The 57,671-nt window shown below is 54.3% G+C and carries 39 protein-coding genes and 1 tRNA gene; 19 read left to right on the forward strand and 21 right to left on the reverse strand.

What is annotated here, in order from left to right:
• Window positions 1-251: 251 nt before the first annotated feature.
• From RIB44_14065 to RIB44_14085, 5 genes are all read left to right on the forward strand, one after another.
• A complete protein-coding gene (locus tag RIB44_14065) occupies window positions 252-413 on the forward strand; it encodes a hypothetical protein (GenBank protein ID MEQ8617694.1) in 162 nt (53 codons plus the stop codon).
• A 134-nt stretch (window positions 414-547) separates the two neighbouring features.
• Complete coding sequence (locus tag RIB44_14070) at window positions 548-1,393, forward strand: hypothetical protein (GenBank protein ID MEQ8617695.1); 846 nt, start codon at window positions 548-550, stop codon at window positions 1,391-1,393.
• A gap of 120 nt (window positions 1,394-1,513) precedes the next feature.
• Window positions 1,514-2,155 carry a hypothetical protein gene (locus tag RIB44_14075; GenBank protein ID MEQ8617696.1) on the forward strand — a complete coding sequence of 214 codons (642 nt, stop codon included), beginning with the start codon at window positions 1,514-1,516 and terminating at the stop codon, window positions 2,153-2,155.
• A 204-nt stretch (window positions 2,156-2,359) separates the two neighbouring features.
• A complete protein-coding gene (locus RIB44_14080) occupies window positions 2,360-3,127 on the forward strand; it encodes a hypothetical protein (GenBank protein ID MEQ8617697.1) in 768 nt (255 codons plus the stop codon).
• 434 nt (window positions 3,128-3,561) lie between these two features.
• Window positions 3,562-4,797, forward strand: coding sequence for a tyrosine-type recombinase/integrase (locus RIB44_14085; protein MEQ8617698.1), 1,236 nt, complete (start codon window positions 3,562-3,564; stop codon window positions 4,795-4,797).
• 283 nt (window positions 4,798-5,080) lie between these two features.
• Here RIB44_14085 and RIB44_14090 read toward each other — a convergent pair.
• Window positions 5,081-5,162 (reverse strand) — tRNA-Ser (locus RIB44_14090).
• Window positions 5,163-5,554: 392 nt separating this feature from the next.
• Here RIB44_14090 and RIB44_14095 point away from each other — a divergent pair.
• Window positions 5,555-5,851 (forward strand): hypothetical protein, encoded by a 297-nt coding sequence (locus RIB44_14095; protein ID MEQ8617699.1) that lies wholly within the window; start codon window positions 5,555-5,557, stop codon window positions 5,849-5,851.
• A 171-nt stretch (window positions 5,852-6,022) separates the two neighbouring features.
• On the opposite strand, the gene RIB44_14100 is transcribed toward RIB44_14095, so the two are convergent.
• Complete coding sequence (locus tag RIB44_14100; GenBank protein MEQ8617700.1) at window positions 6,023-6,691, reverse strand: hypothetical protein; 669 nt, start codon at window positions 6,689-6,691, stop codon at window positions 6,023-6,025.
• 331 nt (window positions 6,692-7,022) lie between these two features.
• Here RIB44_14100 and RIB44_14105 point away from each other — a divergent pair, with 331 nt between their 5' ends.
• The 3 genes from RIB44_14105 to RIB44_14115 all read left to right on the forward strand — a co-directional run bounded on the left by RIB44_14105 (window position 7,023) and on the right by RIB44_14115 (window position 8,172).
• Window positions 7,023-7,274, forward strand: coding sequence for a hypothetical protein (locus tag RIB44_14105; protein ID MEQ8617701.1), 252 nt, complete (start codon window positions 7,023-7,025; stop codon window positions 7,272-7,274).
• A 77-nt stretch (window positions 7,275-7,351) separates the two neighbouring features.
• Complete coding sequence (locus RIB44_14110; protein MEQ8617702.1) at window positions 7,352-7,690, forward strand: histidine triad nucleotide-binding protein; 339 nt, start codon at window positions 7,352-7,354, stop codon at window positions 7,688-7,690.
• Between the two features lie 47 nt (window positions 7,691-7,737).
• Window positions 7,738-8,172 (forward strand): DoxX family protein, encoded by a 435-nt coding sequence (locus RIB44_14115; GenBank protein ID MEQ8617703.1) that lies wholly within the window; start codon window positions 7,738-7,740, stop codon window positions 8,170-8,172.
• 4 nt (window positions 8,173-8,176) lie between these two features.
• On the opposite strand, the gene RIB44_14120 is transcribed toward RIB44_14115, so the two are convergent.
• From RIB44_14120 to RIB44_14160, 9 genes are all read right to left on the reverse strand, one after another.
• Window positions 8,177-11,122: a TlpA disulfide reductase family protein gene (locus tag RIB44_14120; protein MEQ8617704.1), complete on the reverse strand. Its 2,946-nt coding sequence runs from the start codon at window positions 11,120-11,122 to the stop codon at window positions 8,177-8,179.
• Window positions 11,123-11,531: 409 nt separating this feature from the next.
• Window positions 11,532-12,569: a squalene--hopene cyclase gene (locus RIB44_14125; protein MEQ8617705.1), complete on the reverse strand. Its 1,038-nt coding sequence runs from the start codon at window positions 12,567-12,569 to the stop codon at window positions 11,532-11,534.
• A gap of 67 nt (window positions 12,570-12,636) precedes the next feature.
• Entirely contained in the window at window positions 12,637-13,758 is a 1,122-nt protein-coding gene (locus RIB44_14130; GenBank protein MEQ8617706.1) for a hypothetical protein, read from the reverse strand.
• 66 nt (window positions 13,759-13,824) lie between these two features.
• Window positions 13,825-14,685, reverse strand: coding sequence for a hypothetical protein (locus RIB44_14135; GenBank protein ID MEQ8617707.1), 861 nt, complete (start codon window positions 14,683-14,685; stop codon window positions 13,825-13,827).
• Window positions 14,686-14,828: 143 nt separating this feature from the next.
• Window positions 14,829-18,107 carry a hypothetical protein gene (locus tag RIB44_14140; protein ID MEQ8617708.1) on the reverse strand — a complete coding sequence of 1,093 codons (3,279 nt, stop codon included), beginning with the start codon at window positions 18,105-18,107 and terminating at the stop codon, window positions 14,829-14,831.
• Window positions 18,108-18,152: 45 nt separating this feature from the next.
• The gene (locus RIB44_14145; protein ID MEQ8617709.1) at window positions 18,153-20,339 is read right to left on the reverse strand and encodes a hypothetical protein; all 2,187 of its coding nucleotides are present in this window, start codon (window positions 20,337-20,339) and stop codon (window positions 18,153-18,155) included.
• Window positions 20,336-22,405, reverse strand: a complete 2,070-nt coding sequence (locus RIB44_14150) for a BatA domain-containing protein (GenBank protein ID MEQ8617710.1) — start codon at window positions 22,403-22,405, stop codon at window positions 20,336-20,338. The genes RIB44_14145 and RIB44_14150 overlap by 4 nt, the downstream gene beginning before the upstream one ends.
• Window positions 22,402-23,325 (reverse strand): DUF58 domain-containing protein, encoded by a 924-nt coding sequence (locus tag RIB44_14155; protein MEQ8617711.1) that lies wholly within the window; start codon window positions 23,323-23,325, stop codon window positions 22,402-22,404. The genes RIB44_14150 and RIB44_14155 overlap by 4 nt, the downstream gene beginning before the upstream one ends.
• 97 nt (window positions 23,326-23,422) lie before the next feature.
• The gene (locus RIB44_14160) at window positions 23,423-24,472 is read right to left on the reverse strand and encodes a MoxR family ATPase (GenBank protein MEQ8617712.1); all 1,050 of its coding nucleotides are present in this window, start codon (window positions 24,470-24,472) and stop codon (window positions 23,423-23,425) included.
• A gap of 331 nt (window positions 24,473-24,803) precedes the next feature.
• Here RIB44_14160 and RIB44_14165 point away from each other — a divergent pair, with 331 nt between their 5' ends.
• On the forward strand, window positions 24,804-25,211 hold the full coding sequence (locus tag RIB44_14165; protein ID MEQ8617713.1) for a hypothetical protein: 408 nt from the start codon (window positions 24,804-24,806) through the stop codon (window positions 25,209-25,211).
• Window positions 25,212-25,233: 22 nt separating this feature from the next.
• Here the strand turns inward: RIB44_14165 and RIB44_14170 are convergent, their stop codons facing one another.
• Window positions 25,234-27,642: a SulP family inorganic anion transporter gene (locus RIB44_14170; GenBank protein MEQ8617714.1), complete on the reverse strand. Its 2,409-nt coding sequence runs from the start codon at window positions 27,640-27,642 to the stop codon at window positions 25,234-25,236.
• A gap of 140 nt (window positions 27,643-27,782) precedes the next feature.
• Between RIB44_14170 and RIB44_14175 the strand changes: the two genes are divergently transcribed.
• The 4 genes from RIB44_14175 (at window position 27,783) to RIB44_14190 (ending at window position 33,216) form a co-directional block, all read left to right on the forward strand.
• Window positions 27,783-28,388, forward strand: a complete 606-nt coding sequence (locus RIB44_14175) for a hypothetical protein (GenBank protein ID MEQ8617715.1) — start codon at window positions 27,783-27,785, stop codon at window positions 28,386-28,388.
• Between the two features lie 80 nt (window positions 28,389-28,468).
• Window positions 28,469-29,098 carry a sigma-70 family RNA polymerase sigma factor gene (locus tag RIB44_14180; GenBank protein MEQ8617716.1) on the forward strand — a complete coding sequence of 210 codons (630 nt, stop codon included), beginning with the start codon at window positions 28,469-28,471 and terminating at the stop codon, window positions 29,096-29,098.
• Entirely contained in the window at window positions 29,095-32,049 is a 2,955-nt protein-coding gene (locus RIB44_14185; protein ID MEQ8617717.1) for a protein kinase, read from the forward strand. The genes RIB44_14180 and RIB44_14185 overlap by 4 nt, the downstream gene beginning before the upstream one ends.
• Window positions 32,050-32,061: 12 nt before the next feature.
• Window positions 32,062-33,216: a hypothetical protein gene (locus tag RIB44_14190; GenBank protein ID MEQ8617718.1), complete on the forward strand. Its 1,155-nt coding sequence runs from the start codon at window positions 32,062-32,064 to the stop codon at window positions 33,214-33,216.
• On the opposite strand, the gene RIB44_14195 is transcribed toward RIB44_14190, so the two are convergent.
• The 6 genes from RIB44_14195 to RIB44_14220 all read right to left on the reverse strand — a co-directional run bounded on the left by RIB44_14195 (window position 33,197) and on the right by RIB44_14220 (window position 46,481).
• Window positions 33,197-36,256 carry a hypothetical protein gene (locus tag RIB44_14195; GenBank protein ID MEQ8617719.1) on the reverse strand — a complete coding sequence of 1,020 codons (3,060 nt, stop codon included), beginning with the start codon at window positions 36,254-36,256 and terminating at the stop codon, window positions 33,197-33,199. The two genes, RIB44_14190 and RIB44_14195, sit on opposite strands and share 20 nt — an antisense overlap.
• An 85-nt stretch (window positions 36,257-36,341) precedes the next feature.
• Window positions 36,342-37,442: an EAL domain-containing protein gene (locus RIB44_14200; GenBank protein ID MEQ8617720.1), complete on the reverse strand. Its 1,101-nt coding sequence runs from the start codon at window positions 37,440-37,442 to the stop codon at window positions 36,342-36,344.
• A 60-nt stretch (window positions 37,443-37,502) separates the two neighbouring features.
• The gene (locus tag RIB44_14205) at window positions 37,503-41,009 is read right to left on the reverse strand and encodes a tubulin-like doman-containing protein (protein MEQ8617721.1); all 3,507 of its coding nucleotides are present in this window, start codon (window positions 41,007-41,009) and stop codon (window positions 37,503-37,505) included.
• 6 nt (window positions 41,010-41,015) lie between these two features.
• Window positions 41,016-42,347, reverse strand: coding sequence for an AAA family ATPase (locus RIB44_14210; protein MEQ8617722.1), 1,332 nt, complete (start codon window positions 42,345-42,347; stop codon window positions 41,016-41,018).
• Window positions 42,348-42,573: 226 nt separating this feature from the next.
• Window positions 42,574-44,406, reverse strand: a complete 1,833-nt coding sequence (locus RIB44_14215; protein MEQ8617723.1) for a carbamoyltransferase C-terminal domain-containing protein — start codon at window positions 44,404-44,406, stop codon at window positions 42,574-42,576.
• Between the two features lie 485 nt (window positions 44,407-44,891).
• Window positions 44,892-46,481 (reverse strand): replication initiator protein A, encoded by a 1,590-nt coding sequence (locus tag RIB44_14220; protein ID MEQ8617724.1) that lies wholly within the window; start codon window positions 46,479-46,481, stop codon window positions 44,892-44,894.
• A gap of 1,136 nt (window positions 46,482-47,617) precedes the next feature.
• Here RIB44_14220 and RIB44_14225 point away from each other — a divergent pair.
• Both RIB44_14225 and RIB44_14230 read left to right on the forward strand, forming a co-directional pair.
• Window positions 47,618-48,346 (forward strand): ParA family protein, encoded by a 729-nt coding sequence (locus RIB44_14225; GenBank protein ID MEQ8617725.1) that lies wholly within the window; start codon window positions 47,618-47,620, stop codon window positions 48,344-48,346.
• Entirely contained in the window at window positions 48,339-48,737 is a 399-nt protein-coding gene (locus RIB44_14230; GenBank protein MEQ8617726.1) for a hypothetical protein, read from the forward strand. The genes RIB44_14225 and RIB44_14230 overlap by 8 nt, the downstream gene beginning before the upstream one ends.
• 1,492 nt (window positions 48,738-50,229) lie before the next feature.
• Here the strand turns inward: RIB44_14230 and RIB44_14235 are convergent.
• Together RIB44_14235 and RIB44_14240 are read right to left on the reverse strand one after the other, a co-directional pair.
• Window positions 50,230-50,598, reverse strand: a complete 369-nt coding sequence (locus RIB44_14235; GenBank protein MEQ8617727.1) for a DUF5615 family PIN-like protein — start codon at window positions 50,596-50,598, stop codon at window positions 50,230-50,232.
• A complete protein-coding gene (locus tag RIB44_14240; GenBank protein ID MEQ8617728.1) occupies window positions 50,595-50,837 on the reverse strand; it encodes a DUF433 domain-containing protein in 243 nt (80 codons plus the stop codon). Before RIB44_14240 ends, RIB44_14235 begins: the two co-directional genes overlap by 4 nt.
• A 253-nt stretch (window positions 50,838-51,090) precedes the next feature.
• Here RIB44_14240 and RIB44_14245 point away from each other — a divergent pair, with 253 nt between their 5' ends.
• The 3 genes from RIB44_14245 (at window position 51,091) to RIB44_14255 (ending at window position 54,582) form a co-directional block, all read left to right on the forward strand.
• On the forward strand, window positions 51,091-52,011 hold the full coding sequence (locus tag RIB44_14245) for a hypothetical protein (GenBank protein MEQ8617729.1): 921 nt from the start codon (window positions 51,091-51,093) through the stop codon (window positions 52,009-52,011).
• 726 nt (window positions 52,012-52,737) lie between these two features.
• Window positions 52,738-53,706, forward strand: a complete 969-nt coding sequence (locus RIB44_14250) for an aminotransferase class I/II-fold pyridoxal phosphate-dependent enzyme (protein MEQ8617730.1) — start codon at window positions 52,738-52,740, stop codon at window positions 53,704-53,706.
• Between the two features lie 24 nt (window positions 53,707-53,730).
• The gene (locus tag RIB44_14255) at window positions 53,731-54,582 is read left to right on the forward strand and encodes a hypothetical protein (protein ID MEQ8617731.1); all 852 of its coding nucleotides are present in this window, start codon (window positions 53,731-53,733) and stop codon (window positions 54,580-54,582) included.
• Between the two features lie 569 nt (window positions 54,583-55,151).
• On the opposite strand, the gene RIB44_14260 is transcribed toward RIB44_14255, so the two are convergent.
• Window positions 55,152-56,681 (reverse strand): MBL fold metallo-hydrolase, encoded by a 1,530-nt coding sequence (locus RIB44_14260; GenBank protein ID MEQ8617732.1) that lies wholly within the window; start codon window positions 56,679-56,681, stop codon window positions 55,152-55,154.
• Window positions 56,682-57,671: the final 990 nt, after the last annotated feature.

The following is a 57,671-nucleotide window of genomic DNA, read 5'->3' on the forward strand; positions in this document are numbered from 1 at the left end:
GCTACGAGACGGCGCACGAAGAACCCAAGAAAGGCTCGTTGAACTCTGCGGACAAGTCCTCGAACTCTTCACCGAAACCGAGATCCGAAACTACTTTCGACATTGTGGGTACCGCTACGAATAGATGTAACACGCTCTAGAGGCTAAATCCCCTGCAGAACCGGGGCATAAATAGTCGGGCTATGCTTAGCTCTTCTATCAATTCGGTCACTTGTTGCCGATTCTTTCTTCAACCGCTCAGGAGACACCCCATGTCCGAATCAGAAAAGACCCCCCAAGAAAGTAGAGTTCCAGGAACTCGCTCTGAGATTGATGATACGATCCCTGACAACTGGCAACAGTTCTTGAAGATGACAGCACGATTACTCGCACAACAGTGGCGGCGAGAGCAGGAACCTATCAGCAAGACTTAACCCCATCACTTCTCCACGCAGCCGTGCCTTGACGTGCTCGAGATTCTACTGATGCCCGCCAACTGGCGGGCTTTTTTCATGCGCTGAACGAAGCGCCGGTACCAACCTTCATTCATCACCAAGAAGGAATCAACATGAAAAACCCCACCGAGAACCAATCCTCTGACACGATGAGCCTCACACGACAATGGCGTTCTGACGTCATGATTTCTCATCGATCCAAGAAACGAGTTGCCCCGCGCACCTTCGCTGGTCTGGGGATTCTCTCTCCCCAACCTCAAGCAGGCCTCGTAAAGCTCAACCAGCTTCTGCTAGTCGCAGTCTACGACGAGCCGATCGACCGACGACGTCCCGCGATTCGAGTGATCGCCTATCGTCCCTGCCAAACACTTCATGGGGTCAATTGGGCTTCCGCTGAGAATTCGGTCCTCTACAAGGACCTTGCTCTGGAACCGAAATGCGGCTCTCGCGGGCTGGTATTCGATTCGCAGAAACAGGACCTTTTCCAACTAGCCCTGAAGCTCAACAGTCGTATCAGCCAAGCAGAAACGCGGCTGCGACTTCGCAGCCGGCAGAGCAGCTCCCTTCAACTGCCTCGACTGTGGGCCGGTTTCCCCCAAGCAACTCACGAAGCGTTGAAGATAAGTGGGCCGGAATGTGAGCAGATTGCTGAGCGATTTGGGCTGTCGTTCCAGAAGCTTAAGAAGAAGTTCACGAGGAATCACCTTGGACTCCACCTACTCCCATTGGACTGGGTCAGCGATTCCCTGATGAATTCGTTACAGATCTTTGCAGATCTGGCAGAGTTCCCGCGTACTCAAGTCTTTTCGCTCTTCGAGTTCCCGAATGATCTGACCGGCTATCAGGGAGCGGCCTGCTACGATTTCTATGCAAGCCGATTTCGGGCTGAACATGAAACACGACTTCTTGAGACCTCGCAAGGCGCTCGCAATTCAAGCTCTGGGCTGGCCGCTTGCTGATCAAGTTGTGGCGTGGCCACAGGGTGCTCAAGACCAAGCGACGCGACCAACTCCTGTTGGTTAAACTAAGGCGCGAACAAGGTACTCACTGGAGATCGCTGACGCTCCAAGAGTACGTCGGTGAACTGCAAGTTGAGTATCGGTCACGACACGATGAGGAAGCACAGCTATCAGCAGATCTGTCCACGGAATCCCAAGGAGTTACAGATAATCGATAGCATACCTGAGGATGAACTGTCTGCTTGGTATCAAGCAGGAATTGCGACAATGGCCGTTCGGAATCGTATTGAGGTCCATCAGCTCACATTGGAGGAGTCCACAGGCAAACGAGCTGGTGTACGTGTAGAGGCATTTCCCGCATCACGGATTCTGAACTTACGCGAGGGGGAGTTAAGAACTTCCCGAATTGAGGACTATGTCTCCACCTTGCTGGCTGGGACGGTAGGTCGGCTGATACGAATCATGCTGAGCTACGATGGAAACCGAGAAGGGCATAGCACAAAGCATCCGGCGATGCGGTGCTGGGAAACCACCCTAGAGGCCCAGGAACCCGAAACGGATCGGGCCTATGCGATTACCGTTGGGTATCTTCAAGAGAAGGATGGCGGCGACCCGACTGAAACCTTGCAGCGACTCTGGTTAGTCGTCTACGGGGAGCTGCAGACTCCTTCTTGCTCAAGGATGTTGAGCTTGGTCGCCGAGAAATTGCTCGAGAAGCGCAAGCTAAGTTCCTCGATAATTCACAGGCTGCTCAGCGACTAGACTGATGAGGCGAGCAGAGACTCTCTCCAGCTCATCACATCTAGGGATCTAGAGTTTCGGATAAGTTAGTATTCATGAGAAACTGCCGTTGCAATCTGGCAGTGTGGTCAGGAAATTGGAAATTGAGAGCATCCAAGATTCCCGCTCGGTCGCCACAGCCAGCGGGATCTCCTTTCCCAGCCACTTTTGTACAGAGCTGTAGCCATGCCGACGCGACGCCTTCCCCAGAACAGTCAAACACTTGAAATTGCCCTCAAGACTTGCAATGACCAAGTAAACGCCGTTGCGAAACTTAAGCAGCGTGATCAGGTCCGTTTAGATGAAATATGCAATCTGACTGCTGACTCGAAAGCATTGTCCAATGCAGCGAGGCGAACGGAACAGTTAGAAGAATCAATGGATGAAGTCTTCCTCGTTGGCCTAGATGACACCCACATACTGAGTAGCCTCGTAGACCCCAAAGTCATACGAAAGGCTGGTGAGCACATCAGTTCTGGCATTAAAATTCTGGAAGCAGCGGCAAGGTCGAATCTCTCAGCGGAGAAGCTTCGAACGAAACTTCGCGCAGGCTATAAAAAACTAATAGAGGGACATTTGATCCACTTGCAAGAGCTGCGCAGCTTACAACACGACCTTATCCATGCTTTAGAAGCTATCGCGGGCAAGGATCCATCATTACCAATGTGGGATTCAGCGACCGGAGAGCTGACGTACGAAGGGAAGCTCGCCAAAGAAGTACAAACAAATGCAAGTCAGCAGCGGAAAATCCTTGACCTCTTTGAAAAACAAGGCTGGCCAAGTCGCCTGTCGTTGGATGATGTTTTCGACGATGAGCAAGTGCGACGACATGCCAAAAGGCTGAAGAAGAATTGCTCTTTGATCACGTTTACTTCGAGTAGCAGTAAGGAAGCTGGCACGGGCATCTGTTGGCAAACCGAAAAGCGCCACGGAAGCGCCACGGAAGAGGCTTAGACAAAGTAGCCTGCAATCATTCTGATCTCCTTAGCACCATCCGCGTAGGCGAGAGAATGATCGCAATCCACAGCAAAATTCGGACAACACGACCGGCACTGCCAAGAAACTATTCGAGGCACATTCTTGCCGATTCCTTAATACGCGCAGCCTACGTGGTCTTAAGCATCCGGCGTTTGCCCAGAGCCGATAGATCGGGCCGCTTCATAGCAGCGCCTGTCTCAAAGTCGCCGCAGCGAGTTTTAGGGATTCTGATTGCGACTCAGCATTTCGCCATTTCGGGTGGTGGGAGGCGTGGATGAGCAAACGAAAAAAAGTGAAGACCGAGAGCATTCTTCAGAGTTTGCCCCCCGTAATTTCGCCACAGCAGTTGGCCACAGCAATCGATATCCAGCGTTCTACCGTCTACGAGTGGATTGCAAAAGGCAGACTCGATGGCTGCTTCCGAAAGCGTGGCAAACACAACCTACTTGTCACTGAAGCGACGATCGAGCAAATATTCAATGGACCAGATTGGAGCAATGAAAAAAACTAACAACAGAACACTAATCGGAACGCGAGTAACTATTTGCAAACGCGGGAAGAAGAAAATCTATCAAGCAGATTTTCATTGGAATGGTCAACACCGACGAATATCACTCCGGACTGCTAACAAGAGAGTAGCGATCGAGAAAGCTATCGCCTTGGAAAAGCAACTAATTGATGGAACATACGGCTCTGTTGAGAGTCATGAACAGAGCACTCTTCCGCAGAAAACGTTTGAAGAAGCTACTGAAGAGTTTTTGGATTACAAGCTTACCGAGGGGCTGCGACCCAAAACCTTTTCTAAGTATCGCGGAATATTGAAACTGTTCGCATCCTTCCTTGCCACGAAATCAATCAACAAAGTAGGCAAGGTCCACCTAACGCACATTGATGACTTTCGAAAGAAACGCAACTCAGAAATTGGGACAAAGTCGATGCATCATGAGGGCACTTTACTTAAGGCATTCTTCGCATGGTGTCACGATCGTAGCTATTGCAGGAAGAATCCCTTGGAGAAAAGGAAGTTCTCACCACCAAAAGCGAAGAAGAAGCAGCGTGTTTTGACGTTAGCCCAAATCAACAACTTGGTCTACGCTGCGTCTGGTAACCTTCGATATATTCTGGGGATGATTGCCTTTACTGGGATGCGAAGTGGTGAATGCCAACGCCTTCTCGTCCAGGACATCGATCTTAAGTCAGGGTGGATTCATATCCGCAGCCGCACCGGGAAGGAAACGAAGACCGGAGACGAATGGAAAGTACCAACGCATCCAGCACTTCGAATGCTTCTTGAAGAGTACTCTCCCCGAAAAAGCGGTTACTATTTCACGCAGCCACCGAGTCGACAGTATCCTAATGGTGATCACGAAATCAACACGAAACGCCTCAACGAAAGCTTCCAGAAGTTGCTAAGATCACAAGGCCTTCCAACAGGGATCAAAAACGATGGCTTCACAATTCACAGCCTGAGGCATGCGTTTAAGTCGATTTGCGTAAGTAGACTCATACCGCGCGAATACGTAGATCATTGGCAGGGCCATAGCAGTATCAGTAATGCCTCCGATATCTATTTCCACACATTTGAAACAGACAGCCAAGAACACATAAGAAAAGTCCCGTTTGGGCAAGCCGAGCCGGCGGTGTGATCCGGCGCCCTTTAACCCTCCATGGAGGACAGTAGTATGTGTACCAAATTTTTGAGATCCACAAACGTTTCTTTACTGTTCGCAGCAGCGTGGATTATCACGGTCGCTAGCGGCAAAGCGGCACTGGCGTCAGAGCCCATCACAGGAGAAAAAGCCGAGAACGTTTTATACTCGGCGGAGTTTGCTAACCGGGACGAAACAGGGACAAGCGGTATCCCAAGATTGATCAACCGACCACAGGCACTGAAAAACCAGTGGCCAACGAGCCGTTCAGTTTACGCAGCGGAGGGCAAGGGACTCGAACCCTCAACCCCTTGCGGGGCAACTGATTTCGAATCAGTCTGCTAGCCATTCGCATACCCTCCGGGGCAATGCCGTTTAAGCAATCTCCCAATTTATACCGCTGGAGACGGTTGGGCAAGAACGGCTTAGTGGTGAGGCGGGCTAGGGACGAATCAACCAACTGCGACCTGCTTACCCAGCCCGCAAAACTGGTCATCGCTGGCTTGGCTGCTGGGCATAGTCGTTACGAACGGCCCGCTCGTGTGCGTTTTCTGCCGGGTATGCGGGCCGCGTCGGGATTTGTCGGTTTGGTGTCGTGTGCGTCGTGTGCGCTGCGGTCGTGAAAGATTCGTTGGAGCGACGGGCCACGGTCGATGACACAGGTATCCCCCGATCCTGAAGAAACCCGAGCGGCGCCGGCACCGACGACTAGCACGCTTGGGCCCCTCCCCAACTCCCTCCCCGGACCCTCCAGATGCCCAAAGAAAAAACGATCCGACTAGTGACCCGCGGCAAAAACGGCGAGCTCCGCACTCGCGACTACAAACACGAAGACGCCCTGATGAAGATGCACACGCAAATCGGCGTCGACGATTGTTCCACCGACTTAAGCCTCCGCGGCTTGCCGGTCTTTCGAGGCCTGATCGGCCCGATGCCTGAGAGCAAAGACATCGTCCGCTACGAAACGCCCGAGGTGTTCGAAAGCCTGACCAAAGAATGGGGCGCGACGAAGCCGAAACGAAGAACGCGACGAAAGACGGCGAGCAGTTAATATTGGCTGTCAGCTATCGGCTGTCAGCTTTCAGCTGGATATCGTGAACCAATCCCTAGCCCCCAGCGCAAGCTGGGGGTTTTTCCTTGCGCATAATGAACCCCTAGCTTGCGCTAGGGGCTAGGGTGTGTTCTCTGAGTTATTTACTTTCCACTCTCTCGATCAACTACCTCAATACCTTCCACCGGTTGGTGGTTGCCAACCGGTGGCTTGCCTTGGTGGGTCGTTCTCGAGAGCGACGCCGCCGAGTGGTTTCGATGCGATCGAAGTACGGCTCGAATTCAAGCTCGTACTCGGGCGAGCGGCCAGCGTTGCTGAAGGGCCTCGCGTGTCAGCCAAGGCGGTCCCACTTCGCAAGCGCGGGTCGTTCGGGGCGAGGGCCATTTTCGTTGTCACTTCCTCTTCCACAGTCCGATAGGCAGTTACCGGCACCTGGACAGTACGGGTTTCGGGCACCCACGCACTGCGTGTCACGGGGACACTCACCGTAGCGACTTGTTGTGTCCACGTGGTGACTGGCTTCATCTCGTGAGTCCAGTATGGCGTGATCAACGGATTCCAACGGCCTCTTAATTTGGAAACCATCTGATACTGCGTCACGGGTACGCTGTAGAGTTGCTGGGTTTGGTAGTTGTCCGTGGTGATCTGCTGGCGATAGGTGGTTTGCGTTTGGTCACGCATTTCCGTTACGGGAACTTGGCGTTGCGTGACACGTCGGGTGATCTGGTAACCGTCGCGAACCTCTTGGGTAACCTGAGCTCTCAACGGTACGGCGGAAGAAAGCAGGATTGCACCAGCCAAAACAGGAAAAAAGCGGTGTCCGTTTTTGATCTTCGTCATGGAATATTGTCCTCGTCGTTGTTCGGCGAGTGAGCCAACCACAACCGAAAACGCAACCATGCGCCCTCGCGAAGCGACTCGAAAACCAAGTACTGAATAGTCCAAAGAACGGCCGTGAGAGGAGTCTTCAAAAGCTGTGCAATACAATCCGGCACGTCCTGCTGGGTATCGGCAATCGAAGACGCCCTTCGCCACCCTTGTCTCAGCAAGCACGGCCAGCCGTATTCAACTCGCCCAGATTAACTCAGTGCTAGCTAGACCTTTGCTCGATGATGGGCGATAATCTTCGTTCTGAAATGACAATCCCCTGGCACCTAGGACCAGATCTGTGGTGAGTGACCAATTGCTAGAAATCCTCCGCTGCCCCCAAGATCAGTCGCCGCTGACGCGTGCCGAAGCAGCGCAGATCGAACGAATCAATGCCCTGATCGAGGCGAAGCAACTCACCAATGTGGGGGGTGATCGCGTCGAAAAACGGCTCGACGGGGGTCTAGTACGAGCGGCGGGCGACCGGCTGTATCCAGTGATCGATCGCATCCCCGTCATGCTACCTGACGAAGCGATTGATCTGTCGCAACTCTAAGCAAGCACTTCAACCCTGGCTTGCGGAGGACGACTTCCTACTCAACTCTCGACTGACTAATCTCTATTCTTTACCCCATGACTATCTTCAAGAAGATCATCAACGGCGAAATTCCCGCGAACATTGTTCATAACGACGAGCATTGCCTCGCGTTCCACGACGTCGCACCGCAGGCACCCGTGCATGTGCTGGTGATTCCCAAGAAAGAAGTCGTTTCGATTGAGCATCTCGCGGAAGAGGACGCTGAGCTTCTAGGCCACCTGTGGCTGACCATCGGCAACGTCGCTCGCGATCTGGGTCTCGCCGAAAACGGCTACCGCGTGGTCGTCAACTGCGGAAGCGATGGTGGCCAAAGCGTTGACCACTTGCACTTTCACATCCTCGGCGGCAGAAAGCTCGACTGGCCGCCAGGATGAGAGTCGCCTCCGGATAGACGACAGCCTGCTACAAAAGGAAACCTCCGATGAATGAGATGCTCTGCAACGCGACCGCTGTGCTTGGCCGACTGATGTTGACCGGCATCTTTATCATGAGCGCCTTGGGCAATAAGATCCCCAAGTTCAACGACGTGGCAGGGTACATGGCCGGTGAAGGCGTGCCGATGCCAAAGGTGGCGTTGGCTGGGGCGATTGTGTTTCTTTTGGCCGGCGGTTTCTCCATACTTCTTGGGTACAAGCCACGGATCGGAGCGACACTGCTTCTCGTCTTTCTGATACTCGCGACCTACTACTTCCACGACTTCTGGAAGATTGATCAAGAAGCCGACCCACAGAAGTACCAAACAGAAATGATCGCCTTTATGAAGAACGCTGCACTGATGGGTGCCATGTTGTTCATCATGGCCAACGGCGGTGGGCGGGCTTGCTTGAGTAAGCTCAAGGTCGAGGAGGAAGAGTAACTTCTTACTGACCTGGGAAGCTGACCTCTTCCAGTATGCCGCGGAGTTGTTCTTCAAACTTCGGCCCGGCACCGATGAACACGCGGGCGACCTTGCCTTCGCGGTCGATGACGACTGTTTGAGGGATGCCGCTCACTTGATACCGCTGGGCGGCAATTCCATCGCGGTCGAGGGCGACGGTGGGCGTGACTTTCATTCGCTCTAAAGCGCGGGCGATTTTGGCGGGAGATTCCTGCATGTTCACCGCGACGATTTCCACGTTACGATCAGCGAACTCTTCCCCCAAACGGTCAATCATCGGCATCGCCTGCGTGCAGGGGCCGCACCAACTGGCCCAGAAGTCCATTACCAAGACTTTGCCTTGATAGTCGCTGACCTTGAAGTTCTTCTTGATGAGCTTGCCATCTTTGACGAACGGTAAGGACATGTCCGGCGCTGGCTGACCGACGAGTGCGGAGTCAACACCGGCAGCCCCCTCCTCGTCGTCTTCACGTGGATCGGCGGCATGTTGCATTTTCCAGCGCTGATAGGCCAGTTCGGCGGCAGCCTGTTCGATGCGATCACCAAGCAACAGTTGATCAACTTGGCCGAGATCGACACTGCACTTGCTCAGCACAAGACTCTTTCCCATGAGCTGCTTACCACTCAGTTCCTCGGGCGTAAAGGTAAGTCGCACACCATCAGATCGCACCGCTTGTACCCGCAAGCGTGAGCGGAATGCCTCGTCCTCGGCGGCGATTGCCTGTTCCGCTTCTTGATTCGCGTCGTCTTCTGCTTCCGCGTTGTCTTCTACTTCCGCGTTGGTCGATTCATCGAGCGACTCAGCCGTATCGGTGGGAAGCGGCGGAGGATCGCCGAGCCAGATGATGCGAGCGACCTTTTTCCGCTCGATACGTTGCTGTTCGAGCCGAACTTCCACGACGGCCCATCGATCATCGAGACTGACAAGCCGGCAACGCAAATAGTCGCCGAAGATGGAAACGAGCAAATGCGTTGGCGGATTGTTCCTTTGCAGGCGCGGGAGCGTCAGCAATTGATCGCGACGATCGCTGGTCACCCGGCCATCGACGCCCTTGGTGATCAATTCGATCGCTTTCACTTCGGAATGTGGTACGAACGTGGCCTCCGTCAGTGGCGACTTAAAGGTGACGCCTCGGCTATCGATCGACTCGACACGGCTTGGCAGTTTATCTCCGGCGCGCAGATAAATCGCAGGGCCGCCCTTCCCGATTGACGAGCCATTTCCACCGGTGAACGCATTCAGCAGGCCGTTCATTAGCTTCGGACGCTGCACCCGCCGCCTCGCTTGCATCTGTTTCTGCTGAAGACTGGGCTTGGGCGGAGGGTCGCGATAGACCAGGCGACCAGACACATCGTTGAGCAAAGGAAGGGCCTTGTCACTGCCGCGCGGCTGCCAGTGCAAGGGGCTCGATTGCTCGTCACCCCCACCAGGAACGAGGATTCCTTTCATGAACGACTTCTCACCACCAGCCAAAGAAACCTCGAGACGGGCAACTTGGCCGTCGGGGGCTGGCTGTGCTTGCTTACTTGTGGCAGAACTGCTCGCCGAAGGTATTCCCATCAGCGTACGCACGTTTTCGAGAGGAACTTCAAAGTCATCCTTAAGTGCCGAGCAAGAAAGCACCAAAGCATCTTCGGCAATTCGGACGAGGTCGCCGCGCAGCCGCAGACCGGTGTGTAGAGAGAGTCGCACACTGCCTTTGACAGTAGCCGCTTCGCCTGAAAAGGCGATCTCCGCGACGGTGTCTGCCGCTAGTGTTTGCTCGTCTGCGGTCGCTTGGCTCGCTTCATCAGCAGCTTCATCAGCTGAGGTCGATTGAATCACTAAACTCTGCGATTCGGAGTCGTATCCGATGATCTCGCCGTAGCGGACCTTTCCGTCTCGTAGTTGGATGCGGGTCCCTGCTTGTTTCACTTCTGCCGGAACTCGTCCATCCCAGCGGCTGATCCTGAGGCGATCCAGTGAGAGATCGCCTTCACGATTCCCGAAACGAATCCCTCCGTAGATCGGCAGTTCCTGGCCTGCCTTTGGATTCATTAACTCCGTTAGCTTTCCAAGTTGCCTTTGTTTCTTCTTCGCCTCCTTCTTTGGCGATGACCGCACACTCAGGTCTGCTAGGGTTTGTCCTGCGGGAGTCGTTACAAGCAATCGCCCAGCCGCCTGATCTAGGTGCAGCAACAAATGCAATCGCCCTGCTTGCTTGCCCACCGTGCGCAGCACAGCGAGGTCTGCCTCCTTATCGGTCTCTCGCACGGCAACGACTGAGTTAGAAAGGACATCCACCATGAAAGCCTGCTTGAAGACCTCTTCACTTTCATTGACACCTAGACCAATGGTAAAGTCGGGGACGCGATTCCAGGAGATTTCCAACTCGATACAGCTCTGCGCTGGCAACTTCACATCACGATAGATCGAAACTTGCTTTCCGGTGGACTTCAAACTGCCTGAGGCTTGCTGCCAAGAGCCCTTCTCCGAAGGTTTCCAGTCCGCCAAATCGTCCGGTCCGAGATAGACCAAGTCTTTCCCGTTGTTCCAGGACGAAATTCGCCGTACGCTTGCGCGGCGCAATTGCATCACTTTTGCGCTCTCGCGTTTGACGGAGAACCAATCCTCAGAAACTGCCGTCAGATCACCGAAAACCAGATCGCCATCCTGCAGTTCAAAGCAAAACATCCCGGAGGGTGTTTCAACGCGTTCGGGCCTCGGAAACTGCATCGCGGAAATTTGCGGCCAAGGGAATTCATAAACGCCTTTGGCGAAAGAAGGGGCCCAGCGGACCTTCTCGGAATCCTCACTCGCGACAGGGCTGCCGGCCAGATGGTCGCCGTTAGCTAAGTGAAGGACAACGTTCTGTGTTGTCGCCACACCATTCACTGCGTTCGCGAATGAGAAGCACAGGACAATGCTAACACAGATAAATCGATGCATGACAAACACGTTTCTTCTTGATCGTTGGTCACTGGGTGTTGACTGTGTATCAATCTACCCCGAAGGGGTTTCGTAATTCAGCCCAGGGTAAGATCATCCGAGCCTAAGCGAGGAGGATCGCCACCCTGGGTTATCATCGTGTCTCAAGTGAGCGACCGAGTAGCAAGGCATGGCTACCGGCGGCACGTTGGCGAGGTCGCAACAGGCCGAGGCAATCCTTTCCGATTTCGACCTCGAATGCGCTATCCGGTAACCATGACGTGTTGCTCGGTCGATTCTTCTTGGTTTCTCGTTACCCAGGGTGGCGGTCACACTCGCTGACGCTCGTGATGACCTTACCCTGGGCTATATTACGAAACCCCTTCGGTGTAGTGTTTGAAAAAAATCTGAAACTGCCGCGGCCATCGAATCACCGCTCGTAGATGGGGAGAAATCGGAAGTTGAGGGCCAACGCCAGCAGCGACATTTTCGTTCCAACCTCAGGACCAAATTGGCCGGTGAAACTACCATCCTTCTTCTGCTTCGCCTTGAGACGACGTACCAGGAGTTTGTTCCATTTCTCCCAAGCTTCGATGTCGCCTTGAAAGAGCGCCTGGGCTTGGTAGTAGTCCGCGTACTCTTGGTAATGATTGTTGGACGTCTGTTCGAGACGCGCCGTGAGATAGCCGAGCGTCGCTTTGTACTCGGGCAAGTCTTTCCTCCTGGCGACGGAGTAGACCAGCGAAGCGATCGAAATCCGAGCGATCGACTCATCGAAGCCGCCGCCGAAGCCACCCGAGTAGCCGACCTGGCCGGAATCACTCGTCATGTTCGTGTAATAGTTGATCGCTTTGTCGATCGATTCGTCAGGGACTTCGATCCCCGCGTTACGGGCTGCCAACAGGCCGACCAACACGGCTCCGCTTACAGACGTGTCCGCATCGTTGGCTTGAGGCGAATAACGCCAGGCGCCTGTCGGGTTGTTTTTCTGAGAGGTGATCGCACTGCGGACGGCCAATTCAAGAGCCTGCCCAATTGTTCGCTTTCCCTTCGTCCCCGCGGGCCATAAGGTCCGCTCGTCAACGGCTCCATAAGCTTCTGCCAAGCCCAAGATGGCAAAGCCGTGATGGTACATCGAGTTGCCGAAGTAGCCGGTTTTCGCATCCTGGGCGTTGATCATATTCCGCAGGGCCTTGCGGATGTTGTTGCTGTAGACGCCAAAGTTGGGGTCTTCTCCAGAAGCAAGAAACACCATGACGCCCATCCCCGTCGTGCCCGGCCCTTGGTAGCCCCCGGTCCAGTTCCCTTGTTCGGTTTGCTTGGTTGCGAGGAATTGGAGGCCACGGTCGTACATCTCGCGCACGTCGCGCGGAACGACTTCGCCATAGCGGACATTGGGAAGCTGGGCCTGGCCGCTAGAGGCCAAAACCGCCAGCAAGCCCAGCACGAGTAGAGGTCGTCTCGTCATGAAGTATTTGGTCACACTCAGACTCACAACAAAATAAGTTGAACCACGGAGGTACTCTAATCAAAACTTAAGGGTCGATGATCAAGTTGAGATTCTCCCCGACTGGTAAGATCAACTTCCCCTCAATCACTTCGCCCTTCACTTCGACGACTTCTTCGCCCGCCTCCTCCTCAATCAAACGAACTAAGGCTTCAAAATCGTCATCGTCTATCTGTCCGAAGGGGTCGTCCACTTCGAGCTGTAGATCGGCGGGTGCCCCGTCGCCGAGGAACTTCTTGATGGCCTTGTCGATCTGGGCCTCACGCAACGCCTTGCCGACAACGTCCTCGTCTTCTTCCTCTTGAACAAACGGTTCGACACCTTGTTGCTTCAAGTGGTTCTTATAGTGGCGGCCTTGCTGATACATTTTGAGCAACGCGCGGCCTTGTGCGCCAGGAACTGCCGCGGTGACTTTCTCTTTGCTGATCTGGCTGAGGTGATAGATCAAATAAATCTGATCGCTTTGTCCAAACACCGTCGGTGGGTGAGTTTCAGTGAGGATCAACTTCAAGAGCGCTTTCCGCTCTTTCTCTTTAAGTGGAACCTGCTTCTCCAGATTCATGACGTGTAGTTCGACGAGCGCCTGGTATCGAAACTTTCGTCGAGCCGCATCCGCTTGGCGACGTTCTTTCCCTTGCTCTTTGTTGAGCGTGCTATCGGCGACTTTTTTGAGCATCGAGCCCTGGTTAAACAGTCCGGCGCCTAGCTTTTGCTGCAAGGGCTGGATGTCGTTCCAAATCTTGTTGAACTCCTGTTGATCGTGCCGTACCTTCATAAACTTTTCGCGAACAACATGATATTCGTAAAAGAACGAGCGAATGTCGGCTTCTCCGGCTAGTCGCAATTTCTCTTCTTGCGATTCGTTCAACTCACACGAACGGCTGATCTCTTCAATGGTGAGTTGCAACTCCAGCTCCAGCTTCTTCCGCTGTTTCGAGGCGGAACCTTGATGCTGGAACACCCACTGCTCGAATTGTTCGGGTGAGACTTCAAAGTGATTCTGCGCGACGGCGCCTTCTTCCTCAAACTCCAGCCAGCCATCATCCTCACTGCGCGCAGTCTCGGTGAGTGCGCATAGGACGAATACCGCGGCAAGCATTTTTTTGGCCACGGATTTCACGGATGTCACGGATTTTGGATGGACTTTCATGCGTGGTCGATATCTTGTTTCACAGTACTCACTGAATTAATTGCACCCTACATCGTAGTTATCGAACTATCCTTCCGGCTCCAGCTTCTCAGGCTTGAAGGGTTCCATCTGCGGGACGTTGTGGAACATGTGCATGCCACCGAAAAAATGGTTGTGCTGGTTCTTGGCCAAATCCTTCCAAATCTTCTGTTGTCGCTCATTTAAGAGCGGTTTGACAAGCTTGTCGGGGATCTGCGGAATCGACTCGCTGCCGTGGATGAGGTTCTGTACGTGATTCATCCATTGTTGCTGCCAGCCTTCTTCGAGCTTTGTCATGAGTTCAGCACGCTGGCTCTCGGAAAGAATTAGTCGCTTGTCCAACAACACAATCAAATTGCGGACCGCGGCACGTTTCTCGTACTGTTTTCGATCTTTCTCTTCCTGAGCCAAAAGATCGCGTTGCTCCTTGGTGAAAATCTCCTTCGCGGTTTTCTCAAGCGCTTGCGTGATTGCGGAACTTGGATCCGCGTTCACGGCACCCTGACCAACATTTATCACAGGCCTTATTAACTGCTGGCCCCCATTCTGTATTGGTACTTGTTGCATGGCCATCGCACGCACCGATTTGTCGAGTGCTTCATTTCCAGCGGCCAGTAACTTTTCCTGCTGCTCAAACGTCGGACGACAAACACTTCGCCAGTGATGGAGCTTCGAGTTCAACTGCGTTTCGTACTGGGGACGAAACTGCTGCTCCATCGCCAACACTTGCGGATCGATCTGGACGATCGGAAAGGCTTCCCACTCTTGTTCCTTGAGCTTCTGCGCAAGGGCCGTTTGCGTAGTGAACTGAGTGATGCCGATCAAGGGCGTCCCCGAGAGGCTCGGCATGTAGACCGCGTCGCCCGGATTGAGAAGCGGGATTGGTTGAAATCCCGGTTGGACCGGCATGGCGAAATCAGCGACAAGCTCCAAGGCGGAACACGTCTGAACGCTGACGGCGAGAACAAGAATAATGCAGGTCAGATTCCTTACGTCGGAGGCGAACCGAGCCCCTCTCAGGAATGACACCCCGTCTCGAATCCTCGCACTCATCACTCGCCCCCCGATTTTTCGAGGCGGCTAAAGTACTCGTCTAGCCCAGCGCGGAACTCAGCGGGGAGCGTCTCACCCGTTTCGCCTGTGGCGTGCGAAACATCACGTACTTCGCGTACTTCTTTTTCGTTCTGGCCACGTCCCACCAGTGCAATTGCCGGCGTGTCTGTATCGCCACCGCCACCACCGCCGGGGCTGGAACCCCCGCCGCCACCACCATTGGGGTTCATCTTTTTGGAGCGAAGTAAGAGCTCGATGGCCTCCGTCTCTGCAGCAATCGCCGGCGGACCCGTTTCAGGGAGCCCCAAGATATCGACCACCTCGTCCATAACTTGGGAAACAGCCGTTAGGATTTGCAGCTCCTTGCCAAAGTGTTTCTCCGCGTCTTTGAGTTCCCGAATGCGGTCCCCCAGGTCGATCACTCGGAAGTTGAGGTCGTCTTGCGCTTCGGAGAGGCGGCGTGCTTCGTCGGCATGGACCGTCTCGTCGACAGCCGCTTTGGCTTGTTCAGCGACACGTGTTTCTTCGCGAAGGTTGATCTCGGCTTCGAGGATCTTCATTGCTTCAAGCACCAACGACGGTGGCAAGCTATCGGGGGAAGCTCCCCCCGGGCAGCAGCCGGAGCAAGCCGGATCGACCAAGTCGTCTGCCCAACGGTCCATGGTGTCCGACCAGTACTCCGTCTGAGCGATGGCGAGGCCTTGCTTCTTCTGGATGTCGTCACCCAACCGACGCAGCCCACCGATGATGTCCTCTTCACGCATCTCGTCGAGGACCGCTTTGAAACGCGTCATGCGGCGACGTTGATAGTAAGCGTCGAGGTCGTCCATGATGAACGACACGTCGAGGGTGCTCTTCTCTTCTTCCTCGGTTAGTTCTTCAAGCTCTCGCTTGCTTTGGCCGGCGAGTGCCTGAGGCGAAAGACCAAACGCCTTGTCGAGTTGCTCACCAACGCGACCGCCAATTTTGTATTGACGACGAGAGGCAGCCTTCAAGCGTTTCACCAGCGTGCTGCCTTCGAGATTCGCCAGAATCTCGTTCAACTCGTCGGCGATCTTCTCGAACTCCGCGAGCAAGTCTTCCTGTTCAGTGACGGCTTCGTCAAGCTTCTCCTCGGCGGGCGTTTGATTTGCTTTGGGCTTGGGCTTTTGCTTGCCACTACCCATCACCGTGGTGGTTGGAAGCGTGAACTTGCCTTTGCTGCTTTTCTTCTTTTGACCGTCCGGTTCTAGCTCGTCCGTGTTTGGGGATACGTGACTCGACTCGCGATCTGCGATGCTCGGCACCTGTGGCTTTGGCTTATCGTTGGGGTCTTGCTCCTGAGGTTTCCCGCCGCCTGACGTATCGCGAACCATTCCCGCCTGAGGGGCCGATTTACTCTTGTTTTGCTTACCAGCCAACTTGGGTGCCTCGGACGACTTTTGCAGGAGGTCCGCAACCGAAGGCATCCGGTTCTCAGAGATTTCCCCCAACACGCCTAGCATCTCCGCCCAACGTTCGAGGTGGCCCACGCCGATTTCCGGATTGCGCGAGGCCTCGCGAACTAACTCTTCCCCGGCTGCCGTCAGCCGGCGCAAGCGGCGGCCATTGGTCCGTTCGGCAGCGGCTTGCTTTTCAACCTTGCGACGCGTGTCTGCCTGGTCCAGTTCAGCGGCGGTCATGTCCCGCAGTTCACGATTGGATTCGTAAAGTTGCAACTCGCGATCGCGCACTTCGAGAGCTTGGCGGTGCCATTTGTTGAGCTGCTCGGTCATCCAAATCGCATGCTGGTCGGGCGTCAGCACGTACAGAATATGTGGCGGCGAATAGATCCGTCCACGGTCTGGGAAGTAATCCTCAGCGAAGATACGGAGTTCGATCGGCTGCGGATCGATGCCCAACGACTTCGCAGAGAACACGCCCTGCACGGCGAGCGTCTCGGACATGTGGGTGCCGGGAGCCAAGATTCGTTCACCGCGGGCGGGCTTCTCTACCGCTTGGGCAAAGCCCCGCCATTCGTAGCCAACCCGTTGAACGCCGTAGTCGTCTCGGGCGCGGATCTGGAACTTGAGCAACTCGGTCTCTAGAACGACCTTCTGGCGAGGAAGGTTCTCGATAACAAGCGTTGGCTCCTCATCGTCAATCGCAGAGACAGAGACTTTGAAAGGCTCGATACCCGACAACCCATGCACGTCGGTCCAGGCAATTTCGTGCTTGACGGATTCTTCGACGAGTTCCGAATCGCTGGTGATGGTCGCCCCTTGGGGCGGGCGATCGTTCCCATCAATGCTCGCAGAAACCAGATCGCGACTCGTAGTAGCTGCGAGTGAAACACGACTTCCCTTCACTACGGAGACGGCACCGCCGCGTACGTCTTTCTCTAACGGTTCAGTACGTCCCAGGTATTCGGGCAATTCGACGGTCGCTGTCAGCTCGGTCAGTTCGGGACGCAAAGTGGGCTCAATCTGCACTTCGTGGTTGGCGTCTCCTACGGTCAGTTCGAGAGTGCCGTCACCGATTTGGGCCGGCATTTCGAGGTGGTACTTCTGCTCGGTCAACTCCGAGACCACCGGACGCTGCTTGCCGATCCGCGCTTCCGCTGTTTCCGGCTGCCAGCGGGAAGTTTCTTGCAATTGAACATCAAGTTCAAACGGCTCGCCGTGGGCGACGATCATTTTCTCGGGTAGCGGCTCGACAGCGGCGAAGGTGTACCGTGGCGTATCACGCCAAGGTTGCGTCAGACGGGCCCAAGCATTCGCGGCTGCCTCGGGAAACAAGAGGGCAAGCGCTACAGCCCCGGCGGTTCCCGCGGCAGCGACGGTTGTCCACGGTCCGCGACGCGAAGGGGGTGTCGCCGTGGTAAAGTCTCGCTTCTTGGCGTCGGTCGCCACTTGGTTGATCGCCGCGGCAACGAGCGTTTTCGATCGGGCTTGTTCGCTCTGATCTTCGGCCAACTCGATTACACCCAAGAGTTGATCGCCAATCCGAGGCATCTTTTTACTCAAAAGTCGAGCGAGTTGCTTGAGCTTCCGACGCTTCCAAACCCAATGATGCAAGTACCAAGGAATCACCGCGCAGCCGACCAGTGCGGCAAAGAAAACAATCGTCCGCACCGTCGCAGGCGTGTCGCCTAGTCGATCAAGCGCGAACACGGCGAGGTAGGCCATCACCACCGCAAAAACGGCAATCGCTAACGCTTCGGTGATTTTCAGCACCCAAACCGCACGACGGTAACCATGCAGTTGGTCTTCCAGCGACTCAGGAACGTGCAGATTGTTCTTGCTGTCCTTGCTATTCATGATGTTGCACTCGCGAACTGAAAACTGAACACTGACAACTGAAAACTAAATCAACCCTACTACTTTTCTAAGCGACCAAAACAATCCTAGCAAAACAACGAGCAAAGCGGCGGCTGCCGGGTGGCTCCAAAGCCGCAGGCGGCGTAATTCTGCCGGAGGATCGGGGAGGTCTGCCAAGCGGCGAACGACCTCCGTTGCCTTGGAAACATCGATCATCTGCCCCCGCGTCACGCGGGAGATTTCCGCTAGCACTTCGGGGCGGGCAGGTTTGCCGACCCCTTCGACCGCTTCGCCCTGGACGAAGAAGCTAGTCTCCAAAACACCACCGGTTTGCTTCGCGCTGAGGGTGACTTCGTGCTTGCCCGGCTCAACGGCAGTGAACTTTCCTGTAAACGCGCCCCACTCGTCACCGATCGAGGTGAACCTTACAGTCTTCGCCTTACCCGAGGGGGCAACGATTCTGGCCATGACATCCCCGCCCGAGAGTGGCTCACCAGTTTGTTCCATCACGTTGGCATTGAGAGTCAGCGTTTGGCGGATCAACGGCTGGTCGGGCGAGTAGTAGAGCCGCATCGTTTCGCCTTTAGCCATGTTCCGCTGATAAGCCATCCAGCGAACGACTTGGCCCCAGAAGCGGTAATGGTACTTGTCCTCGACCCCTTTCCGCCAACGCCAGGCACCGTCGGTCCCCATGAATAATACCTTGCCTGCCCCAAAGGTCCGCGTGGCGAGCAGCGGTAAACGACCGTACTCATTGGTGGCCGACTCGTGAACAGCGAGAACCTCGCTCCCTGCCTTGGCGCGTAATACTGGAGCGTACCACTGGAAGCCGGGCAAGCCTTCCCAAACTTCAATGTTGTCGTCGCGCGTGTCGGCCAATTTCGTTAGTAAGCTGCGACGCCCCATTTCGGTCAGCTCGAAATGATTCGGCGTTCGCGAACCCCAACCGTCGGGCTGCGCGAGATCGAGTAACACGGGATAGAGCGGTTCAAGTTCGGTATCGATCAGGCTGATCTGCTTGCCTGTCATTCCCGGCATGAATACGAGGCCGCTGGCTTGCTGTTCGACCAAACCTTTGAGCAAACGGCATTGCTCCTCGGTCAGTTGGCCTTCTTCGACACCCACGTCGCCGAGGAATACGACATCATACTTGGCCAGCTCATCAAGACCCTCAGGGAAGGCTTTAATATAGTCTTGATTTCCGCCGCCCTGCTTGGACAGTTTGGGGTGGAACAGCAAACAGGAAACCTCCACACCAGGGTCGCGCGAAAGTGCGTTGCGTAAGTAACGGTACTCCCAGCGAGGGATCGAATCGATCACCAGAACGCGGAGTTTTTCTTCGCGAATCGCAATCGGAGCGCTCAGTTCATTGTTATGCTCTAGCCGTTCCTCACCATGCTTCGGGACGGTGAGTTTCACAGTGAAGTCACCCGTCTCCGCAGGCTTCCACAGAATGGCATCGGTCGAGCGGCTCATCGCGGCAACGCGGACCTCTTTGGTCAGCTTCTCGCCGGTTGACGTTTCTAGCTTGACGGACGCGACGTAATCCCTCGGCAGCGAGCTATCAATCGTGAAGGGAATCCGCACCTGCTTGCCAGCGATACCAAACGTCGGCGCGTCGAGGCTTACCAGTTCAACATCCGGTAGCCTTGTCGGGCTGCCTACGGGAATGGTAAACACCGGCGTATTCCGCAAACGCAACCGTGTGGCGGCTTCCACCGGCGGCTGCCCGGCGTTCCAGTCGCCATCGGAAATCATCACGACGGCAAGCAAGTGGTCGTGCTTCTCAGGGGCGGAGGTGAGCGGATTGAAGAGATCGCTGCTCGTCGCCTTTTCAGCCGTGCTAAACGGCTCGATCACCACGTTGATGCGGTCGTCAAGCTTCTTCCAAAACTCAGGCTTCGTGAGGGGCTCGATCGTTTCGCGTCGCTGCTTAGCTGACGTGCCCGCGGTCACGACGTCTTGGGTCTGCATACTTGTTGAATCATCCCACTGCACGACAATCGTCGGGCGATCATCGGGGCGGAATTGCTCCACCCATTCCGGCTGGTTGTAGAGAACCGCCGCGATGGTCGCTGCCGAGAGCCGCAGCAATTCCAACAGGCCCGTGCTACGGCTAAACCCGCTACGCCGCCATGCAACGAAGGAAAACACTGCCGTGGCGATCACGGCCAAGACGGAGAAGCAAAGCGTCCAAGGCGTCCATTGAAACATCAGTGATTGGGTGCTCATGCGGCCTCCCCTTCCGGAGCTGGCTCTTCGGTTGCCATCGTCGGTCGGAAGGCGGGTGCCACGTCTGCTGCTTTATTCACCACGCGTGGCAAGCAGAGCGCCGCTTCAACGACCAGGGCAATCAGCATGAGTCCCAAGAACAAACGCCAAATCTCTTGAACGATTCCACCGCCGGTGCCGGCCGTCCGTTCGACACGATCGAAGTCCAGGCCTTCGAATAGGCGATTCAACCTGGCATCGGCAACCGTTTCGGTCATGTCTTCGGCGGTGGGGCGATTCACGGCGAGGAGTTTCTCCCCGCTGGAATAAACACCCCGGTGGTATTGATGGTCTGTGGAAAGCGTTGCCACATCTTCTTCGCCCACAACTCGTTTCCAAGGGTCCGCGGAAACGGGAAACGCTTCACCGGCAGTTTGCAGGCGCGTTGCGCCGAGCGACTTCGCCCCTTCGTCAATCAAACGCTGCAACGTTGCGTACAGCACCAAGCCATCAGCAGCGAGTGATGAGTCACGCGGGTCGGCGGTCGTCGCACAGAAATAAACGCCTCCACGATCGGTCGTTACGCGAGAGAGCAATGGGACGCCTTCAGGCAATGCCGCGAGCTGAGTCGCTTCGCCCTTCAGCGTGCAGTAACGCCGGACTTTCCACTTACCCACAGGCAGTGAGGCTCCGCTTTGCGTGTTGGACAAGAGCCCCTGATCACCCCGCCACGTGTTGGCGGCAATGGGCTTGTCGTTCTCGACCCAGGCTTGCCAGCCGATACCGAAAGCTTCGCGATTACTAGGATCGCGTGGCGGGAAGAAAATCACTTGGCCACCGCGATCAACCACGCCTTGCACCAGCTCCAACGCCTTGCCCGTCGGCAACGGTGCCTGCCAGAGGACGAGTGCCAACTCTTCCCAAGCGAGTGTTTGCAGAGTGTCGGGCGTGACGATATCGGCTTCGTTGGTCATCGCGGGTGACGGAGCAATCGAAGCGGCCAGACGTAGTGCCCGCACGCGTTCAGGTTCCTCCGCCACGACGGCCGTATGGCGGACCGGCGACTCATCGAACACAAAGTAGGCCTGATCGTCCGCCGGGTTGGAATCCGCCGGCAGCGAGACCCGTCCCGAACCGCGTGTCTCTTGGCCGTTCAATGGTATGCGATGGTCCTTCAGTTCAAACTGCGTGCTGGCGATTTCGACATTCATCTCCGAGCGGGCACCGTCGATTTCGAAACGCAAAGGCAAGGTCTGCTTTTCCAAGCTTTCGCTATTGCCCCCAGCTCCAGTATTTTGGCGCTTGATGACCAAGGAGACGACCAACTGGCTCTGGTCACGTAACGTTTCTCGACGAGCTTCGGTGACTCGGATCGAAGCATTCGTGGCGCTGGCGGGCGTGTCTGCGTACTCCAGCAAATGAAAGCGGACTTCCTGCGGGAATTCGATGAACGCTTCTCGCAGCGACGCCCACCGCCCACTAGTCGCTTGCCAGTCGTTCTCCCGCAGGTCGGAGGCGAGCCAAATTTCTGTGTGCCCGGGGCTGTTCGCTTTGATGTAATCGTGTGCTGCCTGCAACATGGCCGGCACGTCAGCGGCAGCGCTAGCGCCGGTCGTTTGTGGAGCGTCGATCAATGCCGCCGGTGAAGAAATCTCTTGCGGCTCTAAGGTCGCGCTGTCGATCAGCACCCAGCGATTGCTGCCGAGCGTTTCCAGCGTGTCGACCAATTCTCGCCGTGCGGTGTCAAGCTTCGACACACCGCCCGCGGCTTGCTGCTGCATACTTGGCGAACGATCGAGCAGGATAATCGTTGTATCCGCCTTGCCTCCCGCGGTGACGCCGAGCCAACCGCTCGCTAGGGGACGACTCACGGCGAAAATAATCCCCGCGATGGCCGCCATCCGCATGGCCATGATCAGCCAACGCCGGAGTCGTGCGTAGCCACGCGACATTTGATTTGCCGAGAGCAAGAACTTCATCGCCGCCCAGTCGACCGTTTGGTAACGGCGCTGGTTGATCAAATGGATGATGATCGGCAGGGCAATCAGAGGTAGCCCCCAGAGCAACAGCGGTTGAATGAACGTCATCGTTTCCCCCGCATTTGCGTACGGCGGACGAGAAAGTTCATCAGCACTTGCTCGTAATCTTCGTCGATGCGAACTTCGTGATAGTCGACGCCCGTCTCCAGGACGATCTGCTTCAGGTCGTCGCGATACTGCTGGAGCGCCTTGTGATAACGGTCGGCAATCTCGGTCGGCTCGGCGAAGATGCTCGTGCCCCCTTCCATGTCTTGGAAACGCACGGGGCGGCGGAACGTGAAGTTCAATTCCTGCGGATCGAGCAAGTGAAAGGTAGCCAGATCATGCTTCCGGAAGCGGAGATGCTCAAAGCACTCACGCAGTAAGGCGGGCTCAACGAAGAAATCGGAGATCACGACGATAAGTGCCCGCTGGCGAATCGTTTCGGCCAGCTCATGCAAGACGGGAACGAGCTGCGTGTCGCCATCGGGTTTCGTTTCTTCAAGCGTGTCGAAGATATGCATCAAGTGGGCCGGATTTCGCCGCGGGGGAATATCACGAATGATCCCGCCAGCGACGCATGCCAAGCCAACCGCATCGCCCTGCTGCACGGCCAAGTAACCCAGCGAACCGGCCAAGCGCCGGGCGTAGGCGAACTTCGTCATCCGCTGCTCACTCGTGTCGGAACCAAAGTCCATCGAGCCGCTGGTGTCCAACACAATGCAAAGCCGCAAGTTGGTGTCCGCCTCGAACTCTTTCACATAGTAACGCCCGGTGCGGCCCAGCGCCCGCCAATGCAACCGCCGCAGATCGTCCCCGGGGACGTACTTGCGATACTCGGCGAACTCGACACTCGCTCCGCGATGTGGGCTAGGATGCCGCCCGGAAACGCTCCCCTGCATCGCCCGCCGCGCAAACATCGGAACACTCGCCAACCGCGCCAGCACGGCAGGTTCCAAGAAATCACGCGATTGGCCGTCGGTTAGCATAAATGATTTCCGTATTCAGTTTTCGGTGTTCAGTTCACTACTGGAATACGTTTTCAGCTGAAGACTGAAAACTGAACACTGCCAACTGAAAACTTCCCTACTCCTCGGTGTCTGTCTCCTCAACCAGTCGCTTGACGATTTCCCGCGCGTCGATGCCTTCCGCTTGCGCCGCAAACGTTGTGATTACACGGTGCGTTAATACCGCCGCGGCGACTTCTTGCACGTCCTCCAGGCGAACCATGTAGCTGCCCAAAAGTGCCGCGCGTGCTTTGGCGCCGAGAATTAAGTTCTGCACGGCACGTGGGCCTGCTCCCCAAGAGACCAGTGGCTTGAGCCACCCTGGGGCGTCTTTGCTGTTGGGGCGGGTCTTACGAACCAAGCGTGCCGCATAGGTATAGATATGGTCTGGCACGGGTACGCGTCGGACCAGTTCTTGATGGCGGATGATCTCCTCGCCATTCATTAACTGGTCAAGCTTCGGAAGTTCGCCGCCGGTTGTCGTGCGAGCGATTTCAATTTCTTCGACCTCGGAAGGATAGTCGAGTTCGATCAAGAACATGAAGCGATCGAGCTGCGCCTCAGGCAGCGGGTAGGTCCCTTCCTGTTCGACCGGGTTTTGGGTCGCAAGCACTAGGAACGGTGGCGGCAAGTCGAACGGCTTACCGACCGCGGTGACTTTGCCTTCCTGCATCGCTTCCAGCATGGCCGCTTGAGTTTTTGGTGGGGCACGGTTGATCTCATCGGCCAAGACAACATTAGCAAACACGGGTCCGTGGACGAATTCAAATTCACGCCGTCCGTCAGGTGTCTCTTGCAGGATGTCCGTTCCCGTGATGTCCATCGGCATCAGGTCGGGCGTAAACTGGATGCGACTGAAGTCGAGCGACATCGTCTCGGCCAGTTTGCTCACCAGCAGCGTTTTCGCCAAACCGGGTACGCCCATCAGTAGGGCGTGACCACGAGCAAAGAGACATACTGAAAGCAGTTCGACGACATCCCCCTGCCCAATGATCACCTTACCAAGCTCGTCGCGAAGTTTCGCGTAGGCTTCACGTAACTGATCAATCGCCGCGACATCATCGTCAGAGAGCTTGGCGGTGGGTGAGCCCGACAATGACATCGAATCGGGGATAGTCGTCTGAGACATACGCAACAATCCTTACGGCAAGTTTAGTTTGTCAAAAAGGAAAGGAAGAGGGAGGGAGCCTGGCGAGCCAAGAGAGCGGGTACCATTGCTTCGACGGCACACACTTCCCATAAGTTTCAATTATCTGGCACGCCCAGCCAAGATTCCACCTAGCAGCTTCGGTTTTCTACGGATTTCCTTGGAAAAACGTGCGGAGAAAGTTGCTAGAATTTGGAAGAAAGTGTGAGTGAGAACATCGTAGAACCACGGTCCCCGTGGTTCATGCCTACGAGAACCGTTTCCTAGTAGGCTCCTCGACGTTCGAAGCTTCTCCACAATTCCCCAGCCAGACATGCCCGAACCGCTCGTCGAACATCTCAGCATTCGCAGTAACTGGCTGTTCTACTCGAACGTTGGCTTTGCCATCGCCGGCGTCGTGATTCTGCTCATTAGCTGGTACTACCACACCCGCATCGGCAAGTCGATGGGAGCGCGCAGGCTGAAAGCCGATCAAGCCCGCCATCGGCCCAGTGGCAACGCGGCTGCAAATTTTAGCAATGCTCGCTCCATGTGGAGCATGATCCAAGGCGGCAAGTATGGCCAGCACCCGAAGAAGATTATCAACAACTGCGTGAAGGCAATCGTTGTGTGGCTTGCATTCCTCTTTATCTGGTTTGGCACGCTGCTCTATGTGGAAGAGCAAGTCAAAGCCAAGGGGGGATGGCCCGAAACCGAAGCGAATGAAGATGCTGAAAAGTAATTGTTGAAAGACGGGCTGACGCTTAGGCTTCCACGACCGGGCCAACCCGATCCGACTCATCAAGCATTAGTTCTGAAAAGAATTCCATCTCGCCACTGACCACATCGTAGAGCGCTCCGACGATCGCCACTTGGCCAGTCTCGACCATCTTGGCGATGGCAGGACTCTTCGCTTTCACACGATCAACCACTCGGTGCACGTTTTCGCGGGCCACCATGTTTACGTACGCTTGCTTCTCAAAACCTTGCTTCGATCCGAGTTCTCGAATCGCGTTCCTATCTATCGCTTCAGAGATCTCGGTAATAATTGGATCGATATGTAGGCAATCGCCCGGCGCGACCCCTTGCCCCGCCAAGGCGGTATCAACGGCGGCGGTGACCGCGCCGCATCGCGTGTGCCCCATCACGAGAATCAGTCTCGCTCCGGCAACGGCACAGCCGTACTCGATGCTGCCGAGGACTTTCTCGCTTGTCACATTCCCCGCCACACGCACGGTGAATAAATCGCCCAGGCCCGCGTCAAAGATTAATTCAACAGGGGCGCGTGAGTCGATGCAACTCAACACGACTGCCAAGGGATGCTGGGCATCGGCTGTTGCGTCGACATGACGAGAGGCATTGCGATTGATTCGCTCTCCGCTCAAGAAACGCTTATGACCTTCTTTGAGAACTTCTAAAACTTGGGCGGGAGTGATTGCTTCTTGGAGTTCACGCGTGGCGTAGTCGACGAATTGGATGTGGTCTTCCATCTCGTACTTGCTACGGAAACCTTGCAAGCTGACTTGCACGTCGCGCGCTGGACCGGTCTTCTCCTTGTACTCGCGGATCAAATTCAGCACGTCCGGGTCGATGTAGTCGGTCTTCGTTGCATCGAGCAGGACGTGACCACCCTGAGGGATATTATCGAGCACTTCAGTTAGCGATGCCCGCTTGAAAAAGCTGACTTGCTCAGCAAGTTCAATCCGTGTGATATCGCCTCCAACGTGCTTCTCGACGAACTGACGAATGGGGCGTCGTAAGTTGCTGTTGAGGATAAAGCTCATCGCCACGACTAATCCGATGAGCACACCGTAAAGCAAATCGATGCCCATGATCGCGAGAATCGTGACGACGAAAGGAATGAACTGATAGCGTCCTCCCTCCCACATTTGCTTCATCACTTTCGGGCTAGCAAGTTTGAACCCTGTGAGGATGAGAATTGCCGCCAAGACGGACAAGGGAATCATGTTGAGCAGTCCTGGCAGAAACAGCACGCAGAGCAGCAATAGAATACCGTGCAGAATTGCTGCCAGCTTGGTCTGCCCACCGGAGTGGATATTCACCGAGCTACGGATGATCACCGAAGTCACCGGGAGCGCGCCGACCGAGCCAGCCGCTAGGTTGCCGACACCTTGAGCAATCAGTTCACGGTTCGGTGGTGAGTTTCTTTGCTTGGGGTCGAGATTATCGACCGCTTCCAAGTTCAACAGGGTTTCCAGCGAAGCGACCAGCGCGATAGTAATCGCCGCCAGCCAAATCTTGAAGTCGATCAACATTCCAGGAATGTGTACTGGCGAAGGGATTCGTAAGAGCTGCTCTTCACCTTCTTGTGCCTTTTCTTCACCCGAAGCTTCGAGCGTTTCACCAGATGCTTTCTCTTCGTTCTCGCTGACTTTCTCTTCCACAATGCCGCGCAGCGTTTTCTCGCGCGATTGCGAACTCGTGACCAGGTCCACGGGGGATTCGACGATCGGAACACGCACGAGGTGCTCTTCGCCGATCACCCACTCTTCCCCAAACTGTGCGAGGCCCAAACTGACGAGTACGCCAAAGACAACCGTGACCAGCGGCGCTGGCACGCCCGACTCGCGAAGCAGCTTGATCCGCCCCCAGAGCAACAAGAAGCCCAAGGAGAGCAATCCGACCGCCAGCGCCCCCCAGTGCAGGTCACCGAAGGTTGCCAGTATCTCACTAAAGGTGTTTTCCCCGTCGGGTTGTACAAAGGCGGACTGCCCCTCCGGGTTCGTGTCATGTCCGAACAAATGGGGGATTTGCTTAAGAATCAGAATAATTCCGATGGCTGCAAGCAAACCCTTAATGACACTAATGGGAAAGAACTTGGCTAAATTGCCCGCCTTGAAAACCCCCATACCGATTTGCAGAATCCCCGCCAAGAAAACGGCCACCGCGAATCCTTGAATGCCGACCTTGTCGACTTGCGCGATGACGATCGCAATCAAGCCGGCTGCTGGGCCACTGACGCTGGTGTGCGAACCGCTGACGGACCCGACAAGAATGCCGCCAACAATCCCGGCGAGAATTCCCGCGATGGGGTCCACACCGCAAGCGACCGCCACTCCCAGACAGAGTGGCAACGCCACAAGAAAAACGACAATCGAACTAAGAAAATCTTTGGGAACCGTCTTGGGGGAGAAAAGATTGACACTAGACATATGGAGTATTCCGCCTGTTCGACGAGAAGGATGAGCTGAAATAGTTTAGCAAAGTTACGATTAAGGGTGAAGCTAAGTATGATAGTCAAGATTGACCAAGTTCGACTTGGAACTTACTCCGTCGCGCAAGTAGCTTCTTCATGCAACTCTATTCTCTCAACATGACGTTGCTGGCTCTTTTGCTATGGGGCACAAGTAGTCTCGGTGTCTACTTCGGAAGCGACTTCCCGAATTGTGTGGCCGGAGCCTACAACCATCTCTGGTTCGAGGTCGGCTTCGTTAGCAACCATGGCGTGAGTACGTCTTTCATAACTGCCAACGACTATGTCGATGCTAGTTTCTGGTTGGAGCGACGAGACGGGTACTGTTGCATGTGGATGCCACCTCCAACGCCCTCTGAACAAAAGCAAGGAGGTTTCGGTTTTGTAGCTAACTCCCGAGTCATTGGCTGGGATTGCCCCTACTGGCTAATGGTCATCATTTGGGCTGGTGTCTTTCTCCGCAACTTCAAGTCACGTCAGATACGCCTAAAGGACCTGTTGCTTGTTACTTCTTGCGTCGCTGTTGCTTGTGCCCTCATCAATCTTCGCATGGTCCTGCCTATTGCGGTTGCGTTGAACCTTTCATCAGCACTGCTGATTCTTTTGTTCTTCTTTCTCGCTGGAAGAGCTTTGTCGAGCCTAAAAACAGAGGTGATTGATAAGTCATCAGAATCTACCGCCCAGTATTCCAAAAAGTCTGATTAATTTTTCGCATTGACGTGACAAACAATATCGTCTTCGGCCATATAGGGTAGATAGTACTGCCCAGATCCGACTAACTCATAATGCCAAGCCCCTCATCCACGATCGCTGACACATTGCTCGCCCGGGCCAAAGAGGGCTCTGGGGAGAGTCTAGGTCGGCTACTGCAACTCTATCGCAATTATCTGCGGATCCTGGTTGTCGCCCAGTTGGAAGCCAAATTGCGTTCCCGCGTCAGCCCTTCGGATGTCGTCCAAGAAACCTTTTTTGAAGCTCATCGCGACTTCGCTAAATTCCGCGGCGAAACGACGCCCGAGTTTCTTGGTTGGCTGCGGCGGATTCTGGTGAACAACCTGCACACAGTCATTGAGAAGCACGTCCTCGCAGGTAAGCGCGACGTGCGTCGTGAGATCTCCGTGGATCGTCTCGGGGCCGCGCTCGAAAAATCGACCATGCGGCTCGAGGCGATCCTCCCCGATCCCGGGGCCACGCCCAGTGTCCACATGCAGCGACGCGAAATGCGCTCCGAGCTTGCTGACCAACTCGCGGCTCTCCCTGAAGACTACCGCGAAGTAATCGTGATGCGTCACTTGGAAGGCTTGCCGTTTGAGAAAATCGGTCAACGGATGGATCGTTCTGCCGGAGCCGTCCGCATGCTCTGGCTGCGCGCGATCAAGCAACTCCGCGAAAAGCTCAACGGGGGTGAGGCGTGAGCGAGTCAACCTCAACGAACATCTCCGCCGCTGGCGATCTTGACCCACGCCTAGCCGAAGCGCTGGATCTCTATCTGAGCGAACTCGAATCCTCAGGCACGCCGCCCGCCTTGGAACCGATCCTCGCCAAGTATCCTGACCTGGCCGGCGAGATTCGCTCCTACGCAGAAAGTCTCGATCAGCTCCACTTGCTCGCCGCCGATTGTGCGCAACAGGTCGAACCAAATTTACCGGTGGTTTCTGACGAATCAAAACGCTTAGGCGACTACCAACTTCTGCACGAAATCGGTCGCGGTGGCATGGGTGTGGTCTATGCCGCTCGTCAGATTTCGCTCGACCGCACGGTCGCTCTCAAGGTTTTGCCCTTTGCGGCAGTTCTCGACCCGCAGCAGATTGCTCGCTTCCGCACCGAAGCCCAGGCCGCCGCTCAGTTGCATCACCCGCACATTGTACAAGTCTACGGCGTAGGCCAAGAGCGGGGCGTGCACTTCTTCGCCATGCAGTATGTCGAAGGGCAATCCCTAGAAGCGGCAATCGCCGAACTGCGCCAACGCAACGATGATTCTCTCGCCTGGCCGGATCGCTTCAGCAATCCGGAAAATGCCCACGGGAACACCACGACGCAAAGAAAGAATGAATTCTCGACAAAAGCGGAAGTAAGCTCGCGTTCGCACATTCATGCTGCTGCTCGCTTAGCACTCGAAGCCGCCACGGCCTTGCACCATGCCCACGAAAGCGGCATCGTGCATCGCGATGTCAAGCCGTCCAACTTACTGATCGACGCTCAAGGAAAACTTTGGATCACCGACTTCGGCCTCGCGCGCATCAACGCAGGCACGAACGTCACGGCCACGGGCGACATCGTCGGCACGCTCCGCTACATGAGTCCCGAACAAGCGGCAGGTAAGAACGCACTGGTCGACGCCCGGAGCGATGTTTACAGCTTGGGCGCGACGTTGTACGAGTTGCTCACGCTAGAGCCGATCCACACAACGGACGACCGTCAACAGTTGCTCACCGACATCGCAACGCGAGAGCCCCCCTCTCCTCGCAAACTCAATCCGGCAATCCCCGTTGCACTTGAGAATGTCGTTCTCAAAGCAGTTGCGAAGGAGATTGGAGAACGTTACTCGACCGCTGGCGAACTGGCTGAGGACCTCCAACGGTTTCTTGAGGGGATCCCAACGCAAGCCAAACGTCCGAGTCCCCTCGACCGAGCCACCAAGTGGGCCGTTCGACATCGCCGAACGGCGGCGGCCTTCGCAGCAATGCTTGCCTTCGTAGCGATTGTTTCGTCATTCAGTCTTTGGCGGATTTCCCAGGCCCGGTTTCAGACGGAGCAAGAGCAAGAGCGAACTGTTGCAGCCTTGGCGCAGTCTGAGGAGCACTTCGCGAAAGCTCGTGAAGTGGTCGATCGTTTCGGCGGACGGCTCGTGGGCGAGCTGGCCACGCTGCCCGGCAGCGAACCGATTCGCCGTGCATTGCTCGTCGATACGCTCGCCTACTACCGTGAGTTTCTCAACCAATCGCAGAGCGAAGAAGCGACAACAGAGCTAACATCCCAGCAGGCCGAAACCGCCTTCCGCGCCGCGGGCATCACCGCTCAACTTGGCAACACCACAGAGGCCAAACAACTTTATGAGCAAGCCAAAACGCAGTGGACATCGCTACTGGATAAACCAAGTGCTCAGTCGGAAGCGCATCCTGATGATGAGAAACGAACCGTGCTCTCGAATCTCGCGAAGTGCGAAAACAATCGCGCGGAGCTTTTCTTTCAAGAGGGAGAGTACGATCCAGCCCGCAATGCTTACCAAGCGGCAATCAGCCTCCAAGAACAGCTGATCTCCCTCGATCCTCAGCGCCACGACGACTCGACAACACTCGCTGAGACGCTAAGCAACCTTGGCTTACTCGAAGCACAGGACGGTCACCCCAAACGTGCTGAGGATTATCTCAAGCGGTCGATCTTGCTTCTCGAACAGATTCAACAGGAAGATCCAACAGCACGTCGCCTCCATGATCTGGCCATTGCCCGAAACAACCTTAGCTACGTGCTGCGCGACCATCGCCCAAGCCGTTCACTCGTTGCGTGTCGGCAAGCTCGCGACATACTCGAACGGCTAGTCATGGAGAATCCTGATGAACTAGAATTCCAGAGCGACTTCGCGCAATGCTACAGTAACGAAGCCACTTTACTCACGACAGAAAACGATCTTACCGCAGCGCGGGAAGCCTACGGGAAGGCAATTAATCTTCTGCGTCGGCTCGTTCGCCAAGCGGGCAACCTCCCAGCCTATCGCCGCGACTTGGCCGTGACGCTCAGCAAGGTGGCCCAACTTGAAGGATCACAACTTTCCAACGACCTGACTGCGGCCAATCGGCATTACTCGGAAGCGATTGAAGTGGCGGCAAGCCTGGCGGCTGACTTTCCTCAGGCGACGGCCTTCGGCAGTCTTCATGCCGGTGTTCTCAACAACCAGGCCATGCTTCTTGAATCTACTAATCAGCTTCGACAAGCGGTCGACACCTTCGCTGCTGCTGTAGCAATCCAGTCGGAGGCTTTTGAGAAAATGCCGACCCATGCCGCCCGAGAACAGTTAAGCCGTCAGCTTTTCAACTACGGCCGCTCGCTACGAAAGACGGGCGAGCCAGAACAGGCGGCAGAGATCGCCCTGCAGCGGAAGAAGCTTTGGCCAGAGCATGGAGAGCACCTCTATCATGTGGCGGTCGAACTGGCCGAATCGGCCAAGCAGATAACAATCACAAAGAAACTGAGTGACAGGTCCACCTCGGCAGAAAAATATCGCCGTGCCGCGATTGAAACTTGGCAAGCGGCGCTCGACCACGGTTATACTGAGTTACCGCCAACGGAGTCCTCCCCGCTGAGTCCTGGAGAAACAGCCCTCCGCGCATTGGTCACCAAACAGCAGCCAGCGGCTCGGCTACCATAGATATTTGATTCCATGATCACCACCTCGCCATCATCGCCTCGCAAGATCGACCGAACGCTTCGCATGGAGCAGTTCGAGGGACGGCTGGTGCTCTCCGCGGCAACGGCGGTTGATCTGTCTGCGTTGGACGCGGGAGTTCTGGATCATTCATTTCAATTAACCCAGGCCAACCTCACTTCGCTGATCGGTATCGAAGGGGGCCTCGTCGATCTGCAACCGAGCGGTTCCCCCCGAACCGCCGGCAACGGCTTCGACTTGGGAAGCTTTGCTAGCGATCAAGCCTTCGTCCCTGGGCTCACCAATGGCTCGACGACAAGTGGCTTTGGACAGGATTTAGATCTCGATGGTTCGCTCAACCTGGGGATTGGCGGCGGCGTTCGTCCCTTCCCGGGTTCAGGTGGCAAAGCGGGCGAAGGAGGCTCCATCGTATTCGATCCTCCTCCCGAGCTGCCCGCTTTGACCGGCCCCGCCCCTGCTCCAACGAACCCCGAACACGGTGACCCTGGCCAAGACAAACAATCGATTGCTCAGCTTGTTGATCGTCCCCTAGAGAATGTCCGTGTGAGGGCTTCTTGGTTGGAGGTCGCAAGCACGGAGAACCAGCGCACTTCAAGTGCTACCCACAATCAAGCGCACACCGAGAAACCCGAAGTTCGACTGGCTCAACTCGGACAGTTCCGCTTCCAACAGCACCGACCTACTCCACGGCAAGAGAGCCCAACCGACGTGACGGCGCACACAACGCGTGCTATTCACCCTGAATCACAGCAAACTTCTGTGACTACGAACCAACTCACAGAACAGACAACGGCAGAAGCTGCTGAACACCTACCAACCAAACGCAGCCCAACGACACCCACTGAGCGCCCTGCGAACATCCTGCCCGAAGAAGAGCAGACCCCGCGCGATCAAGCAGCCCGCCAAGCTGCTTTTGATGAACTGGAAGCGAGCCCACGATTCGGCTCGATGAGCGAGGCCACCCCCGACACGGCAGGACAGCAACCGCGAATCTCCACCGAGCAGCACCCACACCTCTATGGCATCGCCCTCGTGGCACTGCTCTCTGCCGACCACTTTCTGCGCCGGCACTCGCAGACGGAAACGACAACCGCTCAGCAGCCACAACGGCGGAAGTGCCCAGGGAAGACTAGCTCTGTCTTGCCGTAACACGTGAACCAAGTACTTTGAAGACTCCAGCCAACATCAGCAGAACGCTCATAGGTTCCGGCACGCGTTGCACATTCGCAACGCTCACAATCTGTTTGCCATAGTACGCCTGCCAATCGGCGATATCGCTAGGTGTTCCTTGTTGTATTGCGAGCAAGTCAACGCCATCCACACGGTCGTCCCCGTTGAAGTCCCCCGGTAAGCCGCCGGTGGTAACTTCTAAGTAGAGTGAAAGCGAGTCGGTCGTCAAAATCCAACTCAAGCCGCTCGTGAGCGCCGGCAATTGCATCGTTGAAAAAGCACCGACAATCTCCCCTTCGACTTCGGCCAACTGGAATGAATCACCCGCCGCAGGTACGAAGCCGGTGTCCGCGAACTGTGCTTCCAGTACGCCATCAAGCAGTAAATCACCACTGACTTCTAGCCCTGCTGGGTCGAGTGGGTTGGTTTCCAGATCGAAGCTCATTGTGCCGGTCGAGCTTTGTGAAAGCTGGCCGGAGAAGCTCATCTGCCCGCCAGCGAATTCCAAACGGCCTTGGTTGTGCAGGTTAGCATCGAACACCTCAATACTTGAATCTTCCTCCGTACGCAAAGTGCCTAGCTGCGCGAAATTATCAGTCGCGAGGGTCAACGTGTGACCATTCTTTGCCACAAACATACCGTGCAGGGTCAGATCGGCAGGAACGAGCGTGGTTGGCGGCGAGGAGTAGTTGGGCGCCCCGGCAATGGTTCCGTCGGCGGTCCACGTTCGCAGGACGATATCCGATCCTATCTCTAGTGGCCCGCTCTGGACGATCACCTCACTAAATCCGTTGTTCGGGTTGGCAGACGCTACGAAGTGAATCTCGCCCATGCCATTCAGCGTCTGAGGATCTAAGAAGATCAACCGCCCGGTCGACCCCTGTTGTTGCGTACTCGACATTGGGGAGCCAATCGAGACCACGGCTCCATCCAAGGTTAGCCCGTCGCGTACATATGTGTTTGAAGGAACGTTCGTAGGAACCGCCAAGGTCACTCCGCGTATGGTGGCCAACCCATTGGATCCATAGCCTCCGAGCATTTGCAGTTCGACTCCCGCATCGCCTTCGATCCGTCCACCAACGATGCCGTCCTGACGAAGATTGCGCACCCACCACTCAGCACCCTCCTTGAGATAAATCGTTCTGCCCGTGTTGTCGATGTTTCCGTAAATATCCACGAGATTGTTCTCGGCTGTCGGTTCTGGCTCAATCATTCCCAGCACTTCAGAAGTCATCGGTGCCCCTTGGTTGCCAAAACCATTCACTTGCACGCGTCCCCCATCAAGAATGATCTTTCCAGAGCCGGTTACGTTCTCGTTAACCTGCAAGGCTCGTTCGCTAGTAACGCGCACGTCCGCATTGAGTACGACGTTTCTCAACACGGGGATATTACTGGAGGGGACACCGACTGGCGAGACGGTCCGCAGCTCGAACCCGTCCGCAGATTCAATCGTACCCTTCTGAATCCCACCTCCGTGCATCGCCCAACGTTGGTTATCGGCGTCAGCGATCGTGAGCGTACCTCCTTCAAGATCAACTTGATCGCCGTAGAAGGAACCGGCGGTGACGATTTCGCTACGAGTTCTAGACAGCGCCAGCAAGTCAGAAAGCTTTTGCTGAAACGCCGCGGCAAAAATTGTTGAGTCCGTAATCGTTGTTGTCCCGACACCTGAAAGGGGAACTTGCTCCAGCGTGATTGATCCTTGATCCACCGTAATCGTGCCCAGGTTGGTAAGTCCTTCCCCCCAAAACAGCGATCCGCCTGCAGTCACTTCGATCGTGGCGTGATTGGTGAAGGCGGTTGAGAAGCGTCCTAATTCAAGTTCCCCTTGATTGAGCGCCCGCATCGTCCCCCAATTTGTCGAGCCTCCGGCGCTGGTGCTAAACGTCCCGCCATCGGCCAATGTTTCACCACGCAGGCGGAAACTCGTCCCAGCTACTTCTCTCCGCAATCGCATGGTCGCATTGGAAGTCGCTTTGAGCACGGTACTGGGATCAAAAGTGACATCTCCCGTGCCAGTAGCAATCATCTCCCCTAAACCGAGCGAGGAGACAAACGTCGCGTTGCCGTCGATCGTCTGCATGTCCCCAAAGTTGAGGTCTGCCTGACCAATTTCCCACTGGCCATTGAGCGTTAAGCCGTTCTCAATGGTTGTGTCCGTAAGAAACTTCGACTCCAAGTTCCCGTTGATCGTCGCATTGCTGAGACGAAACTCATTTGCTGGTTGCGAAATGACACGTGCCGTGACTGTGGGAGCGATGTTGAGCGTGCCATTGATAAACGTGGTGTAGCGATCAATCTCGTAGGTTCCCGTCCCGTTCAGGGACAAGCTGCCGATGCCTTCAATGTAGGCTTGCAATGTTGTTAGTCCGTGGTTTTCAATCGCACCCACTGACTGCGGTGTAAGCGGATCGGAAGGGTTTGCAACCAGCTTCAAGTGGCCGTCCGGCTGCACACGGATCGTGCCATTGTTTTGAAAGCCTGAACCACGCAACACCATACGCATAATGCCTTCAGGGCGGACTTCAATGAGTCCCTCGTTCGTGAAGTCATCGACGCTAAATAACATGTCGATACTGTTCACCGCCGTTCCGTAGTTCTCTCCGGGAACGGCGGCGATGGTTCCTTGATTGATTCCCGAGACGGAAAAGCTCGTGTCGTAGGCGGCTTGGACTTCAATTCCGGGATGAATCGTGACAAACGAGCTCGTCCAACCGTCGGTCCAAATCCCTTCAACTCCTCCTGAATAGTGGAGATTGATCTGTCCACTGCCCGTAACGGTGACCGGATTCTGCTCATTGCGGAGGTAACCGAACACGTCCACTACGGCATCATCTAGTGTGATCGTATCAAAGAACCGATGAGTCTCATTGGCCGGCAAGACGACATTGCCAGAAATCGTCTCGTTATTGAAATCGAGAGCAGCCGCCTTGCCAATTGGGAATGCGAGCTGAATACCGAGAAGAATAGACAATCCGCGGTGGAAGTATCGCACAATAAGGACCGTGGTTTGAGTCAAAGAATAGCTTGCTACAGCTTAGACGGACTCAAGTAGCGCGGTCAAATATCGCGTATAAATTCCGACGAAAGTTGGGCAAATCCCCTCACTCCCCAAACGTCTTCGCCAGCGCCGGCTTTCCAAAGAAATAACCTTGGATGTGATGGAAGCCCATCTGTTGGCAGACTTCGAACTCACCTTCGGTTTCGACACCCTCGGCCAGGGCTGAGACGCCCATGTCGCGGACCATGTTCACCAGGCTGGCCAACATCCGTTGACGACTATCGCCAGCCTTGTCGATGTCGCGGATCAGGGCGATGTCGAACTTCAGATAGTCGGGCGGCACTTCAACCAGCTCAAGCATACGGGCCTGTCCCGCGCCGAAGTCGTCGTAGGCCAGCCCGATACCCATGTCTGTGAGAGCGGCACGAAGTTCGCGCATTTGGGTCACTTGCGTTACTGAGGCTTCATGAATCTCCAGCACGAGCCGGTTGCCGGGGCAAAGGTCTAACAGTTCGCGGAGCGAGAACTCCAACAACGCGGAGTCTTCCATCTCAGCAGGGTGCGTGTTTGCAAAAAGCAAGCCTTCGCCCGGCAAATCTCTCGCAATCCGCACGCCTTCGTTACGCATCAGACGGCTCAACTCTGATTCCAAACCAAGCACGGCCGCGGCTGAGAACATCGCATGGGGCGAAGTGAGCCCGAACAGGCGGCTGCGACCTAGGATTTCGTAACCGATCGTGTTTTGCGTTTCGACTTCAACAATCGGCTGAAAATGCGGAACGACCGCGCGCTCAGTCACTAGCTTGTCGAACTGAATCAACGCCAAGGCCCGATCAGCCGCGTCGTCTTGCAAGGTTTGCGAATTTCGAATCGACGAAGTATTTGACACGCGAAATACCATGTGGGCGAACTGCACGAGGTCGCCATTGGCGAGCTTGAAGCTATCTTCAATGCGAATTCCGTTGACGAAGGTGCCGTTGCTGCTTTGCAGGTCGCGGACGTAGAGGCCATCCTCTTGAACCGTCAGTTCCGCGTGAACGCCGGAGACCGTTGGCGTCGAGATAATCAACGCGCGGTCCTGGCGACGACCGACGACAAAAGGCGAAGAATCAATCCGAATCTGCCGAACCGTCTCGTCTTCGTGCAACTGACCGCAAAGCTGCCAGGCAACGGTAGCTACGTCGTTTTCAATGAGATCTAACATCGCTGTACCTTGAATTCAATCTATCTCTGGTAAGTTGCTGTCTACTTAAATCACTTCTTACTAAACTAACTGAGTAGCGGACGGTTCTTCCTCAGCGTTGTAACACAGTGAGTCCCAAGCCGGGACGCTCGGCGCTGCGGCAGGCGCGACTAAGGGCTGCCAATTAATGTCCTTTCGGGTGTGAACCCGGGCGGCAAACTCTGCATAGTCACGGCGTGCATCGATAATCTCAACCGCGACGGGCACCAACGGAATCTCTTGGGCTTCGCAGCAAAGGCTGAACTCGGTCCGTGGATCGTTCACTACGGTCGTCTCATCCGTGAAGGCAGACCCTTGATTCTCCGCGCTTGTTCCGTGCGGCTCTTGCGTTGGCAGAACCGCCAAGTTTCTCAGGCTGCCGCCGTGGTCCAAAAGTCGTGCGGAAGCCGCCTTGTTTGAGTCAGCCTTATCGCCCGCACTTTGGGTCAAGCGATCTTGCAAGTTCTGCTGCTGCAGTTGGCGGCAGGCAACCTCGCGAGCACGCTCCCGAATGGTCGCAAGCAGACCGGCACGAACGCGGGAGTTGCTCATCACGGTTTCTAGTAGGCCACCATTTTCAGCTAGATATCCCTCGTGGACGATCTCGTCAACCTGGTCAGCTAGCTCTGGGAGAACCGCCTTCATTCCTGGGTCAAGCCAATCATCGAGTGGCTGCAAGCTCGCTGAGTCGTCATCACCTACTTCATCGTTTCGATGAATCGCCACAGCAACATGATTCAGATGACGACCGAACTCGACTAGCGTTTCGTTGAGCGACTTGAGCTCAGCCACCAGCGTCGCCGAGATAATCCGCGCTGCGAGGACTGAAGCGTGGTCTAATCGTAAGCGAACATAGGCTAGCAGTTTCTCAAGCGTCGGCTCGCTGATGGTCTGGTTCTTCTTGCGGTTTTCAGGTGCTCCCAACAGCTCTTGCGTCTCCGCTGCCGCTTGCGTTCCTAAACGATCGAGCAAACGTTGAGCGTCGCGAGTAACGGATTCGAAGTGATCACTCAGCCAGACCACGGCACGCTTCGCTCCTGGCAAGCGTTCCTGCCGGTCGTCGAGTCGCTCAAGTACCCAACGTCGCAATTCCCCGGCAAGCTTAAGGCCCAACGGGCCCACAACACGCTGGACCGGATCGCCCATAATGCGGACGGCATTCTCAAAATTCTCGATATTGAGATCGGAGAATAATTCGTCGGCAATTCGCTTCGCCGATTCAACGTCAATCGCGGTTCCAGCAGCCTCGACCGTCGAGAGAGTCTTTAAGTAAAAACGTTCGACTTTCCCTTCAAAGCGGGTCTTCATTACCTCGCGTGTTGCGGAACTCAGACCTTCGAAGTTCAAATGCGATTGCGAAACGAACTGAGCCGCCCCATGAACGAGCTGATTCGTGTCTGAGACAGACGAGTCCTTGACCGTTTCTTCGGGGCCTTGGCTGGCGAGTGCGCTGGGCGTCCACTTCTTTTGCGAAGCACAGCCAGCAACACCGCCCGACCAATTCAAGACAACCTGTTGCGAAACAGATGCCGAGAGCTTCTCGGTGAGCGAACTTTCTGCGGCAGAGGCTCTATCGAGATTAAAGCTTCGCAGGAGAGTCTTGTTCTCCTCGTCTGCAAAATTCCGAGACGCATCGAAAAACTGCTGTGCGGGGGAGAAGACGTTTAGATAAACGTACTCCGCGAGGGAATCGACGGATGCTTGGAACTCTTCGCCGTTCATACCGTCCTGCCAGCGCAACAGATAAGTATGATCGAACGGTGCAATCCCTTCGGAGAACCCTGGCAAGCCGGCCCCTGCGTCTCCCGGATAGGCACGGTCCTTGTGGCAGAAATGCTGCAATTCGGTCAGCCAAGAGTAGGCGTTGACTTTGGCTAACTCACTCTGTCGCGTTTCGCTTCCCAGCGAGTGTGTAAAGATGCCAGTCACTTCAGCATCAACAAGACCCATACGTTGTAAGGCGTGCCTTACGGCGTAACCTAAGTCGAGCGACATCCCGCTCCCTGTGCCACCGGAAATGGAAGAAACTACGACGACGCGGACTTCGCTTGGCTTGATTGGGAAATCCAAACGATCGCTAGAAGTCTCGATGGCAGCAGGATCGATGGCTTCATTGAGCGAATGGCGAATGCGCTGCAAGGTCCGCTGCGCATTATCTACCAGTGCCAACCGGCCCAGCGGACGCAGGCCTTCGGTTTCTAGGGAACGCGGAATGTTGTAGAGCCAGCGACGACTCAACCAGTTTTGGATTTTGTCAGCACGCTCGCGATATTCCTGAGGTCGACGTAGAGGCAGGCTCAAGGTCTCTTCGTTAGTGAGCGAAGCGCGATCACCGGCACTTGAGGCACGTGCAAGGGCCCGACTGTCCGTGTCGACCAACAACATCTGGACGGCAGGGATTGGGCCTTCGAACCGTTGAACTATCTGGCGGCGCAGGCGAGTCAGGACTTTGCCGCCCACGCCTCCAATACCAAGAATCAAGGTGGGTCGCAGGTCGAGCTTCGTCGAATCCACAGGCACCGCGGGCAACGTTGTGACGGTTGCCTCTTCCCGCTTCGGCAGTTCGAGGAGCATCGACTTCGAATTGGCTGACCTTATCGACTCCTCGTTAGGAGACCCATCGAAGACCTGCGTCACCATACCGGGGCGTGGAGTACTCGTCGTTTCCGCACCCGCAACACTCTCAGTTGCCCGCTGCGGCGAACTGATCGACGCAGATTGGCTAGCCCAGCTACTGGTTTGACCGGACAGTGCCTTCACAAACTCGCTGCAATTCGCAAACCGCCGATCGGTCTCTTTCGCCAGCGCACGGGCGACCAGATAACGATCGCTGTCGGGGAGGGATGTCAGATTCGGCTCGTCATTCAGGTGCTGGAGCGTCAACTCGGCAGCCGTCACCCCTGGGAAAGGCAGGCGGCCTGTAAGCATTTCCTGATAAAGAATCGCCAGACTGTACTGATCACTGTGTTTAGACGGACTGCCTTGGAAGACCTCGGGGGCTGCGTACAACGGTGTCAATCCGCCCACTAACGAGACTTGCGTGTTCTGCAAATCTTTCACCAACCCAAAGTCGGCAACCTTTACGTGGCCGGCTAGCAACAATAAGTTTTCTGGCTTGATATCCAAGTGCTGAAGCGAGTGCCGTTGGCTGAGAAAATCGAGCGCGTCAGCAGCGTCGCGAAGATATCCAAGAAGCTCCTCGCGTGGGATACCCGCTTTACCTTCCGCAACGCACTCATCAAAGCGATCCTTGAGGCTGCTGTCGGCGACCTCTGTGATAATGACCAGCCGGTCTTCAAGCACTTCAATGCGTTCTAACGAAAGCAGAAAGGGATGGCGAACCTCCAGGACTTTTTCGATCGCCTTAAGCTCGTTCGCTGCCCGCTTCTCGTTGTATTGGCCGAACACAAACTTGACGGCCTTGGTCAGCCCACCCGGTGCACTCGCCCGCCACACTTCGCCGTACCCGCCAGCACCGAGCCGGTCGAGTAGCGTGTAGCCGGGGAGTTTTACCTCGGGCCGTTGATTATTTTCAGGCGTTTCGTTCATGATGGCTTAATTTCCAGAAACGGCAGTAAAGTAACTTCGCACGACGCGGTCGATGATCTCGGGGCGAAGTTGCATCGGCGCTTCGTTGTAGACACAAAAGTTTCGGATCTGCATCAGCAAGTCACGCGGCTGGCAACGACGCAGTGGACGGTTGTGCGGACGGTAGTGCGTCTGCACCAAATAGTCGACCGCCTCAGGGTGGTATTCACATTGCAGCTTGCGGCAGAACAATTCAAATAGTTTTCGGAACTCATCGAGCGACGGATCACCGACTTCGATCTTGTAGGGAATTCGTCGCAGGAAGGCATCGTCGGCCAAGTCTTGAGGCTCAAGATTTGTGCTGAAGATGATCAGTTGCTCAAACGGAACTTGAATCTTCTTGCCGGTGGCGAGTGTGAGAAAATCGTGACGATTCTCCAGCGGAACAATCCAACGATTCAGTAATTCGGTGGGCTCGATACGCTGCCGACCAAAGTCGTCGATCAGTAGGCAGCCGCAATTGCTTTTTAGTTGCAAAGAAGCTTCACTGACGTTGGTGGTCGCATCATGGCGAATCTCGAGCGCGTCCATCGTCAGTTCGCCACCCACAACAACCGTCGGCCGGCGAATCTTGATCCAACGGCTGTCGTAGCTCGACGTCTTCAGGATGCTCGCCTCGTCACCCCCGATGGCTTCGTGGAAAGAAGCGTCGTAATACTTCAGGAACTGTCCATCTTCGGTAATCGTTCGCGGCACCCAAATATGCTGACCGAAGCACTTGGTGATTCGTTTCGCAACGGTCGTCTTGCCGTTACCGGGAGCACCGTACAGGAACAAGCCCGCCCCGGAGTTGATCGCTGGCCCCAAGAGTTCGAGCATTTCTTGCTCGACAGAAATATCGCTGAACGCTTCTTCGAGTTGACTTCGTTTGGCGGCTTCTGCGCGAATGGTTTGAGCATCCACCGAAAGTAAATAGTCCTCTAAAGGCACCGGAGCTGGCCCAACGTAGGCGCAGGCTTTCATCGCTACGCGTGCCCGTTCGCCACCTTGATCGGTGAGCGTATAGTAGTAGTCTCCTAGAGTCGCTTGTCCGCTGTGGCAAAGAATCTGTCGCGACCGCATTGCGAGCAACATATCCTCTAAGAGATTGAACGGCAGGCAGATTCGCTTCGCGACATCGCGACCTGAAGCGGAACCTACTTGCAGCAGGAACTTCAGGATAAGGGTCTCAATGACCACCGGGCTCAGTCCCGTCTCTTCGAGCGAACGCGGCTCTTCGGGTCGGTACGACTCCTCATTCAACAGGTTCGCCAGCAGGCTATCCTGAAACTCAGCGGGCGCAGCGGCGGTGTTACTCATTGCAAACTCAATGCGATGACAGTCGGCGCCTTCACCCCTTTGCTCAAGGGAGATTGCGCCAAAACTACGTTGTGAAACTACGACAAACGTAGGTCGCAAGGAGTGTCGCGGCGTTACAAACACTCAATCAGTGCAGCGCCACAAGCAGAAAGACGTGAGAACCGGCAAAATCGTCAGAACCGTTTCCCAACAGCAGTGCTACGCACTGCCGGAATGACTTTAGAACTTAAACTGCCGGCTGCCCATTCGCGTAAGCCCCATTGATGCGGCTCGCCCCGAAGTCGAGCTTCGGTGTGGGGACTACTTGGCTTCCAGTACGCTCACTCGCGGGAGTGTCCACTTTTGCCACCGTTGGCTTGCTGACGAGGTAGGAACCGAGAGCAAGATACTGCAGGCCTGAGTTTTCAAAGACATGCAAAGCTTCTTTCGCGCCCAAGGCGACCGGATAGCCATGCAGGTTGAAAGAGGTGTTTAGAATCACCCCACGACCGGTCAACTGCTCGAAGTGCTTCAGGCAACGATGCATCTCCGGGTTGTGCTGCTGCTCCAGGATCTGAGCACGCGCCGTCAGATCGGCATTGTGCACGGCAGCAATGAAGTCGCGGAACTGATCGGCCGAATCGTACGACATCATCATGTAGGGCGACCTGTTGCCTTTCGGATTGTTGATATACTCGCTGCTACGCTCCGCGATCATCATCGGAGCAAAAGGCATCCAAAAGTCCCGTTTCTTGATCATCTGATTGATCACCCGCACGCAATCGCCGTTGCGGGGATCGCAGAGGATCGATCGGTTCCCCAGTGCCCGCGCTCCAAACTCCATCCGCCCACGACAACGGGCCACGGGATGTCCGGCAGCAAGCAGTTCGGCAATCTCACGTTCAATATCCTCGGGCACATCAAACTGATGCCCACGGCTACGCAGTAGCTCGGCCGTCTGCTCGTCGTTCACGTCCCGACCGAAGTAAATGCCCTCCCAAGGCTGGAGCTTGGCCGGATCGTCCAACTCCGCATGGGCCAAGGTTGCCGCACCATACGAGAGCGATTCATCGCCGCACGAGGGCAACACATCCACTTGGTCGACTTCGGCGAGTTCTAAAATCCGTTGGTTCGCTTTCACATTCATGAAGACACCGCCCGCGGCAACGATCTTGCGGATGCCGGTCTTCGCGACACAAGCTTTCACCCAATCGACAAGCAAGTCTTCGGTGAACTTTTGCAGGCCAGCGGCTACGCTGTCGAACCGCATCTTGGTGATGTCTTTCAGCAAGTTGCGGCCTTGCATGTTCGTGGGCCAGAAGCACTTCCGCTCGAACTCGAGCGTTTCCTTGTTCACGCCCAAGTACCGGTGGAACACTTCCGCCGCTTGGGCGGCGTACTTGTCGTCGGCATAGGGGGCCATGCCCATGATCTTGTACTCATGCTCGTAAGGGACGAATCCCATCGCATGGGTAACCAGCGCGTAGATGGCTCCCAGGCTGTTCGCATTTTTCGTACTGGCGATCCGCTGCATCTTGCCATTCTGAGCAACGAAAACCGTCGAGCAATGCTTGTCACCCGCGCCATCGGCGGTCAGGACCAACTCCTCGCTGGCATGATCCTTCCGCATTCCGAAGTACGCGCTGGCAGCGTGCGATAGCGCATGGTTGTAGACGCTCATCGGCGCTTTCTTGATACCGCAATCATCAAGCAGATTGCGACGCAGCTTCGTGTTGTCGCGCAGCTTCACGTATAACGGCTTGAGTGCCGTATGAATGAGCGCCATCCGGGCGCGACCTTTTAGCGTGTGCAGACGATCAAAACTGCGCATCACCTGCTCGCGAGTTTTCTTCACGGGAATGCGATCTTCCGACGCAAACGCCACGCGATCGATGTCGAAAAGCTGAATGCCCGTCTGCTTGAGGGCGTCCTTGATGCTCTCTTCCGGAAAGCCCCAGGCGTTCTTTTCGTACAAGATTCGCTCCTCCTGAATCATGTACTCCACCTTGCCATCCACCATCAAACAGGCAGAGGCGTTATGTCCATCGTGGACACCAAGAATCACTTTGGGCTTAGCCATCTGAGAGTCTTCCTCGAATGTTGGCAATATCGCGACCGCAACCGCAAGAAGTCCGCGGCAAAAATGTTTCGTGAGGCGAGAAGAATAGACCGTCCCCTGGAACCGCTCAAGGCGAATCTCCTCGCCGTTCCGCCACACAAAGCACAGCGAGTGCTCGGCGAGTATCAGATTCTGCTAGCACTAGGCGCTGCGATAGCACCGGAAGTTCGATACCATAGATATTTCAGCCCCCGTAGCTCAACTGGATAGAGTGTCGGCCTCCGAAGCTTCTGTCGTAAGACATACGCCAGGCGACTATCTCCAAAAATACCTTGTTTTGCTGGGCCTAGTGGTGTTTCGCAAAAAATGGATGGGTCGATGGATCGTCCTATGTCGTCCTCAATCGACCGGAAATGTAGTACGAAGCCTCGCTCGGTTTTTTCAAATAGTGATGGCGACAATTGCACGACACTTTGTAAGCAGAACTGTGGACCATCCGTGAGCTACTATCTGCCACTGATTTTCGGCAAGGAACTGACCCTGACTTCTGCCTTCCTTATCGAGTCGCTGATGAACTTGCGTTCTGACCAGAGCGGAGAAAGTTCTAGCTCCTGACGAAGCTGAGTTGTGTACTTGACCCATGCGGTCGCTGCACCGCGAGTGTCCACCTCGTCAATTACAGCCCGCTCGACTGATTTGTAGAGCTTCTGGATTGCAAATGTTCTTAGTTCTTTTGATTTGCCAAAGTTTCCTTCTCGCTCTGCCCTCTCTAGCCCATCAGCAATATAACTGCTGGACTTAGTAAGTGCCTCTTGCTCCAGCATCGCTCGTTGACGTGCGTTGAGACTAGTGAGTGACTCTATTGGCAGAGTTTCTAATGATTGCTCGATTTGCCGCAAAATGATCTCGTGCTTCTCTCGCAGGGCTTCCAATTCCTCTTTCGCCTTTTTTCTTGCGTCCTTTACCGTTTGGGGCTCAAATCCCTTTCTGTAGGCGTAGCCTTCTTCACTTCTAAGCGCGGCGACCAGAAAACCTGGTGAGACGCTCTCGCCATGCGCGACTCTATCGTCAAAGTTGTCGATGGTTCGGCGGATATCAGCGGGTGTGCATTCTTGGACCAATTCCAGCGGGACTTCATTCCGTAATCCCCTTCGCTTGAGTTCGCCCACAAGTTCCGATTGCATTTTGCTTAGCGACGGCTGTCGGGTGAACTCTTTCCTTGATTTCTTTCGCTCGAAGCACACTTCGTAGAGTCTTCCAGACTTTCGATACCGCTTTTGCTTGCTCGTATCACATAGATAGCCTCGTTCGACCAATTCGCCCACTCCCCGTTCTAGTTCACGTATTAAGTTTGAGTTGTCGTGTCGTCTGCTCAGCCCGATCTTCTCGCACGCGAACATTCTCAAGTCTGGATACCTGTAATTAGGTCCGTAGTGAAACCACTTATCGAGATAGCGATAAAGTTGCCGCGATACCGCGTACTTCAGGCTTCGGTAGAAACCGTAGTCCAATCCCTTTGTACGCTTAGCTTGAAAGTCAGTAAACGGAACGCTACCCCAGACCACGTAGGACGGCTCGTTCAGTAATTGCTCTTTTGTGCGTTTTCGGGGACCTCCTCCCCTACTCCCGTGGATCTCAGCATCTTCTAGCAGGTTGAACGTTTTTGATTTCCACGCACCGTCTACCCACCACGAGTCCTTGTAGTAAAGGGTTGTTCCCATCCAAACATCGATTGCTTGCTCTATGAGGGCATAATAGCGTCCTGTCTTTGGCCAGCCGAGCAGCTTCAGTAGCTCATATCGAGTAAATTCGACCCTTGGGCTGCTTGCTCCGGTCTTTTCCCAAGTCAACTGAATTAGCCCGACGAGGAGGTCGTGGTGTCTGTAGGTTGGGAGGCCATACTTATCCGATCCGCTTATCGTCAAACGGCGTTCAATTTGCCGGCCCTTCTCTCGCCTGCGTTCGCAAAATTCAAGGGTCTTCTTACCCGGAGGGGATCTACGCGAGAGCACTGTTAGGGGGAACTCAACCAGGTTGAGGCCATCGACGCCGCGAGCGTTTGAATCCAGTAATATCGAGGCCTCTTCCTTCGGCATCCCTTCTTCTTTGTCAGAAGAGAATCAACAACACGTGTATTGTTGTTATTCTCTTTTATTATCTATTACCCATCCGAATAGCTAGTTATCTCGATGAGATACGCCAACCTTTCTGTGTCAGCATCCGTCAATTCCTGGGTCAACGTTCGTCAAGCCCTGTGACGGCGTACGCCATTGTCCTGTGCCAGTGTACGCCTCTGCCTGTGGCAATGTACGTCATATGTCTGTGCCAGCGTACGTCATGACTTCAAGCAACAGCCAAGTGTACTGTGGCTCCTGTCAGTACCACTGGAAACCGCTCTCAGAGCAGCTGCGATAAGACACCCCGCTCTGCTTGCAACCGGTCGACACATACGAATCACTCAATCCCTTCTTCGGTCTCAAAAGCGAGTGGTTTTGTTACTCGTCCAGACTCCTTGCTGGCTAGAGCTGCATCGAAAAACCTACCCTCTTTTCAACCCTCGCGATTCGTGCTTTAACAGACTTAAAGTAAGAATGAAGTACCACAGATGCGAATCGCTAGCAAACAGCTTATAGTCGGTCAGGAGCATAGTTCTGGCTGAGTAGCCCTTTGCTGCGTGGTAGGTCACTACTAGCTACCGGCCGGCGCTTTTAGCCAGAGATCCCCCAGCTTCGATGGCTCAGGCCTCTCTGAGGCGTAAGCAGAGCTTGTGCGGTCGTCCGACCGCACGGTCGACCGACCGCGCGGTCGTTTTCGAGTGTGAGTAAACGGTACGGGGCGTCAAAACGCGGTTCTGCGCCTAAGACACAGGTCGAGCCCGAGAACTCAGGGGGCAGCGAGTCCCTCAGCCCGCCAACTCAATACGAACCGTTTCGTAGAGCAACCTCCCTAACTCACGTTTTATGGATAGTTAGCGCAGTTGATTGCCCTTTCGACCGTTTCCGCATGCGACTACACGGTTTAGACCTCTGGAACGCGGTACTTAGCGTAAGGCATAGGTCAAGTCAGAGAACCCGGTGGGCATCCATCCCAGCATCTTGTCATCTCGAGATGCAGCATTTAAGGAGGCTATCACCGTAACCCACGTCCTCAGCCTCGAACGAGTTCGCTTTCTCACCATAGTTGCGAAGAAAGTGTCTTGTCAGACTGCTTCCGTAGGTGTCATTCTGCCAGCATGAGAATAGCGATAGGTAGTTCGAAGGGTGGGGTATCAAAGACCACGAACGCAACAAATCTTGCCGTCCATCTGCACAATCAGGGCCACAAAGTGGCAGCAATAGACCTTGATGGAGGAGAGTACGGAAACAAATCTCTAACCACGATTCTCGGTTCGGCCGAACCAGAGATTACGCTCTTTCAGCCAACCACGAAGGGCAAACTGAAGAAGTTACTTGCGAGGTTGGGAGCCGAAGTTGACTTCACTGTTATTGATTGCCCAGGAGGCTACAGCCATACGGCAGAGATAAATCTAGAAGTGCTTCGCTACTCGGAGTATCTGCTAGTTCCCGTCACGCCAAATTTTGACGACTTCGAGCCACTGTCGGTAGTAGAGAGAGTGTTTCAGGCAGCAAAAGCGAAGAATCCATTACTAGAAGGTCGCGTAATCATTAACCAAGTTGACCGCAGAAAACGCATAACACGGCTGGATAGGGGGCTCAAGGAACTCCGGGCACAATTGAGGGAACTGGCTCCATCCCTAAAGGTTATGCAGCAAACGGTGCGTATCGATGCCGGAGCAATGGAAAGTGCTCGGTGGGATGGAACTGTGGTCGTGAATGGCGGGAAGTCTGCTGCGAAAAGCGACCTAGAGTCGCTATATGCCGAGTTACTTAGCGACATTGTAGTAACGATGAATCGACTCAAGAAGAATAAGGTAAGGCGGAGGAGGGTAGCCAATGGGTAAACCAAGCAAATCAATTAGTGATGCAATCCAAACAGCAAAAGCTCTAAGGGCCGGTATTGAAATAGAAGAACTAGCTGACGACGAGAGTGGGGAAGCAGTCGAAGTCCATAAGGTTGGTAGTTCCAAACAGCGAAGTAGTTTCAAAGCAGCAGGAAATAAATCTTCGAGCTCCATGGGCAGCGAGGTTGAGAGAATCCCCAATGACTTGCTCTCAAGATGGGTTCGGCACACTGTGGGATTGACGCATCGAACGAAATTGAGATTGCAAGATGCGGTTGACGGCCAGAAAAGGAAGGCTCGCTATGGAGAGCTAAGTGAAGAAGAGCCAAGAAACGAGCAAGAGATTGTTGAGCTTGGCGTTAGGCTTGCTTTGGCTGAACTCGGATATTAGTTCCGGCGATCAATAGGGGAGGGGCCTGGAGGCTCTCCTCCAGGCAAACCCGTGTCACCCCAATGACAAGAAGTCTTCTGGGAATCCAATGGTGAAAACCGAACAAGGCCTAGAACGCATTCTCTCTAGTCGCAACTGGACACCAGGAATGCCATCGGTATCAGATACTGAGCTGCAATAAAAGGTCGTAGCTTCTCTACCTAGCTCGTTTGCTCTCTGCCAAGCCTGAGACGCTGCATGTGCTAAGCAGTGCTCCTTCTCGACAACGACATCGTTCTTAACACAACTGGTCCCAAGTGCTCTGAGAAGCCGTGCGGTCAGAAAGACTCGGACTAGCCCATCAGAAAATGCTGATCGGCTAACGCTCTGAGTTATCTCAATCACAATGCCTCGCGAAGTTGCGTTTGCAAGTGAATATTGAGTCACAAAACTTGGAAAGGATTCAATGGGCTCTACCATCGACTGATTGTTAATCTTAGTGTTCTGCATGATTGCTCCTTGTACTGCTAGTCGGTTCGGAGCGAAGCTAGCCGACTAGATGTGAGGAGCTATCAGGTATTCTTAGAATGCATTCCGTTGCTCTTGTAAGAGCCGGACTTTCAAGACAAGGACACTGCGATACCTATAATGTTTGATTAGCAGCCCAGAAGCAGGTAGCCTCTCATGGTGAAGTTGGAGAGAGAGCAACACAATGAGAAAGACCAAGATGAAGACACTCAATGGGTGGCTGATGTAAGGCTCGAAAAGGCATGTTTCTCGCAATCTCAGCATATAAGCTCGACAAAAATAGAGCACAAACAGACCAAAGAATTTCTCTCGACTGCAAAATCGCTGGACCTACGGAGAACCGCCCTGCAGTCAAAGCAGCTTTTTGAGAGGACAAACGCAGCGAAAGAACTCGCAAGACATGGAGAGGCTGGGGCGTTGCTTCAAGACCTCTTTCAAGCTGCTGAAGACATTGCATCTGCGACCGGTTGGCGCGGCAAGATGGATGCCCTCTGGAGACCAATCGCGTACCGTACTTCATTGGCATGCGAGTATCAGCGTTGCTCAATGGCACTACGAGTCTTGGCTGAGCTTGCAGCTTATGCTTCGGGGAGATGTGGCGGCCCAGTGATCAGCAGTGACGATCGCGAGGTGCTGAAAAGACAACTGAACTCTCGCTGGAAGAATCTCGCGAATCAATCTCGCGATGTATTTTTTAAGACGAATCATCCTAACCAAGCTCTCTGGGACGCCACGCAGAAGTGTATTGAACTATCGAGTGACTCAATTCTACGGGAGACAGTTAGAGATGAGTACTTGAGGCGAGGCGTGCCATGCGAAACCGGACATTTACCAAAAGAGTACAGCTAGCTTAAAGAAGTAATTTGCAGCGATTCCAGCAACTTTTTAATGCAGAGTGCCTTTCTAGATCACGAGAATTACTTTTCTAGCGATCTAAGTAGTTGGAATTATTAGCTATGCTTAGAAGCAAGTCGTCAAGCTCCAGCTAAGAACGGCTTCTCGTGAGCGGACTTCTCCTAACCCATCCCGCTTCGACCACCCAGAACGAACCTTCAAGCAAGTTCCCAGAGCGGACTATGAAGCCGAGCAAGAGGCGGCCAGTCTCTTCGGGTGATTGAGGGCGAAAGCGAAGGTAGATTATCGCCGGCGGACACGGGAGTTTCTCTAAAAATACGTGCTCACCGTAATCTCGATCAAAGGTGATGATGGCACGATGCTCTTTGACGGCAATTTCAAGCACTTCGCGGTCACTAGCACCGTAGCTGTGCTCCCCGATTGCGAAAACGTCGTATTGATTCTCCCTGAGTCGCTGAATAGCGCTCCACGGAATATTCTCGTCTGCGAGAAACTTCACTCAGGTGATTGCTCCTCAATCAGATCGATCAGGTCGTCATTGAAACGTGCCGCGCTGTATGCAAATACAGCCTGTAGATCGGCAGCTTGTAGCTGTGGATAGTTGTCGAGCAGTTGCTTCATTGTCCAACCCTTGGCCATAAGCTCTAACAGAAAAACGACCCCTATCCGCGTCCCAACTATGATTGGCTTTCCCGCCAATACGTCTGGGTCGATTGTTATCCTTTCTTGCCATTGCATGAATCCAGTGTCTCATAATATCTGACAAGAATACAAACAAAATTCGCTGGCCACTCCGTACACATGCTATCCCCAACGCACTCATAAACGCCAAATCTCACTATCTTTGGAACGTTCATTCTATCACGGCGTCAAGGGCCGCCCCTTCGGGGCTGCTGCTTTCGGCTATCGCCGAAAGACTTCCCCTTGACTAGCCGTGATGCGTGTTCTCCGAACCACGATGGCTCAGCCATTGGTATCTCGGAGAAACGAAATGAATCAACAAAAAGTACAATCGCTCAGAATCCTTAAAAGTGCAGACCTTAAGTCGAATCACCTGGAGATGACACCTGCCCAAATCCTCAGAAAGTTTGGGCCGCCGAGACGGCTTCTGAGTACCTCGTCAAAAGTAGAGAAGTGCAAAGACTTTGGTGCTCTCGTTCGCGTGCTGTATCTGACGCCAGGAATCTTCTGCCCGAATGCAACGAAAGGATGCCGCGATGCTTGTTTGGGGCATTCGAGCGGTCGCATGGGCTTTCCAACGCATGTTGCTGCACGCGACAGACGCACTGCTCTACTGATCGAGCAACCAATGCTATTTCTGAAGCGACTCTACTCAGAGCTTACGCTACTAGAAACAGACGCTCTGCAATATGGCTTGGTGCCTGCTGTCCGCTTGAATGGAACCAGCGACGTTGCCTGGGAGACTTTTCAGCCAAAGCTGTTTTCTGAGTTCGAATCGATTAAATTTTACGACTATACGAAGAGCTTCGAGAGAGCCTTGAGCTTTCTTGACTGCACGTTTCCCGCCAACTATCACCTCACCTACTCTAGCGACAAGCGATGCTCCAAAAAGGCCACTGAGGTGCTAAGTCGTGGTGGTACTGTCACGTCTGTCTTCTGGCCAGAGCTGCCAAGAACGTGGAACGGGGTGAGAGTTATTGATGGCGACCTCCATGACGCACGCTTTAACGACCCTCAGTCAGTGATCGTTGGCCTCAGAGCTAAGGGCCTCGCTCGTGTTGATACTTCTGGCTTCGTAGAGAGGCATTGTCCACTTTGTGCTCCTGGTAGGCCTACGCTTGAGCTGACGCAGATTGTCGAAGACTCTCACCGAACAACGAAGCATGTGTGTTCGAACTGCGAGTATCAGATTAACGGGCGTTGGAAGATTCAGGTTGGATTGCGAAGTTGACAAAACTGGATTGGGAAAGCTACACAGATCAGAACATGCGCATGTCATTGGAAGCATTAATTTCTAACTGACACGTCGAGCCCGAAGCATTCAATTCTGGACTCCTCCGTAGTTCTGCCATCAAGTCCTGTTGATACGCCGGAATCGCTAGATAGTTTCCAATGCTCAATTCGGAAGCCGCTGCTTGTCGCTGGTGACGTCTTACCTTGGCAAGCTCTCGTAGTCTTGCTTTGGGCGTGATAGAATTCTGATCCGTGATAAGCATAGCTACAAGCGGAAGACACAAACAAAGAAATATTCGCTGCCCCACACCTAAGCAACATTGTTTCGAGTAGTGTAATGGATCGACCGTTCACAGATTCTGTTCAAGCTTCGCATGCAACAAATCTCGACGTATTTGTCGTCCAGCGTTCATATTCGGATTGCGAAGCCTTTTCGTCATGCTTGCCTCTTTTGGAGCGATCACTTCACGACCATTACTTCAGTGGTCGAACTCAACGTAGACCGAGCGTCAAGGCTCATACGTTCACTAATGCAGCAGGAATCATTCACGCAATTGAGAATGTGAAGGCACTTCACGACCCATGCAATCCTGTACTAATTGTGCTTGACGCTTTCTTACCTCTAGAAGAGACCACAGAGCCCGAGTACGTGCAGACTCTTGACATTGGGCGTGGGCAGTACTTTTTCTCATGGTTGCGCTCAACCTGTCCCGCCATACCAGTCGTGATCCTCACCTCCGGAGGTGTTAATACCGCATCCTTTGCTTCAGTTCCCGGTGCATGCCTGGAGATATTGCATCGTGATGCCCTTCAGAACCCTGCCGAAGTAGTCAATGTACTTGTCAGGTGTCTGTCTGATCGGTGGTCGACTCCATTTTGGGATCGGCTAAAGCGACACGCGATCATTGGCAACGATACTTGGTTCTGCCCTGGACACAACAAAGGAAACGCGTACGCCCGTTCACCATTTATCGGAGACTTTGGCGAGCTGTTTGCGCCTGCTGGTGGTCTTGCACTATCGAGTGACGTTTCAGTGTCAATACAAGATCTTGGTGATCTATCGGAGCCTTTGCAGTCAACTCCAATGAACGCGGTCATGAAGAAATCTGCTGATACTTTTGGAGCTGCATTTACCTTGTACTCAACTAACGGCACTTCAACTTCTAACAATGTGATGCTTATGGCTTTGCTTCGTCCAGGAGATGTGATACTGGTCGACAGAAATTGCCATAAGTCTGTTCATCAAGCGATCGTAATTGCCGGTGCGCTACCCGTGTATCTTCATTCAGCATACAACGCCGACCTCGGGATATGGCTACCAGTGTCTATCAAGGAAATCGGTAGCAGTATACAGCGCATGGAGAAGGCAAAGATGTTGCCACGCATGCTGATTCTTACATCCTGCACTTATGAAGGTGCAATGTACCCAGTCAGCAAAATTGCAGACCTCTGCAATCGGCACGGGGTATTGTTCTATGCAGATGAAGCATGGCTGCCTTATGGGCGATTCCATCCGGCTTATATGACTAACGACGGTTCATCTGCACGATTTAACGCACTTGGAACCGGGGACGGCGACGGTGCTCATATAGTTGTTCAATCGACTCACAAGATGCTTTCAGCATTAAGTCAAGCCTCAATGATTCATATCGGGCAAGCATTCGTAGAATGTTTTGCGTCAGGCAATGTCTAATGGCTCCCAGAGCGGTTTGGCTCGTTGCATGAGTTTTGGCATTACTTAGCAGATGTAAACCGCTACTGGTTATCGACAAGCCCCAATTATCCGATTATTGCCTCTCTCGATTGTGCTACTGCGCAGATGGCAGGAGAAGGTGTGGGGCTCGTTGGACGGCTTTTAACGCTGGCTCACGAGCTACGCGAGCTACTACAAAAGCACAACGCTGACGTCAGTTTGGAACAAATAGTGGGGAAGCAGCAAGGCTTCGAAGAATACATGTTAGACCCGCTCAAGCTGACTGTTGCACTTGCCCCTACTTCTAGTAGCTTCCCGGAAGTCGAGAGGATATTCGCCCGACACCGCATATCCTGGGACAAGAAAATGCTTACGCATGGCGGCACGCGGCACAAATCTATTGGTGGTCACTTATTTTTTCTCATCCTGGCAGGTATCGGCCGCGACCACACAGAAAGATTAAAAGTCGCATTGAATGACTGCCAGAAATACATTGGCTGGCAGAATGATCAATGTGACATTGTGAGATACACCGACGATCAAATTGTAGTACTGCCACGAGATGCTCACTCGTCGTCAGGACAACAAATCCCAATTCAACAAGCAGGTGGACATGTTGCCTGCCAAATGGTCGTGCCATACCCACCTGGAATTCCAACAATACTACCAGGTGTTGTAATCGATCCTGAGGAGGCAAAGCGTATTGAACTACTCGCTAAAGGTAGTGCGATAAGCGTGCATGGTTTAACTGAGATCGATGGACAATTGTGTGTGCGTGTGTTAACGGATGCGGAGTTTAACTCACTGAAAAACGCTGTTCCATCATCTCAACTTGCTCGCTCCGATGACGAGGATAAGGAAAATCTATCGGGATAGTGCTTTACCAATTAGAAACAGAAAGTCCGCAACCACCGCCTTCCATCGTGCCAGACCCACCAGGAAAGCGTTCCAAGTAGCGTAATCGGAAAGTTGTTCCACTGACAATTATCTGTGTAGGCAATTCGTTCAACCAATCGACCGATTCGTAAAGATGAACCGTGTACTGATCTGTGATTGACGCTAGGGCAGTGGATCGCGGGTGTGGTAAAAAGATGCGTTCCCAATTGTCTCCCGTCGATGGAATAACAACTATGGGAGGTTTCGATCGACCATTCGCCGCTCTCACATACATGACTTCAATTTCAACTGCCAACTCCTCAAACAGAAGTTCCTTGCCTATAGCCGACGTATGCCCTTCATGAGCGTTATCAGCAACAAGTCCAGGCAAATTGGCGCCTAACGTCTCCTCTGTACCACTTTCCGATGAGATACTCCTGCCTATGTGCGTTTCTGCACTCATACACTCCCGTGTTTACAATTGTTAAGGTTTAGATGGCTACGAGTAACACAGCGGCAGTCAATTTGCAACAATTCAGTTTGAAAAGGATGGAAGTATTAAGACACGTCTAATACGATGCCCCATCTGGCTTGTAACTAAGTGGTCCGTTCCCTGACCGCGTAAGTGGGTACACATCCCATTTCGTGATGGCTCTACCGTACTGACGCTCTTTTTCGAGCTTGTACGCCAAGATCGTGTTCCTGCCGTCAGTTCTGAGATTGATTGATCCATAGACTGTAACATTGCGTTCAAGCAGCTTATCGACGAGGGTGTCAAGTGCCTCCTTAAGCTGCTTTCGCTTGGCGGGGTCAGTTTCATCTTCGAGCTTTTGGCGGTACCGCCCGATCTCGATTGGAATAGTTCCCTCGTCTTCACGAGTAGACCGCATTAGCTCGGTAGAAAACAGAAGTGGCCTCCAGCCTCGTCCATGAAGGCCGATTGCCCCAAGAGTATCCGGGCGAGGATGGGCGTGCGATTCTTCGTCCCCGCTTGAAACGACCGTAACGGCAGCGTTCGTAGCCCTTAGAAACGCGTCAAGAAAGTCCGCTGATCCGTGGTGGCATGCTTTTGCAATATCGCAGCCAAGCTTCTCAGATGCGGCATCAACGATTTCTTGCTCCTCATTCGCACTCCAAGGCCAATCAAAGTCTAGATCCGCATAATGCTGGAGCAAGAATGCTTCAGCAGATGTGTTCAAGTCTCCGCCAAACAGAAGTCTTACGTCTCCGAAACGAAGGAGGAAAATTACTGAGTGGCCGTTTTTCGTTTTCCCCTTGTCAAAGCTTCTTGACGTTGGCTTTGGTCCAAATACTCTAAGCGTGGGCTTGCCATTGTCGTCTCGTTCAACAAGTGGGCCAAGCACTTGAATTTGTAGTTCTTTATCTGGCCCGTAGCCTGGAAGGTACTTTGGCTCGCCTGATGCTTCAGCGTGAAGCATTGAAATGTCTTCAACTCTCCCAGATTTGAGCGCGAGATCTAGAAGCGATGCGTACTTTTTGATTGAGTTACCCTTTTTCCAGCGAACAGTGTCGCTGAGAAATCGCTTCAAGTCTGCTTTCGTTTGCAGTAGCTCCGTTAAGTGCCAGCGGCCCCCCATCTTCTTTTTCGCCCCAAGTGCTTTCGAGCCTCCTGCACGCTCTTCCATAATGCCATTATGGTAGACGTGCTTAAAATGAACGTTTTCTTCTTCAAAAAGCTTTCTGAAGCCTTCGTAGTGGTCAAGGTCTGGGTGCGTTAGCACTGCGGACTCGAACGTCCATTTGCGTTTGAATCCAGCGTATCGCCATTTCAAGAATCGGTGCATGTTGTCGCTTGCACCCGCATCAATCACTATGTGCTTGTCCTGCGGCGTTACCACTAGACATCCATCGCCTTGCCCAACGTCAGTAAAGACAACTTCAAGTACGCGATCTTTTCTTAGGTCTTCGACCTTCATTTGCCCTGTCGTGCCGCGTACGCGCACCTTAACCCAGCCACTTCTTGGCTTGCTCTCAAGCCTTACCCAGTCTCCAAATAAGACGTGGTTGACCTGCTTTCGCTTGTCATTTTCATCAAAAACTTTGGCGTCTGGAAATTCCACATAGCGGTACTCAGGCATGGATATGTCCTCTAGGCGTTTGAAAAGCGGTTGTGTTCTGAGTTCGTTGGAGGAAAGGTACTGAAGTATGCGTTTAGGGCGACTCTAGCTCTGAGCGAATCTGATCGAGTTCTTCTTTGGAAAGTAGCTTCTGATTCGTTACTCGTAGCACTGCGGACCGAACGCTACCGTGGCTCTTGTAGCCAAGAGCTTCTGCGATCTTTCCCGCCGAGTAGCCAAATACGTCTCTCGCAACGTAGGCTGCTACAGAGCGAGCGCCTGTATCGTGACGAGTGCCGCTGGCCCATAAAGTAGCATCGCTTCGGTATTGCCTAGCTACGACGTTCACTACTTTGCTTAGCGGTGGCCTCTTAGCAAGCGCCTTTAGTTGCGGTAGTCCCTCAGAAATTGAAGGGACTTCAATGGATTGCTGTACAGAGCTTTTGAACTCTTCAGAACCTACGAGCACTCCTCCAGAAGCGCCAACAAATGGAGACTTGTTTGCTTCCCTGCCCCCTGCAAGCACGAGTTTCGCGTATGCATTTCGTTTGTTTGCCCCCGAAGTTTCTGACAGCACGGACTGGTAGTAAACCCACGAAAGCGAATCGGCAGCATCGCAGTAGCCAGGAAAGCTTGACCAACTATATCGTCTAAGGTTTCTGGTGAGCCGCTCTTTCAGTGGAAGTCTGTGGACATAACGGCTGACTTTCAAAAAGTATCCGGCTGGCTGAATTAGGTGCCCCCTATAGCGGCCTTCAAAGAGATGTCCACGTCGCTCGTGCCGCCTATTGAAGTAGCTCGTGTAGCAACCGTTTAGGTACTGCATTCCAGCCGAAAGATTCGGCTCCGGTGTTTCAACGAATAAGTGATCCCGTTCACGAAGGAGCGAAAACGCGTGGAGCTTCCAACCGTAGCGCTCAACTGTGCGCCTTAGCCACTCAACTCGCCGCTCTCGGTCCTTGTCGTCTGTGAAGAGCTTTTGCCTGTCGTTGCCATGCGACACGACATGAT

Source organism: Lacipirellulaceae bacterium (assembly GCA_040218535.1).
Taxonomy (GTDB): Bacteria; Planctomycetota; Planctomycetia; order Pirellulales; family Lacipirellulaceae; genus Adhaeretor.

What these genes read in the sequence shown, in the direction of transcription:
- RIB44_14065 (MEQ8617694.1), top strand. Translation starts at nt 252, where the DNA reads ATGTCCGAATCAGAAAAGACCCCCCAAGAAAGTAGAGTTCCAGGAACT.
- RIB44_14070 (MEQ8617695.1), top strand. Translation starts at nt 548, where the DNA reads ATGAAAAACCCCACCGAGAACCAATCCTCTGACACGATGAGCCTCACA.
- RIB44_14080 (MEQ8617697.1), top strand. Translation starts at nt 2,360, where the DNA reads ATGCCGACGCGACGCCTTCCCCAGAACAGTCAAACACTTGAAATTGCC.
- RIB44_14085 (MEQ8617698.1), top strand. Translation starts at nt 3,562, where the DNA reads ATGGCTGCTTCCGAAAGCGTGGCAAACACAACCTACTTGTCACTGAAG.
- RIB44_14095 (MEQ8617699.1), top strand. Translation starts at nt 5,555, where the DNA reads ATGCCCAAAGAAAAAACGATCCGACTAGTGACCCGCGGCAAAAACGGC.
- RIB44_14100 (MEQ8617700.1), bottom strand. Translation starts at nt 6,691, where the DNA reads ATGACGAAGATCAAAAACGGACACCGCTTTTTTCCTGTTTTGGCTGGT.
- RIB44_14110 (MEQ8617702.1), top strand. Translation starts at nt 7,352, where the DNA reads ATGACTATCTTCAAGAAGATCATCAACGGCGAAATTCCCGCGAACATT.
- RIB44_14115 (MEQ8617703.1), top strand. Translation starts at nt 7,738, where the DNA reads ATGAATGAGATGCTCTGCAACGCGACCGCTGTGCTTGGCCGACTGATG.
- RIB44_14120 (MEQ8617704.1), bottom strand. Translation starts at nt 11,122, where the DNA reads ATGCATCGATTTATCTGTGTTAGCATTGTCCTGTGCTTCTCATTCGCG.
- RIB44_14125 (MEQ8617705.1), bottom strand. Translation starts at nt 12,569, where the DNA reads ATGACGAGACGACCTCTACTCGTGCTGGGCTTGCTGGCGGTTTTGGCC.
- RIB44_14130 (MEQ8617706.1), bottom strand. Translation starts at nt 13,758, where the DNA reads ATGAAAGTCCATCCAAAATCCGTGACATCCGTGAAATCCGTGGCCAAA.
- RIB44_14135 (MEQ8617707.1), bottom strand. Translation starts at nt 14,685, where the DNA reads ATGCCGGTCCAACCGGGATTTCAACCAATCCCGCTTCTCAATCCGGGC.
- RIB44_14140 (MEQ8617708.1), bottom strand. Translation starts at nt 18,107, where the DNA reads ATGAATAGCAAGGACAGCAAGAACAATCTGCACGTTCCTGAGTCGCTG.
- RIB44_14145 (MEQ8617709.1), bottom strand. Translation starts at nt 20,339, where the DNA reads ATGAGCACCCAATCACTGATGTTTCAATGGACGCCTTGGACGCTTTGC.
- RIB44_14150 (MEQ8617710.1), bottom strand. Translation starts at nt 22,405, where the DNA reads ATGACGTTCATTCAACCGCTGTTGCTCTGGGGGCTACCTCTGATTGCC.
- RIB44_14155 (MEQ8617711.1), bottom strand. Translation starts at nt 23,325, where the DNA reads ATGCTAACCGACGGCCAATCGCGTGATTTCTTGGAACCTGCCGTGCTG.
- RIB44_14160 (MEQ8617712.1), bottom strand. Translation starts at nt 24,472, where the DNA reads ATGTCTCAGACGACTATCCCCGATTCGATGTCATTGTCGGGCTCACCC.
- RIB44_14165 (MEQ8617713.1), top strand. Translation starts at nt 24,804, where the DNA reads ATGCCCGAACCGCTCGTCGAACATCTCAGCATTCGCAGTAACTGGCTG.
- RIB44_14170 (MEQ8617714.1), bottom strand. Translation starts at nt 27,642, where the DNA reads ATGTCTAGTGTCAATCTTTTCTCCCCCAAGACGGTTCCCAAAGATTTT.
- RIB44_14175 (MEQ8617715.1), top strand. Translation starts at nt 27,783, where the DNA reads ATGCAACTCTATTCTCTCAACATGACGTTGCTGGCTCTTTTGCTATGG.
- RIB44_14180 (MEQ8617716.1), top strand. Translation starts at nt 28,469, where the DNA reads ATGCCAAGCCCCTCATCCACGATCGCTGACACATTGCTCGCCCGGGCC.
- RIB44_14190 (MEQ8617718.1), top strand. Translation starts at nt 32,062, where the DNA reads ATGATCACCACCTCGCCATCATCGCCTCGCAAGATCGACCGAACGCTT.
- RIB44_14200 (MEQ8617720.1), bottom strand. Translation starts at nt 37,442, where the DNA reads ATGTTAGATCTCATTGAAAACGACGTAGCTACCGTTGCCTGGCAGCTT.
- RIB44_14205 (MEQ8617721.1), bottom strand. Translation starts at nt 41,009, where the DNA reads ATGAACGAAACGCCTGAAAATAATCAACGGCCCGAGGTAAAACTCCCC.
- RIB44_14210 (MEQ8617722.1), bottom strand. Translation starts at nt 42,347, where the DNA reads ATGAGTAACACCGCCGCTGCGCCCGCTGAGTTTCAGGATAGCCTGCTG.
- RIB44_14215 (MEQ8617723.1), bottom strand. Translation starts at nt 44,406, where the DNA reads ATGGCTAAGCCCAAAGTGATTCTTGGTGTCCACGATGGACATAACGCC.
- RIB44_14220 (MEQ8617724.1), bottom strand. Translation starts at nt 46,481, where the DNA reads ATGCCGAAGGAAGAGGCCTCGATATTACTGGATTCAAACGCTCGCGGC.
- RIB44_14225 (MEQ8617725.1), top strand. Translation starts at nt 47,618, where the DNA reads ATGAGAATAGCGATAGGTAGTTCGAAGGGTGGGGTATCAAAGACCACG.
- RIB44_14230 (MEQ8617726.1), top strand. Translation starts at nt 48,339, where the DNA reads ATGGGTAAACCAAGCAAATCAATTAGTGATGCAATCCAAACAGCAAAA.
- RIB44_14240 (MEQ8617728.1), bottom strand. Translation starts at nt 50,837, where the DNA reads ATGCAATGGCAAGAAAGGATAACAATCGACCCAGACGTATTGGCGGGA.
- RIB44_14245 (MEQ8617729.1), top strand. Translation starts at nt 51,091, where the DNA reads ATGAATCAACAAAAAGTACAATCGCTCAGAATCCTTAAAAGTGCAGAC.
- RIB44_14260 (MEQ8617732.1), bottom strand. Translation starts at nt 56,681, where the DNA reads ATGCCTGAGTACCGCTATGTGGAATTTCCAGACGCCAAAGTTTTTGAT.